Raw genomic sequence first — 57,671 nt, 5'->3', positions numbered from 1 at the left:
CGACACCTTCCCGACCGATCCGCTCTGCTCGTTGTTCACCCGCTTCGGCCCGGGCACCCAGCAGTACATCATCAGCACGGTCGACAATAAGTACATCAACATCGCAAGCCAGCGGACGTCTGGCTTCGATTTCACGACCAGCATCCGGCAGGACCTGGGCCGAATGGGCACTTTGTCCTTCCTTGGCCAGGCGACCCTGGTCCGCAAGCAGGTCTTCGACCTGTTCGAGGGCACGGGCCGCAACACGGCGGGCGATGTCGGCTCGCCCAAGTTCGTGGGCGACCTCAACCTGTCCTGGTCGTCGCGCGACAGCGGCTGGTCGCTGTTCTACGGCATCGACCTGATCGGCAAGTCGAGCTCGGAGGGTCTGTTCGGTCGCCTCAACCCGTCCTCGGCGGCGAGCGGCTGCATCACCAACGACCTGCGCGGCACCTATTGTCCGAAGCTGACCACGCCGGCGGTGCTCTACCATGCGGCGTCGGTGACCAAGGAGATCGAGGGCTTCGACCTGACGCTCGGCGTCTCCAACCTGTTCAACACCCGTCCCCCGCGGATCTCGGTGCTGAACGGTGGTTCGATCGGAACGCTCGGACAGGCTCCGGCAGTGTCGCAGTATGACTGGCTTGGCCGCCGCTTCTTCGTCAACGTTTCGGCCAGGCTCGGCCGCAAGCGCTGACACCAGCTTGTTGCAAGGAGAGGGGAGGCGGAGCGATCCGTCTCCCCTTGTCTTGTCAGCCGCAGATGCGAAGAAGGTGCGGATGCCGACTGTGAACCTCCGCGCCGACCGTCTCGACGCGCTTGCCGATGGTCTTGTCCAGCAGCGTCTTGCGCGGCCGCTGTTCATCAACTCGGTCCCGAAAAGCGGGACGCACCTGCTGCGCAACATCCTGCGAATGTTCGTCTCGCCCGCCCAGCATTACGCGCGCGACTTCGTGCAATATCCCAACCTCGAGGTGACCCAGGAAGCGTTCGACCCCCGCGCGCCGATGCTGTCGTGCGGCCACCTGCTGTTCACCGACACCACCGCCCTGGTGACCGCGCACGTCACCCGGTTGCTGCTCGTCCGCGATCCCTACGACTGGGTACTCGCGCGGGCCCGCTTCTTCCTGTCGGAGAATTTCGACGGCGACATGGCCGAGCTTCGCGATCCCCGGCTGAGCGTCGACGACCTGCTCTCGGCGATGATCTTCGGGGTCTATCGCAAGGCGCCGTCCTTGAACGAAACCTACAGCCACAATGCCGCCGCCTGGCTGCCGGGCGCGTCGCTGGTGGTCCGCTTCGAGGAACTCCGCGCCGCCGCACGCTCGCTCGACGAGACGTACTTCTCGACCCTGCTCGCGGCGGCGGGCCTCAGCCTGCCCGACGACTGGGCGGACAGGGTCAGGATCGGGGCCGACCCGGCGCATAGCGGGACCGCGCGCGACAACCTTTCCGGCGTCTCGCGCCGTCTTCCCGACACCTTGCCCGACCTTCACCGCCGGCTGGTGGACTATGAAGCGCCGGGACTTCGCCGCCTGCTGGGGTATGAAGCATCGTGACCGTCATTGCCGCACCCCTTCTGGCCCGGGCCGAACAGGCCTTTCGCGCCGAGCGCCACGACCAGGCGGCGGGCCTGGCGGTCAACCACCTGCGGCAGCATCCGGGCGACCCGCGGGGCCTTTCGCTGCTGGGATCGGTGGCTGCCGCGACTGGTGCCCTGTTCCAAGCGGAGACCTTCTTCCGTCAGGCCTTGTCGCGGGACCGCGCGAACCGCGAAATCCTCCTCAACCTCGCCCGGGTGCTGAACCAGCAGGAGAAATTGCCCGAAGCGCTGGCGATCTTCGAGACCCTGCGCTCGCCGTCCGATCCGGCGACGGAGGTCATCGTCAGCCTGATCCTCGACAAGCTCGGCCGGAACGAGGATGCCCGCCAAATCCTGGAGGCCGCGACCCAGCGAAATCCCGAACGCGCCAATCTCTGGCTGGCTTATGCGCACAATCTGCGAAGCGCCGGTGAGACCCAGGCCGCGATCGACGCCTATCGCCGCGCCATCGCCCTTACGCCCGACCTCGGCGATGCGTGGTGGGGGATTGGCAGCATCAAGAGCAAGGTGTTCGGGCCAGAAGACATTGCCGCCATGGAAACCGCCCTCGATCAGGCGGTGGACGTCAACAACGTCGCTCCGCTGCATTTCGCCCTCGGCCGCGCGTTGCAGACCGAAGGCCGGTACGCCGACGCTTTTCATCATTTTCAGGAAGCCAATGCGATCTTCGAACGGTCGCTCGACTATGATGCCGGGCAGCTCAGCCGCGAGGTCGAGGAGAGCGAGCGCCTGTTCACCGCCGAGTTCCTGGCTTCGACCGCCGGCGGCGGGGATCCGTCATCCGGGCCGATCTTCATCGCCAGCCTGCCGCGCTCGGGCTCGACCCTGCTCGAGCAGATGCTGGGCTCGCACCCCGACATCGAACCGCTCGGAGAACTTCCTCATATCCCCGCCCTCCTCCGCACCCTCATGGAAGGCGCGACACGGGCCGGTATCCGTTCGGTCCCCGAGGCGGTGGCAACGATGTCCGAGTCCGACCGGATCGGCATGGGGCGCGAATATCTCCGGCGGGTTGCCGCGCACCGAAGGACGGACCGGCCGTGGTTCGTCGACAAGATGCCGCACAATTGGAGCAATGCGCTGCTCATCCGGCAGATCCTCCCCAATGCGCAGATCATCGACATCCGCCGCGACGCGATGACCTGCTGCTGGTCGAACTTCAGCCATAGCTTCAGCCGGGCCCATTCCTCCTCCTTCACGCTGGCTGGGATAGGCCGGGCCTATGTCGATTATGTCCGGCTGATGGATCACCTCGACAAGGTCATTCCCGGCTGGATCAAGCACGTCGCCTACGACGAACTGATCGAGCGGCCCGAGCCTGTGCTGCGGGCGCTGTTCGAGCAACTTGGGATCGGCTTCGACGAGGCCGTGCTGCGCTTTCACGAAAGCAAGCGCGAGGTGCGCACCCCCAGCGTCGAACAGGTCCGTCGTCCGCTCAACCGCGAAGGCGTCGGTACCTGGCGGCCCTACGCGCAATGGCTCGGGCCGCTGCGCGATGCATTGGGGCCTTTCGCCGGGGATTGAGCGGGGCAGGTGTCGTCCTGCCTCCCGTCTTCTGCTAATCTGCGAACCGCACAGCCGGAGCTGCCCAGATGTCCATCCTCCTTGCCCTCTTCGCCCTGAGCGCACCCGATCCCATCGTGGTCACGGCTACGCCGAAAGATCCGGTCATCTGCGAGCGCAGCCGCGCGTCGTCGCTTGGCAGCAACATCTCCCAGCCACGGACTTGCAAGCGTAAGTCGGAATGGGACGCGCAGGCCCGCGATTCCAGGCGCAACCTTCAGAAGGTGCTCGACCGGCGGTCGGATCCTTTTAAGGTTCCCGGGGCCCAACCTATCCCGCAGTAAGCAGCGCTTCCTGTGTCAGGTTTGGCGGACCAGGATCAGCGAGACATTGTCCGGCGCGCCGCGTTGCAGGACCAGCTCGACCAGTCGGTCCGCTATGGTGTCGAGCGTGCCGGACGACATCTCCTCCGCAAGCTCGTGATCCGGAACGACGCGGGTCAGGCCATCGCTGGCCAGCAGGAACAGGTCGCCGCTCTGGGCGTCGCCGGAAGCGACTTCCACCTTCAGATGTTCCGACACCCCGACCGCACGAGTGACTACGTTGGACTGGGGATGATCCTGCGCTTCGTCGGGCTGCAGCATCCCGGCATTCACCAGTTCCTGCACCAGGCTGTGATCGCGGGATAGCTGCACCAACCGCCCCCCGCGCAGTCGATAGGCCCGACTATCGCCCGCCCAGAAGCATCGCGTCTCCGCCCCGGCAATGGCCAGGCCGACTACCGTGCTGCCGATCGTCCGCGGCAGGCCGTCGCCGCGGGCGAGCTGAATCAGTTCATGATTGATCCTCAGGAGGGCAGACGTGGCGGCATCGATCAGTTCGTCCACGTCGTAGACGATCGGAAGGAGCTGCAATGCCTGGGCGATCTTGCCGCTGGCGACATCGCCGGCCTCATGTCCGCCCATGCCATCGGCCACGGCCCACAAGCCACGCTCCGTCCGGACCATGAGGGAATCCTCGTTGACCCGGCGCTTCAGTCCGACGTGGGTTCGACTGACGCACTGAAAGGCCATGAGAAGCACCCCGCTGCAACATTCACATGACTAGCATTGGCAAGCCGTTTATGCGATCCCGGTTAACAGCTTCGTGGGGGCTGGTCGCGCATGAGCAAGGCGTATTCGAACAAGGCCCTGCCGCCGGGGACGGTGCTTCGCGAGTGGCGGCTGGAAGAGGTGCTTGGCGTCGGCGGCTTCGGAATCGTTTACAAGGCGCGCGGGATCTACTTCAACGAACTGGTCGCGATTAAGGAATATTTCCCAAGCGCCATCAGCGAGCGCGACGAGGAAGCGACGGTGGTCCCGATCGATTCCGACGCCGAAGAAGTGCACGCGCTCGGCCTGAAGAAGTTCGTCGAAGAGGCCAAGCTGCTGTGGAACCTGTCCACGCCCAGCCGCCATCCCAACATCGTCAGCGTCCGCAGCCTGTTCGAGATTCACGGCACCGCCTACATGGTGATGGACTTCGAGGACGGAACGTCGCTGTCGCGCCTGCTGAAGAACGGTGGCCGGTTCAACGAGCGCAGCCTGTGGGACGTCATCGCACCGATCTCGGAAGGGCTCGACCGGGCCCACCGGGTCGGCGTTCTCCACCGCGACATCAAGCCGCCCAACATCCTGATCACGCCAGAGGGCCGCTCGGTGCTGATCGACTTCGGCTCGGCCCGCTTCGACACGGCCGAGGCGACCAGCACGCAGGTCACCTTCCACACGCCGCCCTACGCGGCGATCGAACAATATGTGAAGACTTACCAGCAGGGGCCGTGGACCGACATCTACGCACTTGGCGTGGTGCTTTACGAATGCGTCACGGGGACCAAGCCGCCAGAGGTGCTGGAACGGCTCCACGGCGGCCAGGGCGAGCCGCTCGGGTCAGGCAAGTGGCCCGGCTACAGTAAGAAATTCCTGGCGGCGATCGACACCGCGATGACGATCAAGCCCGAGGAGCGGCCGCAATCGATCACCGAGTGGCTGTCGCTCTTCCCGCAGGTCGCGGCGGAGCCCGAGGACGACGAGCGCACGCGCTTCACCATCAACGAAGTCGCAGTGCATGAGATCGTTCCGGTCGCCCCGCCTGCCGAGGCCGCCGACGTCCCGATCGAAACCAACGTCCCGGACAAACCCGAACAAGCCAGCTTCAAGCGCGCCGGGCATGAGACGGGCGTTGCCCGCAAGGCCGCCGCGCCTGCCGCACTGGCCGCCGTTCCGGAGAGCAAGGGCGAGGAGCCGGCAAAGGCTCCTGACCTTTCGCGCAAACCGGCCGCCGCAGCGGCAAAGCCGCCCGCGCCGACGCCTGCCGAAACGAAGAAGACGCCGTTGGTTGCGGCTGGAATCGTGGCGGCTGTGATTGCCGTGGGCGCTGCCGGCTGGAGCCTGCTTCCGAGAACCAATTCGGATGCGCTCACGGAGTCATCGGAACCGAACGCCGCACCCCCGGCGCCGGTCACGGCTGCCTATGCCGGACCTGATACGGGCATGCTCGCGCCGGGGCTGAAGGCGCTGGCAGAGGAAGCGCGGGCCGCGGGTGCGCCCGACGCCGCGATCGGGGCTCTGATGGTGGCCAGCGACAAGCTTGGAGGCGATCAGACGCAGCTTCAGGCCTTACTTGGCGACCCTGCGAAGTCGAGCGACGCGGCTGCCTTGCAGGCTGCGATGAACGTGGCGGCCATGACAGCCGACAAGGCGTTTGCGGCCGCGCTCGCCGAGGATGCGACCATGCGGCGGCAGCGCTTGGCCGGCGCCGCCCCGTGGACCGACCCTGGCGGCGGCGGTGCTGCTCCCGGCAGCGCGGCGGAGCGCACTTATCTGGCGCGCCTGACCGGCCAGTCGTCCGAGTTTCAGACCGCTGCACAGGCGGTCGACGCGGCTGCCGACGGAGCCGCCTCGTCGTCCGCTGCGCGCGAGCTCCTCGGTCGCTACCGGGCCTGGCGGTCAACGTTGGCGAGCGTTCCTACCGTCAAACTGGCGGCGCAACCCGAAGCGGCGAAGCTGGCTACCGCCAAGGCCGCCGCAACGCCCAAGGCTGCGACGGCCGCCGCGGCGCAGACAGCCACGACCGCTACCGCTGCTGCGACAACCTCATCAGCGAGTTCGGCGGCCACGGCGTCTGGCGCGAAGCTGGCGGAAATGAATGGTATCATCGACGAGGCGCGCGGAATGGCGCGGCAGGTGATGCGGGCGGACCGCGGCGAGAATGGCCGCCTGGCGCGCGGCTACGACGATTATCTGAAAGTGCTCAAGCGGTCGGCGCGCACGGCGACCACCAACGCGCAGGCCGATACCATCATCACCAGTGCCAAGCGGACCCGGGCGTATCTCGTGTTCCTCGTCAAGCAGACGCAATCACCATAAGCGGCGCCGTGCTGCACGCCGATCTTGCAGAGGGGCACCCATGTTGCTGACTGTCGTGGTAACGGTCATCCTGATCGGCGGCTGTTTCCTGATCCACCTGTGGACGCTCGAACGCCTCGGCCGCTGGGTCTACCGGCGCAAGGACGAGATCCGTCACCCGTTCCCGATCATCCTGACCACCATCTTCCTTGCCCACCTGGTCGAGGTATTCCTCTACGCCCTCGGCCTTTCGCTGTTGGACTGGGCCGGAGAGGGCGAACTGCGGGGCGCGATCGTCGGTGGGCCCGGCTGGTTCGAGGACCATTTCTACTTCTCGATCGCATCCTACACGACGCTGGGGATCGGCGACATCCTGCCCCACGGCAACATCCGTATCGTGGCCGGAATCGAGGCCCTCAACGGGCTGGTGCTGGTCGCCTGGAGCGCGTCCTTCACCTATCTGATCATGGAGCGTCTGTGGGGCCGGCAGGGACCTGGCGAGAAGCTCTGATCAGGCGGGGATTTCGAGCGAGCGCTCGCGGTAGGCGATCGTCCATTCGTTGAGGTCCGCGAGCATGATCGATGCGGCATGCTCGAACTCGCGGGCGAGGCTTTCCGTATCGGACACCTTCGCCAACCGGGACGCGGAGGCGTCGAGCGCGGTGGCGGAGCTGACCGAGCGGCTTGCCGCAAGCAGATGCTCGCCATGCCCCCGCAGGCCGAACACCGCGGCGCCGACCGCTGGCAGGCCCGCCGTCAGGAAGATGAAGGCATTGGTCAGTGACTTGGCGACATCGTGGATGAAGACATAGCCGACCAGATACAGGCAGCAGACGCAGATCACCGCGCCGATCAGGAAATTACCGACCTCGTGCAGGCGGTGGTCGAGCTTGCTCATTCGCGCGGCGTTGACGCGGTGATAGTCCGCCTGCGGGATGATCTGTTCCTCGCTGAACTGCCGCGCGAGGCTGGCGGTCTCGGCCGGCCCGATGGAGCCGACCGGACTTTCCATCTCGCGCCAGATCGCCGCCGCATACCAGCGGGTCCAGTCAGCCCCGGTCTCGCGATGGGCGTTGCCGCGCACGAAATCGCTTCGGAACGGCGTGCTGATGAGGCCGGTGCCCTTGAGGAAGAACAAGGGCCGCAGCGATTCCGCGAGGTGGCGATACTGCAGCCAGCGCCGGTGCCAGTCACCGTCGGTGCCGGCGCGGGTGTTGAGGAAAAGCAGTCCAATCGCGCCCAGTTCGGCGATCACCAGGAACACCTTGGCCGCCGGAAAGAGCAGGCCGACCAGTGCCAGCAGCACCGCCGAGGCCGACAGGACGTAATTGGCGACATGGCCGCTGCGGAACATCTGGGCGTAGCGGATGGCGAGCAGATTGGCCCAGGCGTAGGTGGCGAGGTCGGGCCGCTCGACCCGGTCGGACGGCGGAAGCGGAGCCTCGCGCCACGGCGCATGCGGGAGGCTTTTCACGAACAGGCCGGTGAGGAGCAGGGGATATTCCAGCCGCCAGTTGTTGCGGCGGGTGGTTTCGGCGAAGAACTCGGCGATGTGCTGCCGCTCGTCGGTGGTGTGCGGGAGCAGCGTATCGCCAAGCAGCGCGTCGTAGGTGTCCGGCGTGCCGAACGGCGTGACCTTGGGTGAGCCGCCTTCCCCATCGGTGAGCAGGCGAAGCGCGCCGCTCTGACCGCCGCTGCGGTCGACGAGGAGATGGATCACCGGGACGCCGTTGGCGAGCGCCTGGTCCACCACATGGCCGGTTCCGCCGGGCCCGTTGGCCGCGCCGCCATCCCAGATCGCGACCAGCACGTCGGCCGCGGCGACGACCGCCTTGCCGACGAGCACATAGGCGCCTTCCTCGTCGGACCGCTGGCCGGGAAGCGAGAACTGGCGATTGGCGGCTTCCAGTTCGCGCTCGAAATCGGCCCGCTCGGCCCGTTCGGTGAAATCGGCCCGATAGTCGTCGGGAGCGAAGGGCAGCAGCGCCCGGATCTCGAACGCGCTCGCACGCGCTCCCCGGGCCGCCATCTGATCGGCACCCGACGCAAGCGGCGTGTGCAGCCGGAGCCGCGGAGAGGCGGGGTCGAACAGGGTCCGCTCCCGCTCGTGCAGGCGGAGCATTCCGGCCGCCAGCTGGCGGAAAACCTCGTCGACGGCAGGGACCAGATCGTCGATCAGATCGGGGGGCAGAATCGATGCCCGGTGCCCGGTGATGCCGACATTGAGCGTGAGCCGCGGCCGCGGCGGATGAGCTGCTGGCAAATATCCCCCCTCGCGCGCCGGGTTCAGCCGACGGCGTATCTCCGTTCGCTCATGACCCGCGCGCTGCGCACCTGATGCCGCATGGTGACCGTTCCGACGGTCAGCACCGATCCGACGCCAAGCGACGCCGAGCCTTCCACCCGCTTGCCATCGACATAGGTGCCGTTGGTGGAGCCGAGGTCGGTGATCTTGAGCGCGCCGCCGTCCAGTTCGACCAGGCAATGCGCGCGCGAAACCCGCCGATCCGACAGGATGATGTCGGCTGGAGGCGAGCGTCCGATCCTGAGGCCCTGCGGCGCGACGATGTAGCGGCGCTCGCCATGATCATCCGTTCCGATTTCCAGGCAATGGAAGATGTCCTGGCAGTCGGCGCCGACGAAGAATTGGGTGGCCTGCGAATCCTCAATGTCACGCGGCAGGGCGGTGACGTTGTCGCGCGGGGCCGGCGGTGGGGGTGCCTGGCGCTCGCGCTGCAAGGGAAGTGCTGCGGAGAAGCCGGCCGGGCTGGCCCCTTCAGCCGACGGTGCCGGGGAGGGGGCTGCCGTTCTAGCGCGACGGTCACCGACCAGCCGGGCGATGTCGTCGACCAGGCCCTTCCAGCGGGTATCGTTCTTGTCGCCCATCCAGTCGGCGAGGTCGTTGGTATGGGTCAGCTCGAAGATGATCGGCCGTTCGCACTGCTCGATGATCACCGGGATCAGCTTGCCCTGGCGGTCGGCGAGGGTGGCTTCGGCGCGCACCCAGCGCGAGGCAACCGAGCGCGGCGACCACAGCACGATCGCCGCGGCTGCGGCGCGCAATTCCCGTTCGATGACCTGGTCGAAGCTTTCGCCCGAGTGGAGTGCGGCGTCCCACCAGACGGTAAAGCCGTCTTCCTCGAGGCACTTGGCAAAGTGCCGGGCGGCGGCGCGATCGTCGCGACTGTAGGAAATGAAGATATCGCGCCCGGTCAAACCGCACCTCTGCCCTGAAGGTTTTGCTGTTCTGGTGATTCGACGCCAAAAAACTTGCTTAACCAAGGTTTACCAGATTGCCTTCGCCGTGACGAATCCAAAGGCAAGTTAAGGCCCGGCGTTGCTATTTGGACGCAGGGCGGCCGGGAAGGGGCTGCAGGGGCATGGCGAGGCGATAGCCGACGGCTTCAAACCAGACCTTTGCAATCCCACTTATTACTTGCGAATGCTTCTCAATAGCGTCTAAGGGCGCATTATGAAGCGGTCCGCGGTTCGAGCCTGGTATCTGGTCCACAAGTGGATGAGCCTCGTTTGTACCCTGTTCCTGCTGATGCTGTGCCTGACCGGCCTGCCGCTCATCTTCCACGACGAGATCGAGGCAGCGCTGGGCGGTCCTCCGCCGCTGGCCGGCCCGGCGTCCGCGTCGACCGCGCCCGGCCTGCTGCCACTCGACGCCATGCTCGCCCGGGCGCTGACGGAGAGGCCGGGCGAGGTGCCGCTGTACATGGCCTTCGACAACGAAAGCCCGCTCCTGACCGTCACCACCGGACCCGCGCCCGACGCGCCCGAAGGCAGTATGACCCTGATGCTGTTCGATCGCACCAACGGTCAGCTCGTCGCACCGCCGGGCGAGGAGGGGATCATGGAGTTTCTCCTCGAACTCCACACCGACATGTTCCTCGGTCTTCCGGGAATGCTGTTCCTGGGGACCATGGGTGTCCTGTTCGTGGCGGCGCTGGTGTCGGGCGTGGTGCTCTACGCACCGTTCATGCGAAAGCTCGACTTCGGCACTTTGCGCACCACCCGCAGCCGGCGGCTCAAGTGGCTCGACTGGCATAACCTCCTCGGCATCACCGCGCTGGCGTGGATGACGGTGGTGGGCGTCACCGGGATCATCAACGCGCTGGCGACGCCGCTGGTCGACCAGTGGCGCAACGGCGCGCTGGCCGAGATGACCGGGCTCGAGGCCGGAGCCGCGCCCTTGCCGCCGGCGCGCTACGGTTCGCTCGACAAGGCGATGGCCTCGGCCCGCGCGGCGCTGCCGGGCAACGACCCGCAGTTCATCGCCTTTCCCGGCGGGGCGTACAGCAGCGGGCATCATTATGCCGTCTTCTTCCAGGGCGACACGCCGCTCACCAAGCGGCTGCTGACCCCGGCCCTTATCGATGCCGAAACCGGCCGCCTGACCGATGTCCGCCCGATGCCGCTCAGCATGAAGGCGCTGCAGCTCAGCCAGCCGCTCCATTTCGGCGACTATGGCGGCCTTCCGCTGAAGCTGCTGTGGGCGGCGCTGACCCTGCTCACGATCGTCGTCCTCGGGTCAGGGGTCTACCTCTGGCTCGGCCGGCGCCATGCCCCGCTGTCGATGCGGCTGGCAGAAGTGACCAGCGGCGGGCGGATCGAACCGGCGCCAAGCCCCGCCGAATGATCCGCTCGACCTTCGCCTTGCCCGCCGTTCTGGCGCTGCTCAGCCTTGCCGGCCTTCTTTCCGCGCTGACCGGCGACGGCTGGCGCGATCTACTCTCGTGGACGGCGCTATCGGTGCCGCTCCTCGCCATTGCCTGGGCGGCCTCCCGCCGCTCTCCCCGAAAGGATGACCCCAAGTGAACTTCCGCCTGCTCCTGCTCGCGTCCGTCGCCGCCGCGCCCGTGCCCGCTTTTGCCCAGCAGGCAGCGGAGCCGACCGGCCAGGAGGTCGTCGTCACCGCCCAGCGCAACAACCAGACCCAGGTCCGGCGCGAAGGGCAGGTCGGGATCCTCGGCGACAAGGCGGCGGAGGACGTGCCGTTCAGCATCCGCAGCTATTCGGACACGCTGATCACCAACCAGCAGTCGCAAACCCTTGGGCAGGTGCTGGAGAACGATCCGACCATCCGCACCAGCTACGGCTACGGCAATGCGTCCGAGCAGTTCGTCATTCGTGGCTTCACCCTGTTCGGAGACGATGTGGCGCTGGACGGCTTGTATGGCATCACCCCGCGCCAGTTGGTCGCGCCCGAGCTGTACGACAGCGTGCAGGTGCTGGGCGGGGCCACGGCCTTTCTCAACGGTGCAGCGCCGGGCGGGTCGGGGATCGGGGGAAGCATCAACCTCGTTCCAAAGCGCGCCGGGCGCGACCTGACCCGCGTCACCGCCAGCTATCTGTCCGACGGCCATGTCGGCGCCAGCTTCGACGTCGCGCGCAGGTTCGGGGGAGGGGCCTGGGGCGTCAGGCTGAACGGCGCCTACCGCCGGGGCGACGTTGCGATCGACGACGAGAACCGCCGGGCCACCTTGCTCGGCGCCGGGCTCGATTATCGCGGCGCGGACGTCCGCCTGTTGCTCGACCTCGGCTACCAGAAGGTCCGCGTCGAGCAGCTTCGTCCCAAGGTCACGGTCACCAGCTTCATCCCGCGCGTGCCAGAGGCGGACGCCAATTACGCGCAGCCCTGGACCTACACCGAGCTCGAAGACCTGTTCGGCACCGCCCGCGCCGAGTGGGACGCGGCCGACAACGTGCTCGTCTATGCCCAGGCCGGTGCCCGCGACGGGTCGGAGGACGGGGTGTATGGCGGGATCACGGCGACCGGCACCGACGGCACCGCGGCCGGATCGGCCTCCTTCGTGCCCCGCACCGACAACAACGAAGCCGGGCAGGCCGGGGTGCGGGCAAAGCTGGTTGTGGCCGGCACCACGCATGAGCTGAACGCGGGGGTCAGCCATATCCGGCAGGTCAACCGCAATGCCTTCGACTTCCTCGGCGGCTTCGCGGGTTATGCCACCAATCTGTACGACACGCCGGTCGTGCCACTGCCGGGCACCGGCTTCGTCGGCGGCGACCTTGAGGATCCCTATCCGATCGCGCGCGCCCGGCTGACCAGCTTTTTCCTGTCCGACACCATCGGCCTTGCCGGGGACCGCGTCCTGCTGACCGCCGGGCTGCGCCATCAGCGGATCAAGGTGAAGAGCTACAATTATTACAACGGCGGCCTGCTCGACACCGAATATGACGAAAGCGCGGTCACCCCGGTGGTAGGGCTGGTGGTCAAGCCGCGCGAGGGGCTGTCGCTGTTCGCCAACCGGATCGAGGGGCTGCAGCAAGGCGCCACCGCGCCGGTCGATCCCACCATCAGCAACCCGGGCGAGGTATTCGCGCCGGTCAAGTCGGTGCAATATGAGATCGGCGCCAAGGCACGGCTCGGGCGGTTGAACGGCAGCATCGCCGCCTTCCGCATCACCCGTCCGACCGCGTTTGCGGTGCCCGATGCCGCCAACCCGGGGCTGCTGCGCTTCGGTCTGTTCGGGGATCAGCGCAACCAGGGGATCGAGCTGACCGTCGACGGTGAGCTTGCACCGGGGCTGCGGCTGATCGCCGGGGGATCGTGGATCGACGCCGAGTTGCGCAACACGCCCGGCGGCACCCAGGACGGCAATGATGCGCCGGGGGTGCCCAGCCTCCTCGCCAATGCCAATGTCGAATGGGACGTGCCGGCACTTTCCGGCCTGACCCTGACCGGCCGGGTGGTCGCCACCGGCAGGCAACCGGTCGACGCCGCCAACACGCTGGAGATCGGCGGCTGGACCCGGTTCGACCTTGGCGCACGCTATGTCGCGCTGGTCGCCGACCGGCCGCTCACCCTGCGGGCAGGCGTCGATAACGTGGCGAACAAGCGTTACTGGGCTTCCGCCTTCGAGACGTTCGGCGCCTCGCTGCTGCAGGGCCAGCCGCGGACCGTCCGCGTCTCCGCCTCGATGGACTTCTGATCCGGGGCGGCATGGCCCGAGGCCCATCTACTGGAACTCTTTAATGCCCGATGGCATTAACCATGTTGAAAGAAGGTCGGTGGGATAGGGGCGTTTGGCAGCAAGGATCAGGACAGGCGCGTGATAAGATTCCGTCATCCTCTGGTTCGTTCGATGAACAGGCGGCTTCATGCCCGCTCGCTGACCCTGCTGACGGGGTTGGAGAATAACCTCGCGTCGATCGCCATCGGGTGGATGACGCTGGCGGCACTCGCCGGCGCGCTGAAGGTGGCGGTCAGTCCGCTGGCGGCAGTCGGGCCGACCAGCCTGGCGCCCTATCTTTTGCTGGTGTGCGCGCCCGCCGCCAGTTTCCTGCTGGCGCTGCGCTGGTTCGCCGATGGCCCGGCGATGCCGCAGCCGAGCATCCGCCTAGCGCGGATCGGTCGCTGGCGCGACGTTTCGCGGGCGGAGGCCGAGCGGCACCCCTTGCATGGCACCAGCGGCATCATGGTGAGCCTGCTGATCGGCATGTTGCTGAACGTGCCGGTTCGCGCGATCGAATATCTCGTCACCATGCCGGCGCTCCCGCCGGTCTTTCCGGGCTGGCTGGGCGTGCTGCACCAGGCGATGACGCTGGACGTGGTGATCCTCAGCAGCCTGTACGTCGTGGCCTTCGCCATGGCGCTGCGCCGGGCGCCGATGTTCCCGCGCTTCCTGCTGTTCGTATGGCTGGCCGATATCTGCGCGCAGCTTTTCATCGCGCAGGCGGTGATGGCGACGGCGGTGCCTGCAAGCGTTGCCGGTCCGCTGCACGAACTGCTGCAGGGCAACATCACCAAGGTGGCAATCAGCGCCGGCCTGTGGTTGCCCTACCTGCTGATGTCGACCCGCGTGAACGTCACGTTCCGCAACCGGGTGCCGCGCTAAACCCTTGCATCTGCTCCGATTCGAGCACGATCCTTACTGCGTCGAAACGAGAACTGGGTTTTCCGGGCAACATTTTTGTCCCGCGATGGAACAAAAGAAACACTGCGGAGTTTGGCGCCATTCGGCCAAAAACCAAGACATTCCAGCGCGTTAGTAATCTATGTTGGCACTAATCGCATTAACATAGATCAAAACTTTCCGTTGACTTTCAATGGTGGTTAGCAGTTTCTTAATCCTGCCGAGCGGGCCTGGGGGCGCAATCGGGGGTGTCGCGTCATGTGGCGATCTGGAACGGCTGCTGGCACGAGACCTCACTATCAAGGGCGTTTGATCCCCCACGTTGCGCGACGCTCAATTTGAGGCGTCCGCCTTTCAGGACGTCTCCTTGGGAAGGGGATTTTCCATGACGTTCATTAACATGCTCAAGGACGAAGCAGGCGCCTCGGCCGCCGAATATGCTCTGCTGCTGGCCATTGTCGGCTCGCTGATCGCGGCCTCGGCCGTGGCGCTCGGCGCCAACATCGGTGCCGCCATGGACGGCGCGGGCGCGCAGATCTGCAATCCTCCGGGCGACGGCGATGATCTCTGCACCGATCCTCAGACGGGTGCTGACATCTAAGTGAAGTGATCGGGGTGGAGGGCTGTTCTTCAGGGACAGCCCTCCCTTCGCCGCCCATCTACAAATCAGCGTTGGAGCTCAGGGGGGCAGACGTCGATGAAGCGTCAATCGGTAATCGCTTTGGCCGCAGCAGTGGTCTTGGGGCTGGTCGCCGTGTTCCTGGCCAACACTTACCTGCTCGCCGGTCGTAACGCGCAATCGCCTGACGGTACGACCAAGATCGCGGTGGCCAACGTGCCGCTCGACTATGGGACCGAGCTCAAGCCGGAAATGATCCGGCTCATCAATTATCCCACCGACGCGCTTCCCGCCGGCAGCTTCCGCAGCGCCGCAGAGCTGGTCGGTGCGAAGAACCGCCGGGTGGTGATCGCACCGATAGCGGTCAACGAAGCCATCCTGGCGACCAAGATTTCGGGCAGGGGGGCAGGGGCCTCCATCGCCGCGCTGCTGCCCGACGGCAAGCGCGCGGTGTCGGTCCGCATCAACGACGTGTCGGGCGTCGCGGGCTTCATTCAACCCAGCGACGCGGTCGACGTCCTCATCACCCGCCAGATCGCCAACGGCGACCGCAGCCAGCAGGTCACTGACGTGCTTCTGCAGAACACCCGCGTCATCGCCATGGGCCAGCGGTCTAAGAACGAGACGGGCAAGCCGGCGGTGGCCAAGACCGCGACGCTGGAAGTCTCACCGGTCGACGCGCAGAAACTGGCGCTGGGCCAGCAGGTCGGCGACCTCAGCCTCGTGCTGCGCAAGCCGGGCGAGCGCGACGACGTCAGCCTGGTCGAAACCGTCAGCCTCGACGATCTTCGCTACGGCACCTTTGCCGGCACTTATGGCCGCGCGGTGACCGCCGCCACCCTGTCGGCCCAGCCGCGCTGGACCCCGGTGGCCGCCCGTGCCCCGCGCCAGCCCGCTCGCCAACCGGCCCGCGCCGCCACCGCGCCGCGCCCGGCTCCGGTCCGCAACAATGTCGACGTGGTCAGGGGGACCACCGAGACCAGCTACGAAGTGGGGGGTGTCAGTGGCTAAGGGGATCATGCTCGCGGCGCTGGGCGCCGGCGCGCTGCTGCTCGGCGCAGCGCCGGCGGCGGCGCAGGTCGCCGCGATCAGCACCGCCGAGGGGATGCACGCGGGCGAACTGGTCGTTCCGGTCGCCAAGAGCCAGGTGCTGCGGTCCGACCGGCCGTTCGCCAAGGCGCTGATCGGCAATCCCGAGATCGCCGACATCCTGCCGCTGAACAGCAATTCGCTTTACGTGCTGGGCAAGAAGGCGGGCACCACCAGCCTGACCCTCTACGACCGCAACAGCAACCTGATCGCGGTGATGGACGTCGCGGTCGGGCCCGACGTGCTGGGGCTGCGCCGCCAGCTGTCCGAACTGCTGCCCGCTTCCCAGGTCGGCGCCCGGCTGAGCAACGATTCGATCGTTCTGGAAGGCATCGTGCCAAGCGGCCCCGCCGCCGACCGCGCGGTGCAGCTCGCCAGCACCTATGCGCCGGGCAAGGTCGTCAACCTGCTGTCGGTCGGCTCCTCGCAGCAGGTGATGCTGGAAGTCCGCTTCTCCGAAGTGAAGCGTTCGGCGTTGCAGCAGATCGGCGTCAGCACCTTTGTCGGATCGGACGGCGGCAAGCTGACCGGCGCGATCGGCGGCGGCGCAGGCCTGGTCGGCAGCGGCCCGCCAACGCTGGCCGCGATCACCGACAGCTTCGGCATCATCTCCCGCACCTTCCGGGCGTTCGGGACCAACTTCAACCTCACGCTCGACGCGCTGGAGCGCAAGGGCGCGATCACCACGCTGGCCGAGCCGACGCTGATCGCGCTGTCGGGGGAAACCGCCAATTTCCTCGCGGGCGGGGAGTTTCCCATTCCCACGGTGCAGGGGGGTGGTGGCGGCACCGGGTCCGACGACGGCGGCAGCCGCGCGATCACGGTCGAATTCAAGCCGTTCGGCGTCAGCCTCGCCTTTACTCCCACGGTGCTAGCCGATGGGGTGATCAACCTGGTGGTTGCGCCGGAGGTCAGCTCGATCGATCCGTCGGCATCGGTTATCATCAACGGCCTGCGCGTGCCCGGTCTGCAGACCCGCCGCGCCAAGTCGGTGGTCGAGCTGCGCGACGGCGAAAGCTTCGCCATGGCGGGGCTGATCCGCAAGGACTTCCAGGACACCATTCGCCAGGTGCCGCTGCTGGGGTCGCTGCCGATCATCGGCACCCTGTTCCGCTCCAGCGGCTTCCAGCGCGAGGAAACCGAGCTGGTGATCATCGTCACCCCGCGGCTGGTGCGCCCGGTGCGCCCCGACCAGTTGAAGGCGCCGACCGACCGCGTCCTGCCGCCGGCTCCGGCCGACCTCTATCTCCTCGGCCGCACCGATACGGGCGTCGGCCCGGCGCCGGAGATCGGCGTGAACAACCCGCCGCCACCCGCGCCGCCGACGGCCGGCGGGGCAGGCGGCATGGCCTCCAAGGCGGCGCCCAAGGGTCCGACCGGTTTCGAAGGGGATTACGGCCATGTCCTGTAAGCTGTTGCCGATCGCCGTCGCCGCGGTCCTGCTGGCCGGGTGCAACACGGTCGATGCCCGCACCGGGTCGGTCGATCGCCAGTTCGGCGAAGCGGTCGCCTGGAACAAGGCGGTGCAGACCATCAACCCCGATCCGGTCGTGACCGCCGATGCCGCGCCGGTCGGAAGCGACGGCGCCAAGGCCGCAGCGGCAAGCCAGCGCTACCGCACCGACAAGGTCAAGCAGGTGGAGCGGATCGGCACCTCTAGCGGCGGTGCGGCAAGCGGCAGCGGGCCGCAATAAGGGGTGTGCAATGCTGGGCGCGATCAAGAGGCTGGGCGGGGCAAGGCAGGGATCGGTGGCGCCGATCGTTGCACTGTCACTGGTCGGCCTGATCGCAGCCGGCGGCCTTGCGGTCGACTTCGCCCAGCTCGCCAATCTCGACACCGAACTCCAGAACGCCGCCGACCAATCCGCGCTGGCCGGTGTGACGCAGCTCGACGGGCAGGACGGCGCAATGCTGCGCGCCTCCGCCGCCGCGCGGGCGCTGGTCTTGAACGACACGCGCTTCGCCAATGACGGCAATGACGACGGCCAGGCTGCGACGGTGGCCAACATCTATTTCTACGCCTCGAGCACGGACGCCGAGAACGACGACAACCGCATCGAGGAAGGGGACGAGGAAGACGAGGTCGATCCCGACAGCCTCGCCAAGTTCATCCGGGTCGACATCAGCGCACGCCAGGCCCGCTATGCGATGACCCCGATCGTCGGGCTGGTGAACAGCGGCAACGTCGCCGCATCGGCCATCGCCGGCCTCGGCTCGGCCATCTGCAAGACGCCTCCGGTGATGATGTGCAACCCGGACGAGCCGGCCGACAATGACGATGAGGATTATGCGTTCGACGCCGACTCCTATGCCGGCCGGGGCCTCCGCCTGGTGTCGGTCGGCAATGGCAACACCGCCTGGGCTCCGGGCAATTTCGGCTATCTCGACGTCAATTCCAGCACCAGCAATCCCAACGTCGAATTGCGCGAGGCGCTCGGCTGGACGACGCCACCGGGCGAATGTTCGGGGCTGGACGGGGTCCAGACCCGCACCGGCGCGGGGACTCCGGTCACCCAGGCGCTGAACACACGGTTCGACATTTACGAGAAGCCGGCCGTCGGCAACGGCAATGCGGCCTCCTGCCCGATTGGAGGAATGTGCCCGCCCTCGATCAACGTCGTGAAGGATCTGTTGCGAAAGGGAAATGCGGGCGGCGGCAACAAGTGCGATGCGCCGAAGAACGGTGAGTGGGAGCTGCCCCCTACAGCAGCAAGGTACCTGCCGGACCTGGATGGATCGCTGGCGGCCACGCGGCTGACCGCGATGATCGCCAACGGGACGATGGGGCATCCGCGCGACAAGTGCCATGCCGTGTCGCAAAACGGCAATTGCACCAACGGCAGGATCGGTAACGGCGTGTGGGACCGCGACGCCTATTTCCGCGTCAACTACGGGTGGACCAGCACGCAATGGCCTGGCTACATCGATGACGGTCTCGAGCCCATCACGACTGCCACCCCCACCCGGTACCAGGTCTACCGGTGGGAGATCGCCAACCGCGGGACGGTCATCGGCGGGCGGACGATCCTGGCCAATCGACTGGTTGGGGGGACCACTAACCCTCCCACTCCGATCGATCACGACAGCCCGGTGTGTTCTCAGCTCCAGGCGACACCCTACGGAAGCGGTATCGTGCCGGGCGACGCCAACGTCGATCGCCGCCGTATTTCGGTCGCTGTGCTCAACTGCACCGCAAATGGTGTGAAGGGCGGTGGCAACACGGTCTACCCGGTCCTCGACTGGATAGAGATGTTCCTGGTCGAGCCGTCGATCCAGCGCGACCGGACCGACGTCAACGACATCTACGTGGAAATCATCGGCCGGACGCGATCCGGTGCGGGCGCCAGTGCAGGCCAGGTTGTCCGCCGCGACAAGCCGTATCTGGTCAAATGAGCGGGTGTCATTCCTTGATGCGCTGCGAGCGCGGAGCGGCCGGGGCGGAGATGGCGCTCGTGTTGCCGCTGCTGCTGGTCCTGATGTTCAGCGCCTTCGAGCTCGGCAATTATTTTCGCGAATGGCACACCTTGTCGAAGAGTGTGCGCGACGGGGCCCGGTTCGCCGCGCGCCATGACTTTGCAGACTTCGATTGCGCCGACGAGAGCGCCGCCGACGATGTGGTCACGGCGACCGAGGAAGTGGTGCGGACGGGCGTGGCCGGGGGGACGGGCGACCTGCTTCCGAACTGGGATAGCGAGGATGCCGAGATGACCCTGTCGGTCGCCTGCTCGACCAGCGTCGAGACGGGTGTCGACGCCGACGGCGAAGCGATCAACGAGGATCTGGCCGGGATCTACCGCGGCGCCGAGGACGGCGCGCCGGTGGTGACCCTGACGGTGCGCCTGCCCTATCGCGGGCTGTTCGGACAGTTCGGCTGGAGCGGCGCCGGCCTCAACATCGCGGCCAGCGAGCAGGCAGCGGTGATGGGCGTATGATCCGCGCGCTGCTCCGGGACCGCAGGGGAGGCGGCGCGGCGGAGTTCGCGCTGGTCCTACCTATCCTGCTGATCTTCTTGTTCGGGATCATCGACGCGGCGCGACTGGCGTGGGATTACAATCGCATCGCCAAGGCAACCCAGATGGGCGTCCGCATGGCCGCTGTGACCGACGTCCTCGACAGTGGCCTCGAAGAAGCAAGCTACGTCGGGTTCGCGACCAGCGATGGACGAATGCTCACCCAGGGTGACCGCATCCCGCAGGATGCGCTCGGCAAGCTCGTCTGCACCGAAGATGGCTGCACTTGCGCCGAAGAAGGGACTTGCCCGGACACCGACGAATTCAGGGACCAGGCATTCAATGACATCTTCGAGAGGATGCAGGCCATCTACCCCGAAGTCACGTCGGACAAGGTTCGGGTCACCTACAGCGGTTCGGGCCTCGGCTATGCCGGTGATCCCAACGGAATGGACATCTCTCCCACCGTCACCGTCAGTATCGTCGGCATGACGTTCTCGCCCATTTCCCTGCTCGCGATGACCGCTTTCCAGCTTCCCGATTTCCGCACCAGCCTGGTGATGGAAGACGGCGTCGGCGACGCCAGTAATTGAGGTCAGACAAGTGAGCGCCATGAACCCGCAGGATACGGCCAAGGCCTGGCGCTTTCAGGGGCCCGAGGCGGAGGTGCACCTCTACCTCAGTGCCGTCGAAGGCGACCTCGGTGCCCTGATGGGGGCCCGCGTGCTCGGCCTTCCGCTGACCGTCAGCATCGTCCCGGTATCCGACTGGATCGACGCCACCGACCTCGCCCGCGCCGCCGTCGCGGTGGTCCAGGTCGACGCCGATTCCCCCGCGTCGATCAAGCGCTTCGAACGCCTTGCGGCGACCAATCCCGATACGCCCCTGATCGCCGCTGCCTTCAACCCGCCGCTGGCGCTGGTCAGGTCGCTGTTGCGCAGTGGCGCCCACGACGTTCTTCCGCTTCCGCTGGCGCTCGACGATCTCGTCACCTCAATCGCCCCGCTGGCCGAGCAGGTGCAGCAAAAGGAGGTCCAGGCGCTTTCCGGCAAGTCGCGCCTGATCACCTTCAGCAAGGCGCGGGGCGGAAGCGGCGCTACCGCACTCGCGACGCAACTGGCCTGCCGCTTCGCCCAGCGCGAGGCCGCTGCGGGGCGCGAAGCCTGCCTGATCGACCTCGACGTACAGTTCGGCGATGCCGCCTTCCAGCTCGGCCTCGCTCCGAAATTCTCGCTGACCGATGCGGTCGCGGCCGGCTCGCGGCTCGACGGCGAGTTGCTCCGGTCCATCGCGACGGATCATTCGAGCGGCCTCAAAGTGATCGCGGCACCCGACGAGATGCTACCGCTCGAAGGGCTCAACAACGATCAGGTGCTGGCCGTCGTGGAGCGGGCTCAGCGCGCGTTCGGGACGGTGTTCGTCGATCTTCCCGCCAACTGGACCCATTGGTCGCTCTCGCTGGCAGCCCGTTCGGACCTGATCCTGCTGGTCGCCGACCTCAGCGTCGCCGGTCTGCGCCAAGCCCGCCGCCAGCTCGACCTGTTGCAGGAACAGGAGCTTGGCGACGTCCCGCTCGAGGTCGTCCTCAACCGCCACGAGAAAAGCCTGTTCGGGTCGGTCAAGTCGGCCGACGCCGCCAAGGCGCTGGGCAGGGAGGCGCGGTTCACCGTCGCCAACGATCCCGCCACCGTCAACGGCGCAATCGAGCGCGGAGTCATGGTCGACGAGATCAAGCGCAAGAGCCTGTTCGGCAGTGATCTCGACCGGCTCGACAAGGCGCTCGTCGACATCCTCGGACTGGAGCGCTGAGCCATGTGGCAGATCCGCAAACCGCAGCAGCAGCAGCCACAGCCGGAAGGCGCACCGGACGAGGAGAAGGTGGTTCCGCTCGAGGAACGGCGGCTGATGAATGTCGGCGACGCGGGTGCCTTTGCTAGCCGCGACGCCAACACCGAGCTCAAGGTCGCGCTTCACCAGCGGTTGCTCGACCTCATCAACCTGGCGGCGCTGGAAACCATGTCGCGGGCGCAGATCCAGGACGAGATCGGCGAGATGGTGCAGGAGGAGCTCGCAAAGCAGAACCATGCGCTGAACCAAGCCGAGCGGCGCCAGCTGGTCGACGATGTGATCGACGAATTGCTTGGCCTCGGCCCGCTGGAGCCGCTGCTCAAGGATCCGACGATCACCGACATCCTGGTCAACGGTCACAAGCGCATCTTCGTCGAGCGCTACGGCTCGCTCGAATTGAGCTCGGTGCAGTTCAAGGACGACCGCCACCTCATCCGCATCATCCAGAAGATCGTGTCGGCGGTCGGCCGGCGGGTCGACGAAAGCTCGCCCTTGGTCGATGCCCGCCTCGCCGACGGCAGCCGCGTCAACGCGGTCGTCCCGCCGCTGGCGATCGACGGCCCTTTGCTGTCGATCCGCAAGTTCGCCAAGGTCCCCATCTCGATGGACCGGCTGGTCGAAATCGGGTCGGTCCCGCACGCCATTGCCGAGGTCCTGCAGGCGATCGTCCGATCGCGCCGCAACGTGCTCATTTCGGGCGGCACCGGGTCGGGCAAGACGACCATGCTGAACGCGATGTCGGCCTATATCGATAATCGCGAGCGCATCGTCACCATCGAGGACAGTGCCGAGCTGCAGCTCCAGCAGGTCCATGTCGCACGGCTGGAAACCCGGCCACCCAATACCGAAGGGAAGGGCGAGATCGCCCAGCGCGACCTCGTCAAGAACGCGCTGCGCATGCGGCCGGACCGGATCATCGTCGGCGAGGTTCGCGCGGGCGAGGCATTCGACATGCTGCAGGCGATGAACACCGGCCACGACGGCTCGATGACCACCGTTCACGCCAACACCGCGCGCGATGCCGTGTCCCGCGTCGAGCAGATGATCGGCATGTCGGGCATCGACATTCCTGCCCGCTCGGCACGCGCGCAGATTGCCTCGGCCATCAACATCGTGCTGCAGCTTGTCCGCCTTGCCGATGGCCGCCGCCGCCTGATCAGCGTGTCCGAGATCATCGGCATGGAAGGCGACGTCATCACCATGCAGGAAATCTTCCGCTTCCGGCAGACCGGCAGGTCGAGCGACGGCGACGTCCTCGGCCGGTTCGAGGCCACCGGAATCCGCCCGCGTTTCCTCGAGGATGCGATGAGCCACGGGATCATGCTGTCGCCTGACCTGTTCCGACCGGACGTAAGGTTCGACGCATGACCGACAGCCTGCTGCGCATCCTCATCCTGGTGCTCGTCTTCGCGGCGGTACTGCTTCTCGTCGAGGTCCTGGTCGGGGGCTATCTCCGCGCCCGTTCGAGGGACCGGTCGATCAACCAGCGCCTGCAATTGATCGGCCGAGGCCAATCGCGCGCCGACGCCTTCAGCACCCTGCGCCGCCACAATCTCGATATCGTGAGCCGGGTGCCTGCACCCTTCAAGGGCACGGTGCGCAAGCTGGAGCGGATGCTTCTGGCGACCGGGCTGCTGATGCCGACCGGGCGTCTGCTCCTGCTGATCGGGCTCGCGCCGGTGATCCTGATCGCCGCCATCGTCGTCGTCATGCTGGCGGCAGGCGCACCGATCGGAGCCGGCCGCCTGCTGCTGGTCAGCACGATCTCGATCCTGATCGGCACCTTCTTCCCGCTGATGATCCTGTCGCGCCGCGCGCAGAAGCGGCGCAAGAAGATGCAGGAGCAGTTCCCCGTCGCGCTCGACGTCTTCGTCCGCGGGCTTCGCGCCGGGCATCCGGTGGCCGCGGCGCTGGACCTGCTGACGGTCGAGATGCCAGACCCGATCGGATCGCAGTTCGGGCTGGTGGTCGACGAAGTGACTTACGGCGCCGAGCTTCGCGATTCCCTGTCGGCGCTGGCCGAACGGTGGGACCTCGACGACATGCGGATGTTCGTGGTCAGCCTGTCGGTGCAGAACGAGACGGGCGGCAACCTCGCCGAGATCCTCGAGAATTTGTCGCGCGTGATCCGCGACCGCCAATCGATGCTGATGAAGGTCCGGGCCCTGTCCAGCGAGGGGCGCATGACGGGGGTGATCCTGACCTTGCTTCCGGTCGCGACGTTCAGCGGCCTGTTTCTGATCAATGCCAAATTCTACCTCGAGGTCGCCGACGATCCTTTGTTCGTTCCCGGCTTCCTTGGCCTCATCCTCCTTTACTGCATCGGGTTCTTCTCGATCCGGCGCCTCGTCGATTTGAAGGTGTAGGGACATGGTCGAACTGTTCGCGCAGAACCAGATCGCCCGCATCAGCCTGTTGGTGCTGCTGTTCGCCGCCGTCGCGACCGGCGCCTTTTTCGCGGTCAACTGGCTGTCGGTGCGGCGCGACCTGCGCAGGCGGCTGGAACCCGCCGGTCACGCGCCGATCGATTTCGCGCCCGGGCAGAGCCTGCGGGGCGATCATAGCGCGGGGGCCTGGGGCAAGCTGATCGCGAGGATCGAGCAATCCGGGCTCAGCCTTGCCGACACCAAGGATCGTGAGCTTCGCCAGCGACTGGCTGCGGCGGGATTTTCCAGCCCCCTCGCGCCGCGTTCCTACACCCTTATCCGGCTGTGCCTCGTCGTGCTTCTGCCGGCTGCGGTCCTGCTCGTGAACTGGCTCTCCGCCGACCCGCCGGGAATGATGATCATCTATGTCGAGGCGATGGTGGCGGCGCTGCTCGGGCTCTACGTCCCGACATTGGTGGTGCAGGCCAAGAGCGACCGCCGCCGCCAGGCCCTGGTCAACGGTTTCCCCGACGCACTCGACCTGATGCTGGTGTGCGTCGAGGCGGGGCTGGGACTGGAAGCGGCGTTCAGCAAGGTCGGGCAGGAGATGGTGCAATCGCATCCCCTGATCGCCGAACAACTGAGCCTTCTGGTGCTGGAATTGCGCGCCGGGCGAAGCCGCGAGGATGCGCTGCGCAGGCTCGCCGATCGCGCGGAAGTGGACGAGATCCGCGCCTTCGCAACGCTTCTGATCCAGTCGACCAAGCTGGGGTCGTCGATCGGCCAGACGCTTCGAATCTATGCCGCGGAAATGCGGGAGAAGCGGCGGATGCGGGCGGAGGAGAAGGCCCACCGGCTGCCGGTGCTTCTGTCGGTTCCGCTGGTCGCCTGCATGCTGCCGGTGATGATCGGCGTGCTGATGCTTCCGGCGGTCATCCGGGTCATCCGCAATATTCTTCCAGCCATGCAGGGGGCAGGGTGATGAAGAGGTTTCTCGCAATCGCGTCGGCTATGCTTGCCCTGGCTGGATGCAGCAGCGGCGGGACGCTGACCATCCGGCCATCCGGCAACGCGCTCGCGCAAGGCGCTCATTCCGCGCTGTTCCGGGTCAACGAAGCACGGGCCCATCTCGCGCTTGGCAATGTCGCGCTTGCTTCCGAGGGCTTTCGCCGGGCCCTGCGCGACGATCCGGGAAGCGTCGACGCGCTGACCGGGCTTGCGGGCTGCTACGATCGCATGGGCCGCTTCGACCTGTCGCGCCTGCACTATGAGCGTGCGCTGGCGCTGCGGCCGAGAGACGGCGCAATCCTTGTCGCCTTTGCCGCGTCGCTCGACCGCTCCGGCGCAAGGGAGGAAGCGGGAAGGGTGCGGGCGGAACTGGCGTCGCAATCACGAGCCCCGGGCCTTGTCGCGACGGATCTGGCCGAACTCGTCGCCGCGCTGGACCTCGATCGTTCGTCGGCGCTGACCGAGGGAGGAGTCCTGTCGTGGCTGGCTCCCGCAAAGCAACAGCTTGCTGCACTGGTGCAGGAGCGCAAGACGGGCCCCCGGCTCGAGCGTGCGGATCTTGGCGAGGTCATCCTGCTGACGGGAAGGTCGCCCCACTGGCAGCCGCTTCCGGCCCCGAAGCTGGCACGATCGGCCGAGGTGAAGCGACTGGCGGCGGTTGGCGCCGGCACGACACGCATCACCATTCTCAACGCCGGAACGACGGAGGGTCTTGCGGCACGAACCCGCCTCAAGCTTCGGCAGCTGGGCTGGACCGGCATCGCGATCGCCAATGCAGCCCAGGCGCTCGACCGCACTGAACTCGTCTACCCGGCGGCGATGGAACGGGAAGGCAAGCGCCTCGCACGGCAGTTGCGGGTTTCGGCGCAGGCCCGCCAGTCGGACAAGGTGGACCGCATCGTTCTCCGGCTCGGCCAGGATGGGGCGGGCAGCGTCGGGCGCACGTGATCCTGGCGCTTGCCGTCATGCTGGCGATGGCGTCGGCGCCGCCTGCAACCGACGCCGTCAGCGACGCCGCCAGCGCCTTGTCGCATGGCCGTGCAGTTCAGGCGCGCGAGATGATCCGTACGGCAGTAGCGGAAGGTGCGTCGGGCGCGGCGGTCGATCGCCTTTTTGCCGACCTCGCCTTTGCCGAGCGGCGCTGGCCGGAGGCGACCATCCGCTACGCCGCGCTGCTCAAGGCGGGCGAGCGGAATACCCACGTCCTGAGCCAGGCCGGGATCGCGGCGCTCGAGCAGGGCGACGGCGCGGCGGCAATCGTTCTCCTCGACGAAGCCGCCGCCTTGCCGGACGCCGGATGGCGGACCTTCAATGCAAGGGGCGTGGCAGCCGACCGGATGCAGGACTGGCGTTCGGCCGATGCCGCTTACGCGCGCGGGTTGCGGTTGAAGGCGGCGTCGCCGGAATTGCTCAACAACCTCGGCTGGTCGCTCCTCCTGCGGGGGCAGTGGAGCGAGGCGCAGCGACGACTTGCGCAGGCGGCGAGGCTGGCCCCGACCAACCCGCGCATCGCCTCCAATCTCGATCTCGCCGACTCGGCGCTACTTGCCGACCTGCCGGCCCGCCGCGCCGGGGAAAGCGGTTCGTCCTATTCCGCGCGGCTCAACGATGCCGGAGCACTTGCGCTTCATGCCGGCAACGTCGCCAAGGCCCGCGCCGCCTTTGCGCGGGCGCTGGAAGGAAGCGATCGCTGGTTCGCGCGGGCGGCCAACAATCTGGCGCTCGCCGACGCCGCGGCAGGTTCACCTTAGGGCGGCGCCCTGCTTGTCGCCGCGGGTGACGGGCATGGTGACGAAGCGGAAGTAATCCGCCTCGCGGCTGACCTCGGCCATCTGGTCGGCGCTGCTGCGTTGCCGTGGAGCGATGGCGCCATCGCTGAAGGCGAAGTGGCTATGATCGCCCTCGTCGAGCGATTCGATCAGGTGATAACCGCGCCTCCGCAATTCCGCTGCAAGGGCGGCATGGCTGACGCTCGGTGAGCGGGCGACGTCGATCGCGCGGCCAAGCAGGTGCCAGCTGTTGGGTACCCCGCCCACGCGGCGATTGCGCTCGGGCGAGCGGATCGTGCTGGTCACCCGCCCGAAGCCTCGCGCAACGCTAGCAGCCGCAGCGAGGCTGAAGCGGTTACTCGATGGAAGCTGCCGGCGGGCTGCGATCAGCGGCGCGGATTGGACCGTGCGGCCGTCGACGACCCTCACCCCGAAGTCGGTGCCGGGTGACGTCACCGATCCGGCCATCACCAGCAACAGCAAAGCGCCCGCAGTCATCAGCTCCTCCCCCGGAGTTGGTCGCCGACTCCTTTACAATGAATCGACGTCCACTGCAGTATCAAAAGGCGGCGCATCGCCTTGCCTGCGACCAGCTGACCCAAAGCGGGAGAGCGGCCGTGTCAGACAGACGGTCAGGCGCCTTTCCTTGCTGACGAGGCCGGGGCCTTGGGTCGCTTGCGGACGGCCGCCGGCGTTCCGTCATTTGACAGCATCACGGCGACCCACCGGGCCTGATCGAACTGGGCGCAGATCAGCATCAGGGTCAGCGTCAGGGGCACCGACAGGAAGGCGCCAGGCATCCCCCACAGGAACGACCAGAAGGCGAGCGACAGCAGGGTCGCGACCGGACTGATGTTCTGCGCGTCGGCCTGCATCCGCGGGTAGACAAGGTTGCCAATGATGAAGGCAACCAGCTGGATGCCGCCGAAAATGATCAGCGCTGGGGTCAGGGTCGGGAATTGCAGCAGGGCAAAGGCGGCAGGAGCGAGGGAGCCGGCAGTGACCCCGACGATCGGAATGAACGACAGCAGGAACAGCAGAAAGGTCCAGAACAGGGCATTGTCGAGACCGACGGCGAACATCACGATGCTTGCCCCCGACGCGAGCATCACGCCGGTCAGGGTCTGCACCCAGACATAGGTCTCGATGTCCTTGCCTACCTGGCCGATGCCCTGAAGGATCGAGCGCGAACGCGCGCCGTCACCGGTCGAACCGCGCACCTTGCGAGCGACCTTGCGACGTTCCGCCAACAGAAACGCAAAGTAGAGGATGACCAGCAGCAGGGTCGAGACCAATCCCTGCACCCCGCCAAGAACCCGCCCGGCGAACTGCGGAACATTGATGTTGCCGACCAGTCCGGTCAGCTGCAGCGGTTGCTCGAGTTCCAGGGTGCGACTGAGCGTCGCAAGGATTCCGTCGATGCGTTCGTAGAGAGCGGGGGCCTGTGCCGCGATCTCGCTGACGCCCTCGATCAGGACCAGCATCGCGACGCCAAGTGTGGCGATGATCAGGACCGCCGCGAACACGACCACCAGCCAGGTCGGCATCCACGGCCAGCGCTTGTCGATCGCGTGGATCAACGCCTGCACCAGCACGACCAGAACCGCCGCGACCACCAGCGGCGTGATGATGTCGGCAAGCCAATGCAGCAGCCATAGCCCGGCTGCGACCGCGATCAGGGTCAGCGCTCCGGCGCCGGAACGGGGACGAGGGGGTGATTCCATGACCGCCAAACGAGCAACCCTCCCGATGCTTCCCTTGACCGAGCCTAATTGGCCGGCCGCCGTTCGTCGATGGCGCGAAATCGACCAACGACCGATCGCGGTGCTTGCCTCGAAGCTACAAATGTAGCACACGCTACAAATGTAGCCTCGGAGCCTGAATGTGCTGAACCGTCTGCCCCCCAAAGAACGCCAGATCGTCGACCTGTTGTATCAGCAGGGCGCGATGACCGCGGCGGAAGTGACCGACGGGCTGCCCGGCGCGGTGAGCGGTTCGGCCGTGCGCACGATGCTCAAGCGGCTCGAGGACAAGGGGTTCGTCCGCCGCGAGGATCATGAGCGCGGCTATCTCTACAGCCCGGCGGTGTCGGACCAGACCGCGCGCAAGTCAGCCTTGTCGGAAGTGGTACGGGTGTTCTTCAACGGTTCGCCGACCAGTGCTGCGAGCGCACTGCTGGGCATGTCGGACGGGATCGAGTCGAGCGAACTCGACGCGCTCGAGAAGATGATCGCCGAGGCCCGCAAGTCGAAGGGGAAGTAAGCCATGGAACTGCTTGTCACCTTTGCCCTGAAGTCGGTGCTGATCGCCGGCGTCACGCTTGCCCTGCTTCATTTCCTGCGCGGCCGCTCGGCGGCTGAGCGAGGAATGGTCGCCCATCTCGGCCTGCTGTCCCTGGTGCTGTTCCCCCTTGGCGCGATGTTCCTGCCGCAATTGGTGGTCAGTGCGCCGCTGATGGAGGCCGCTCCGACGATGCCGGCGCAGCTGCCTGCCGCGCCGATCACCGACAACCCGCCGCTACCCGCCGCGGAAGCATTCCAGGCCGCCGCTTCCCCCGAACCCTGGTGGCCCCTGCTGTACGGCATCCCGGTGGTCCTGCTGCTGGCGGTGACCCTGATTGCCGTGCTGCGCCTGGTGACGCTGCGGACCAAGGCCTCGGTGCTGGTCGAGCCGTCGTGGCTGTCCGCACTGGCCCATGCCCAGCGGCGGATGAACTTCAAGAACGGCACTGCGCTGCTGACCAGCAGCGACCTCAAGTCGCCGATCAGCTGGGGCCTGTTCCGGCCGGTGATCCTGCTTAACGAGAAAGCGCTAGGGGCCAAGGCGGAAGCCGAGGCGATCATCGCCCATGAACTGGCGCATGTCCGGGGGCTCGACTGGGCCAAACTGCTGCTGGGCCGGATCGCCACCGCCTTGTTCTGGTTCAATCCCCTGGTCTGGATACTGGCCCGCGAAGCCCACCAGCTGCGCGAGGAAACCGCCGACGATGCGGTGCTCGCCGCCGACGTCGAGGGGGTCGATTATGCCCAATTGCTGGTCGGCGTGGCGCGTCACGACTGCAGGGGCCTGCTGCTCGGCGCCCATGGCGTCGCGCCGGGCAAGGGAAGCCTGACCCGCCGAGTGCAGCGCGTGCTCGACAGCACCCTGCCGCGCACGCCGATGGGCAAGGGCTTCGCCGCCGGCCTGTTCATGGGTGTGGTCGCCGCAGCGACGCCGCTTGCCGCCATCACCTTCAGCCCGCGGGCCAGCGACGGCGCATCCGAAGCGGGGGTCGCGGTGGTCAAGGCCAACCCGGCCGACTCGCTGCCGTCGCTGGTCGCCCAGTCGGTCGCCACCGCCACTGCAGTCACCACCGAGGCGGTCAGCGTTGCCGTGTCGGGCAGGGAAGCAGCGGTCGCCAGCGCAGCCGCGGCCCAAGACGCCGCCGCGATTGCCGCGGACCGCCGGGCGCTGGCGGAAGAAGTGCGGCTGGCAATGGTGCATCCGCACCCCGCTCCGCAGCCCCCCGTTTCACCGCAGCCGCCGGTTCCGCCGAAGCGTGTCAGCGCCGACGAAGCGATCGACCGTGCGATCGCCAGCAAGGCGCTCGGCATCACGCCGGAATATGCCGCCTCGATCCGCGCTGCCCTGGGCGGTATGCAGATCGACGATGGCGACCTCATGGGCTTGCGAGCGGTCGGTGCCACGCCCGACTGGGTGCGTGCCATGGCCCGTGCCGGCTCTCGCACCAGTGACGTCGGCGACTTGACCGGGGCGCGCGCCGTGGGGGTCAGTCCCACCTACGTGGCCGAGCTGGCCGGGGCGGGAGTGCGCAACGTGTCGCTCGGCGACCTCACCGCGATGCGCGCCCTGGGCATCACCGCCACCTCCATCCAGAAGCTGCGCGACGCCGGCTACACCGGGCTGACGCCCAACCGGATCATCGAATTGCGGGCGGTTCGGATCAAGGAGTTCGCGACCGGCCGGAGCCAGCCGCCGAGCAACTGGCCGCCCAACCTGCCGCGACGACCGCGACCGGAGACGCCCGAGCCGCCGGAAGCACCCGAGCCGCCCAAACCCGACGCCGGCTAGCGCCGACCCCAACACCCTCACTGCTGCCGCAATCGACGCCCCGCCCGGGGCGAACGGGACCGGCTTGCCAACTCATTCCCGAGACAAGGAGCACCACCATGCACCGTTCGCTCTCCATCTGCCTGGCCCTGATCCTCGCCACGCTCAGCATCGCCACCACCGGCTTTGCCGCCGAAGGAGGCACCCTCCGCTTCGAGCTGTCAGGCGCAAGCCGGGACTGGCTCCAGCTGTCGCTCAGCCGCACCTTGTCGGCCAATCGCACGTCCGGGTCCTCGTTCGAGGTGACCGAGCTTGCCGGCGTCGACCGCACTGCCTTGCAGGGGAGGGACGGATCGCCCGTCAACTTCACCCTTACGCGCGAGGCGGGACGGCTCGACTGCTCGGGCCGCACGGCCAACCGCCGCGCGACGGGCAGCTGCCGCTTCACCGGCAATCCGGCCTTCGCCTCCTTCCTCGTCGCGTCGGGCATCCGCCAGCCAACGGAGGGTGAAGCGATCGACCTCACCATGGTCGGCGCCAACCGCTCGCTGGTCGATGCGCTGAAGCGCGGCCGGTTCGTCATGCCGACCCCCAACACGCTGGTGGGCATGACCGCGCTGGGCGTCACGCCCGACTATATCGCCGCCATGGCCGCTGCGGGCTACCGGCCGAGCAAGACCGAGGACTTCCTGCCGTTGAAGGCGCTCGACGTGTCGCCGGCCTATCTCGGCTCGCTGAAGCGCGTCGGCTACGACCGGGTGCCGGTCGAGGAAGTGATCCAGCTCAAGGCCCTTGGCATCACCGCCGATTTCATCGCGAATTACCAGCGCCACGGCTTCCGCGACCTGTCCGTGTCACGGCTGGTCCAGCTGAAAGCGCTCGGGATCCGCCCGGAAGAGCTGAAGCGCCAATCGTCCGGGCGGAGGACCAGTCTCAGCGCCGAACAGGCTGCTCCGGTCATCATGAGTGGCCTGCTGCCCTAAAACGGCAGGTCACTCGTCGGTCTGTCGAACGGGCACGGCCGCTCGCAACTGTTGCGCATCGCGCGCCGCAGAAATGCGCTCAATAGAATCGAACAGGGGAAGAGTTTATGCGTGGTTTTCACCGCCGGGCGATGTGGCTTGGCTTTGCGTCATCGATTGCACTGGGCGCTCCGGTAACGGCGCAGGAGGCCTCGCCGCCCGCCACCGGAGACGCGCCGGCCCCGGTGTCCGCACCCGCCGGCAACAAGCGCATCTACACGCCAGCCGACTTCACCCGCTTCGCCCCGCGCACCGCGCTGGACATGCTCAACCAGGTGCCCGGCTTCTCCATCCGCGGCGAGGACACCAGTTCGCGCGGGCTTGGCCAGGCGTCGGGCAACGTGCTCCTCAACGGCAAGCGGATCAGCGGCAAGTCGACCGATCCGGTCACCGCGCTGCAGGCGATCCCGTCGGGCAACGTCACCCGGATCGAGATCGTCGACGCCGCGGAAGTGGATGTGCCGGGACTGACCGGGCAGGTCGCCAACGTCGTCTACGAAGCCAAGAAGAAGATCAGCGGCCAGTTCAGCTACCGGCCGGAATTCCGCGCCCATTACGCCGATCCGCTGTACACGCGCGGCGACGTATCGGTCAGCGGAACCAGCGGCCCGATCGAATATACCCTTAGCCTCAAGAACGACGCGAGCCGCAGCTCCGCGGGCGGTCCGACGGTCATCAGCCGCGGGGACGGCACCCTTTTCGAAACCCGCAACGACAGCTGGACCGGCAACTTCGACCAGCCGCAGATCAGCGGTCAGTTCAAGTGGGACGGCCCCGGCTCGTCGGTCGGCAACCTCAACCTGCTCAGACGGTCGTTCAATTATCGCTTCGACGAAATCAGCGAGCGCGACCGAGCCAGCGGCGCCGATCTCGAGCGGCTGCTGAGCCAGCGCGAGAAGGGCAAGAATTACGAGGCCGGCGCGGACTATGAATTCGCGCTCGGCGGTGGGCGGTTGAAGTTCATCGGCCTGACCCGCTCGTCGGACGAACCCTTCTTCCAGTCCGCCCTGCTGACCTTCGACGACCAGAGCCCGAAGATCGGCAGCCGCTACGTCCAGGACGGCCGGTCGAAGGAACTGATCGGACGCAGCGAATATCGCTGGAAGTGGGGCAAGACCGATGTCCAGCTGTCGGGCGAAGCGGCGTTCAACAGCCTCGACCTCGTCTCCCGGCTTTATTCGCTGAATGCCAATGGCACCTACGTGGAGGAATTCTTTCCGTCGGGCACCGGGAAGGTCAGCGAAGACCGCTACGAAGGGCTGGTGACGATCGGCCGGCCGCTGTCCAAGGCCCTGTCGGTGCAGCTGGTCGCTGGCGGCGAATGGTCGACCATCGTCCAGGAAGGCCCGGGCGGGAAGGAGCGTCGCTTCTTCCGTCCCAAGGGCTCGCTGAACTTCGCCGCGCAGGTGACCCCGACCTTCAACGCTAACTTCAAGATCATCCGCCGGGTTGGCCAGCTCGACTTCGGCCAGTTTCTCGCCCGGGTGTTCCTCGACAACGACAACCAGAATGCCGGCAATCCCGACCTCGTCCCGTCGCAGCAATGGCGTTTCGAACTGGAGCTGGCCAAGGATCTCGGTCGCTACGGCAAGACCCGGGTCAACCTGGTCGCCGCGCTATTCGAGGATTATGTCGACATCATCCCGATCGGCCTGACCGGGGAGTCGCCCGGCAACATCGACAAGGCGCGGGCCTATGCGATCGACTGGAACAGCACCTTCCAGCTCGATCCGCTCGGCATCAAGGGCGCGAAGATCAACCTGCGCGCACTGGCGCAGTTCAGTAACATCCGCGATCCCCTGACCGGCGTGAAGCGGCCGCTGTCGAGCTTTACCGACCGGCTGGTCGAAATCGACTTCCGCCACGACGTCCCGGGCAGCGACTGGGCCTATGGCGCCGACGCCGAATATGTCCACGTCACCCGCGCTTTCCGCCTGAACGAGGTCGGGCGGCAATTTGAAGGCCCGGTGTGGGTAGGCATGTTCGTCGAGAACAAGGACGTGTTCGGACTGACGGTCCGAGCCTCGGCCAGCAACCTCATCAACGCGCGCAGCCGGTGGGACCGGGTGGTCTATAGCGGACGGCGCAACAGCTCTCCGGTCGACTTCGTCGAGACCCGCAACCGGCTGATCGGCCCGATCTTCTCGCTGAGCGTCCGCGGAACCTTCTAGGACGGTACTCGCGCCCGGCCGCGCCAACATTGTTATGTTGGTGAAATATTCTCACGCACCTGCAGCATAATTGTGCGCTGCAACATCCCTGTGCATGTTGCGCCTACCGACAGGAGTCGGAACGGGATCCCAAAATGGGGGCCGGTCGCCCGATCAGGGGGGTGCGAAGATGCGACAGCTTGCGTTGATAACGACCATGGCGGGCTTGCTCGTCCTGCCGTCCACGGCCGCCGCCCAAGATTCCCCGGCCGAGGTTCCGCCGGCGGTGGTGGTCTCCGGCGGCGCGACGCTGGTGTCCGACTATCGCTATCGCGGCGTGTCGCAAACCGACCGGCGGGCGGCCCTGCAGGGAAGCCTGGCGGTGACCCACAGGAGCGGCCTCTATGGGAGCATCTGGGGGTCCTCGATCGACGATTATGTCGCCGCCGGCTCGGACCAGGAGATCGACCTCACCATAGGGTACAAGCGCAGCGTCGGCGCCACCACCTTCGATGTCGGTGTGCTTTATTATTATTACCCGGGCGCGGGGAACGCGAACACGGACTTCGTCGAACCTTATGTCGCGGTCAGCCAGACCTTCGGGCCGGTCACGGCCAAGGCGCTGGCAGCTTATGCGCCCAAGCAGAATGCGCTGACGGTCGGCAACGGGAAGGAGGATAACCTCTATCTCGCGGGCGACCTCAGCGCCGCGCTCGCGGGGTCGCCGATCAGCGTCACCGCGCACGTCGGCCGAAGCTTCGGGCCGAGCTATATCACGCTCGGCAAGGCGCATACCGACTGGAGCCTGAGGGCAAGCGCCACCTTCAAGGAGCTGACCGCCGGGATCGCCTACGTCGATACCGACAAGACCTTCATCACGCCCAGCGGGCGCAACGCCAGCAAGGCTGGCATCGTCGCCTCGCTCGGCGTGGCATTCTGAGGAGGGCAGGCGTGAAATTCATCATTGCATACATCAAGCCGTTCAAGCTGGAGCCCGTTCGCGACGCGCTTCAGGAAGCCGGGATCGAGGGCATGACCGTGTCCGAAGTGCGCGGCTTCGGCCGGCAGAAGGGGCAGCCGGTGTTCTATCGCGGCGCCGAGTACAACACGACCTTCGTCCCCAAGATCAAGCTCGAGATCGCGGTGGCTGATGACCAGGCGCACGGCGTGGTGGAGATCATTGCCAACGTCGCTCGGACGGACTCGATCGGCGACGGCAAGATCTTCGTGCTCGACCTCGAATCCGCGCTTCGCATCCGCACTGGGGATACCGATCATGACGCGCTTTGAGGGGAGGGGGAGAATGAAGCTCGGACACCTGCTTGGCGGCGCAACGGCGGCGTTGCTGGCGACTGCCGTCGCCGCCTCGCCCGCATGGGCGCAGGAGGCCGCGGCGGCTGCGGCAACCGCTCCACCGGCGCCCGACAAGGGCGACACGACCTGGATGCTGATCTCCTCCGCGCTGGTGCTGATGATGTCGGTACCGGGCCTTGCCCTGTTCTACGGCGGGCTGGTGCGGGCCAAGAACATGCTGTCGGTGCTGATGCAGGTGCTGACCATCGTCGCCATCGCTGCGCTGGTGTGGGTCGGCTGGGGCTACAGCCTGGCGTTCACCGCCGGCAATCCGTTCATCGGCGGCCTGTCCAAGGCCTTCCTCAGCGGGGTCGATGCCACCACGCTCGCCGCGACCTTCTCCAACGGGGTCTACATCCCGGAATATGCCTATGTCGTGTTCCAGATGACCTTTGCCTGCATCACCCCGGCGCTGATCGTCGGGGCGTTCGCGGAGCGGGTGCGGTTCTGGCCGTTGATGCTGTTCGTGGTGCTGTGGCTGACGGTGGTCTACTTCCCGCTGGCGCACATGGTCTGGTACTGGGCCGGCCCGGATTTCCTGCCCAATCAGCCGGGCGACCATGGCCTGATCTACGGCTGGGGCGCGCTCGACTTCGCCGGCGGCACAGTCGTCCACATCAACGCCGGCATCGCGGGACTGGTCGGCTGCCTCGTGATCGGCAAGCGGATCGGCTATAACAGCGAGCCGCTGGCGCCCCATTCGCTGGTGATGACCATGATCGGCGCCTCGCTGCTGTGGGTCGGCTGGTTCGGCTTCAATGCCGGGTCCAACCTCGAAGCCAACGGGGTCACCGCGCTGGCCTTCATCAATACCTTTGTCGCCACCGCGGCGGCGGCGCTGACCTGGGCGCTTATCGAGCAGCTCATCCACCGCAAGTCCTCGCTGCTGGGCGGGGCGACCGGCGCAGTGGCCGGGCTGGTCGCGATCACGCCGGCGGCAGGCTTCGGCGCTCCAGGGACGTCGATCCTGCTCGGCGCGGTCGCGTCGGCGGTGTGCTTCTTCTTCGTCGCCAAGGTAAAGAACCGGTTCGGCTATGACGACTCGCTGGACGTATTTGGGGTGCACTGCATCGGCGGCATCGTCGGGGCGATCGGAACCGGCATCGTAGCGGCCCCCTCGCTCGGCGGGCAGGGTTTCTTCGACTATACGGTGCTGCCGGCCGTTCCCGGGACCTACGACATCGCCGCGCAGCTGCTGGTCCAGCTCAAGGCCGTGGGACTGACCCTAGCCTGGTCGGGCGGCCTGTCATTCGTGCTGTTCTACCTGATCGACAAGACCATCGGCCTTCGGCCGACCGTCGATGCCGAACGCGAAGGGCTCGACATCTCCTCGCACGGGGAGCGCGCCTATAACCTCTGACCAGTTTGCGCCGGCCCACTCCTCCTCCTCGGGCCGGCGCAATTCACTTTGCCGATTGTGCGGATCACTTTGCCGCCTTGGCCCTTGCGTTTTTCCCTTTGCGAATGGGATCCATTCGTGCACTTTCGCTGCAGCGCAACATGAGTGGTTGCGCATGGCGGAGCGGAGCTCGAAAAACGCAAGGACAGGCGCTTGAACAGCCGGATGACGAGACAGGGCCTTTACGACCCGAGGCATGAGCATGACAGCTGCGGCATGGGCTTTGTCGCCCACGTCAAGGGCGTCGCGTCGCACGGTGTCATCGACCAGGGTCTCCAGATCCTCGCCAACCTTCACCACCGCGGCGGTGTCGGCGCCGATCCTGACATGGGCGATGGGGCCGGATGCCTGATCCAGATGCCCGACGCGCTGCTGCGCGACTGGGCCGGCACGCACGATATCGAGTTGCCGCCGGCCGGTGACTACGCCGTTGCCATGTGCTTCCTCCCCACCTGCGAGGCGAGCCGGGCGGTTGCGGAAGAGCGCTTCGTCCACCTGGTCGGCAAGGAAGGCCAGCGCTTCCTCGGCTGGCGCGACGTGCCGGTCGACCTCGGCGATCTTGGCGCAAGCGTTCGCGCGACCGTTCCCGTCATCCGCCAGGGCATCGTCGGGCGAGGAAGCCAGGTCCGCGACCAGGACGCGTTCGAACGCAAGCTGCTGACCATCCGCAAGCAAACCCAGAATCCACTGGCGGCGCTGGCCAAGGCCCGGGACCTGCCGGGGCTGACCGACTTCTACATCGCCAGCTTCTCGACCCGCACGCTTGTCTACAAAGGCATGTTGTTGCCCGACCAGGTCGGGAGCTTCTACCGGGACCTGCGTAACCCGCTGACCCGCTCTGCGCTGGCCATGGTGCACCAGCGCTTTTCCACCAATACCTTCCCCAGCTGGCGGCTGGCCCACCCTTATCGATTCATCGCGCACAACGGCGAAATCAACACGGTCCGCGGCAACGTGAACTGGATGAATGCGCGGCGGCGCACGCTGGAGTGTCCGCTGCTCGGCGCCGACCTCGACAAATTGTGGCCGATCATTCCGCATGGGCAATCGGACACCGCCTGCCTCGACAATGCGCTCGAGCTACTGATCGCCGGCGGCTACTCTCTACCGCACGCGGTGATGCTGCTGATCCCGGAGGCGTGGGCCGGCAACGAGCAGATGGATCCGAAGCGGCGTGCCTTTTACGAATATCATGCCGCCTTGATGGAGCCGTGGGACGGCCCAGCGGCGATTGCTTTCACCGATGGCCGGCAGATCGGGGCGACACTCGACCGCAACGGCCTGCGCCCGGCCCGCTTCCTGGTCACCGACGACGACCTCGTGGTGATGGCCTCGGAATCAGGCGTGCTGCCGATCCCGGAAGAAAAGATCGTCCGCAAGTGGCGCCTGCAGCCCGGCAAGATGCTGCTGATCGACTTCGCCAGGCAACGCATCGTCGAGGACGAGGAGATCAAGGCCGAGCTGGCCGACGCCGAGCCCTATGGCGACTGGCTTGGCGAGACGCAGTTCAACCTGCGGGACCTGCCGGCCGGCGACAATCCGCTGACCCGTCCGCCGAGCGACGAGGTGTTCCGCCGCACCCAGCTGAGCTTCGGCTACACCGACGAGGACCTGCGGCTGTTTCTCGGCCCGATGGCGGCCCAGGCCGACGATCCGATCGGGTCGATGGGCACCGACACGCCGCTTGCGGTTCTGTCGGCACGCCCGCGGCTGCTCTACGATTACTTCAAGCAGAGCTTCGCGCAGGTCACCAATCCGCCGATCGACCCGATCCGCGAGAGCATGGTGATGAGCCTGGTGTCGATGATCGGGCCGCGTCCGAACCTGCTCGGTCGTACGGCCGGAACCCACAAGCGGCTGGAGGTGTCGCAGCCGATCCTGACCAACGAGGATCTGGAGAAGATTCGCTCGATTCACAACACTCTCGACGGCGCGTTCCGCACCGCCACGCTTGACGCGACCTGGCCCAGCGGCGGCGATGCGCAGTCGCTGGAAGCGGCCATCCAGCGCCTGTGCTGGGAAGCGACCGAGGCGGTGCTGGCGGACATCAACGTCCTTATCCTGTCCGACCGCAAGGAAGGCGCGAGCCGCATTCCGATCCCCGCGGCGCTGGCGACCGGAGCGGTGCACCATCACCTGATCCGGCAGGGTCTTCGGATGCAAACCGGCCTGGTGATCGAAACCGGCGAGGCGCGCGAGGTCCACCATTTCTGCGTGCTTGCCGGCTACGGGGCCGAGGCGATCAACCCCTGGCTTGCCTTCGACGCAATCGAGGACCTGTGCGACCGGGGCAAGCTGGCGGTGACGGCCGAGCAGGGCTGCGCCAATTACATCAAGGCAATCGACAAGGGCCTGCTCAAGGTCATGTCGAAGATGGGGATCTCGACCTTCCAGAGCTATTGCGGCGCGCAGATCTTCGACGCCGTCGGGCTCAACAGCTCCTTCGTCGAGCGTTATTTCACCGGCACGTCGACCAGCATCGAGGGTGCCGGCCTGACCGAAGTCGCGGCCGAAAGCGCCGAACGACATCGCCAGGCCCATGCCGCCGCGGTCGAACCGCTGAGCGTCGGGGGCATCTACGCGCTTCGCACCGGCGGCGAGGCGCATGCCTGGACCGCGACCGGGATCGGTAATCTGCAGCACGCCGTGCGCGGCAATCTTCCCGATCGGTACCGTGCCTTCGCCGCGGAGGTGAACGCACAGAACCGCCGCCTGCTGAGCCTGCGCGGGCTGCTCGAGTTGCGCGCGGCCGGTCCGGCGGTGCCGCTGGAGGAAGTCGAGCCCGCGTCCGCGATCGTGCGCCGCTTCGTCACCGGGGCGATGAGCTTCGGGTCGATCAGCCGCGAAGCGCATACCACGCTGGCCCGCGCGATGAACCGGATCGGCGGCAAGTCGAACACGGGCGAGGGCGGCGAGGAGCGCGAGCGGTTCGGAAACGACGAGCGCTCCGCCATCAAGCAGGTCGCCTCTGGTCGTTTCGGAGTCACCGCCGAGTATCTTGTCAACGCCGACGAGTTGCAGATCAAGGTGGCGCAAGGGGCCAAGCCGGGCGAGGGGGGGCAGCTTCCGGGCCACAAGGTCGACGCCCACATCGCCGCGGTCCGCTATTCCACTCCGGGGGTCGGCCTGATCTCCCCGCCGCCGCACCACGACATTTATTCGATCGAGGATCTGGCGCAGCTGATCCACGACCTGCGGCAGGTGAACCCGTCCGCGCGGGTGTCGGTCAAGCTGGTGTCGGAAGCAGGCGTCGGCACCGTCGCCGCCGGGGTGGTCAAGTGTACCGCGGACCATGTCACCATTTCGGGCTACGAAGGTGGCACCGGCGCCTCGCCGCTGACGTCGCTGACCCATGCCGGCTCGCCGTGGGAACTCGGTCTTGCTGAGGCGCAGCAGACGCTGGTCCTGAACGGCCTTCGCGACCGGGTGACGCTGCAGGCCGACGGCGGGCTTCGCACTGGGCGCGACGTGGCGGTCGCGGCCCTGCTCGGCGCGGACGAGTTCGGTTTCGCCACTGCGCCGCTGATCGCCGCGGGCTGCATCATGATGCGCAAGTGCCACCTCAACACCTGCCCGGTCGGAATCGCTACGCAAGACCCGCGCCTGCGCGCCAAATTTACCGGCGAGCCGGAGCATGTCATCAACTACTTCTTCTTCGTGGCGGAGGAATTGCGGGAGATCATGGCCGGGCTGGGCCTGCGTTCGCTCGACGAGATGATCGGGCGCACCGATCTCCTTGCCCCGCGCCTCGCGGTGGAAGGCGCAAAGGCGAACGGTGTCGACCTGTCGCGCTTGCTCATGCGCGCCGACCCGCAAGCGCCGCGGCGGTTCGGGCGGTCAGTCAAGGCCCCGGTGCATCGCCGCATCGACCAGGCGATCGTCGCGGCCCTGGCTTCTCCGATGCCGGCTCGGCTGGAACTGCCGGTGGGCAACAGCGATCGCTCGGTCGGGGTCTATGCCTCGGGCGAGATCGCGCGGCGCCATGGCCACGAGGGACTTGCCGACGGCTCGCTTCACGTTCGCCTGACCGGAACCGCGGGACAGAGTTTCGGAGCCTTCCTGGCGCACGGGATGACGCTGGAGCTGGTCGGGGATGCCAACGATTATGTCGGCAAGGGCCTGAGCGGCGGCCGACTGGTCGTGCGCCAGCCGCCGACCTCGACCCGCGACGCGGCAAGCAACATCATCGTCGGCAATACCTGCCTGTACGGCGCGACGTCGGGCGAGGCTTATTTTTCGGGCGTCGCAGGCGAACGCTTCGCGGTTCGCAATTCGGGTGCGGTCGCAGTGGTCGAGGGGACCGGCGACCATGGCTGTGAATATATGACCGGCGGCTCGGTGGTGGTGCTGGGCCCGGTCGGGCGCAATTTCGCAGCGGGAATGTCGGGCGGTGTCGCCTATGTCTGGGACCCGCAGCGGCGTCTGAAGGCGCAATGCAATCTCGCCGGGGTGGCGCTGGAAGAACTGGATGATGCGGCATTCGTCCGCGACTTGATCGAGCAGCATCGGGCCTTGACCGGCAGCCAAGTCGCTGCCCGGATCCTGGCCGACTGGGAGCGAACGGCAGCGCAGTTCGTGCAGGTCATGCCGCACGAATATCGCCGCGCGCTCGCGCTTGCCGTGGCTGCGGAGTAGGTCATGAACAACCCCACCGGTTTCCTCGAGATCGACCGCGAGGATCGTCATTATCGTCCGGTCAGCGAACGGCTGAAGAGCTGGCGCGAGTTCGTCGAGCCGCTGCCCGAAGGAACGGTCGCGCGGCAGGCGCAGCGCTGCATGGATTGCGGCGTCCCATTCTGCCACTCGGCCTGCCCGGTGAACAATCTCATTCCCGACTGGAACGATCTCGTCACCTCGGGAGACTGGCAGGCAGCACTCGACCGTCTGCACGCCACCAACAATTTCCCGGAATTCACCGGCCGCGTCTGCCCGGCGCCCTGCGAAGCCGCATGTACGCTGAACCTCGAGGATCGGCCGGTGACGATCAAGACGATCGAGTGCGAGATCGCGGATCGCGGGTTCCGGGAGGGCTGGGTGACGCCGCGGCTGGCGAGCAAGGGGACCGGGCGGCGGATCGCGATCGTCGGGTCGGGCCCCGCGGGCCTCGCCTGCGCCCAGCAACTTGCGCGGCTAGGGCATAATGCGACGGTGTTCGAGAAGACCAACCGGATAGGCGGCCTGCTGCGCTACGGCATACCCGACTTCAAGCTGGAGAAGAGCCTGATCGATCGCCGGGTCGCGCAGATGGAGCGCGAGGGCGTTCTTTTCCGCACCAATGTCGATGTCGGCCACGACCTTCCCCTCGACCGTCTTCTCGATGATTACGAACTGGTCGTGCTGGCGGTCGGTGCCGAGCGCCCGCGCGATCTCGACGTGCCGGGTCGCGACCTCCCCGGGATCCACTTCGCGATGGATTATTTGGCGCAGCAGAACCGGCGTGTAGCGGGCGACGCAGAAGAAGCGGCGGCGCCGTCGGGCACGATCAGCGCGACGGGGAAGCACGTTGTCGTGATCGGGGGCGGCGACACCGGGTCCGATTGCATCGGCACGGCCAACCGGCAGGGCGCGGCATCGGTCACCCAGCTCGAGATCATGCCGCAGCCTCCCGAGCGCGAGAACAAGGCGCTGACCTGGCCCCTGTGGCCGCTTCGCCTGCGCACTTCGTCGAGCCAGGAAGAAGGTTGCGAGCGTGACTTCTCGGTGCTGACGAACGAGTTTTTCGGGAATGGGCAGGTCGAAGGGTTGCGCTGTGCGCGCGCCCGCTGGGACGGCGGCCGACTGCAAGAGGTCGAGGGGTCGCACTTCGAGATTAAGGCCGACCTTGTGCTGCTCGGTATGGGTTTCACCGGAACGGCCTTTCCGTTCGAGGCAGCGGGTCTGGACACGGAGCGAGGCGCGATCGCGGCGGATGCCGTGCGCTTTGCCACCAGCCGCCCGCGGGTGCTGGCGTGCGGCGACGCCCGGCGCGGACAGTCGCTGGTGGTGTGGGCCATTCGTGAAGGCCGCGACTGTGCGGCCGCGGTCCACGAGGCGCTGGCTCAGGCCTGAGCCAGTTCCCTCGCGCGTTCGAAGGCGCTGATCGCCGCCTCGCTTTGCAAGGTCAGGGCGATCTCGTCCTGCCCCGCCAGCAGGCACTGGCGGCGGAACGGATCCATGTGGATCGGGAAGAAATGCCCCGCTGCCGTTCGGACCAGCTGCTGTTCGAGATCGACCGTGATCGCATGGTCGGGCGCGGCCTCGATCAGGGCCTGCACTGCTGTCTTGTCGAGGCTGATCGCGGCAATTCCGTTCTTGAAGGCGTTGCTGGCGAAGATGTCGGAGAAGCTCGTCGCGATCACGGCGCGGACACCGAGATCCGCAAGCGCCCAGGCGGCATGCTCGCGGCTCGACCCGCAGCCGAAATTGGCGAGCGCGAGCAGGATCGGCGCGCCGGCATAATGGGGATCATCGAAGACGCTGTCCGGCTGCGTTCGAAGTGCCTCGAAGGCGAAGCGGCCGAGCCCGGCGCGTGTGATGGTCTTGAGGTGCTCGGCGGGGATGATGAGGTCGGTGTCGATGTTGTCGAGCGGCAGCGGATAAGCGCGGCCGCAGACCTTGGTGAAGGGCGTCATGCCGCCAACTCCTGTCCGACCGGGGGGAGGTCGCGGACGTCGGTCAGCCGGCCGGCAACGGCGGCGGCGGCGGCCATGGCCGGAGACATCAGGTGCGTGCGCGCCCCCGGACCCTGCCGGCCGACGAAGTTTCGGTTGGAAGTCGACGCGCAGCGCTCGCCCGGCGGCACCTTGTCGGGGTTCATGGCCAGGCACATCGAGCAACCAGGCTCACGCCATTCGAAGCCGGCGGCGAGGAAGATGCGGTCGAGCCCCTCAGCCTCGGCCTGGCGGCGGACGAGGCCCGAGCCGGGCACGACCAGGGCCTGGCGCAGACCGGGATGACGGCGGCGGCCAACCAGTATTGCGGCGGCTGCCCGTAGATCCTCGATCCGGCTGTTGGTGCAACTGCCGATGAAAACATGGTCGATGCCGATGTCCGCAAGCCGCTGGCCCGGAGACAGGCCCATGTAGGCGAGGGCGCGGGCCACTTCGTCGCGGCGCGCGGGATCGGTGAAGGAGGCGAGGTCGGGGATGCGGGCGTCGATCGGCAGCGCCTGGTCGGGCGACGTGCCCCAGGTGACGGTCGGAGCGACTTCCTCCGCATCGAAGTGCAGCGACCGGTCAAATTGCGCGCCTTCGTCGGTGCGCAACGCGCGCCACCGTTGTACTGCGCGGTCCCATGCCTCGCCCTTCGGCGCGCGGGGCCGGCCCTCGAGATAGGCGAAGGTCTTGTCGTCAGGGGCGATCAGTCCCGACCGGGCACCGGCCTCGATCGCCATGTTGGCGACCGTCAGCCTGCCCTCGACACTCATCGCTTCAAATGTCGTCCCGCGGAATTCGATCACATGGCCGGCGCCGCCGCCGACGCCAAGGCGCGCGATGATCTCAAGGATCAGGTCTTTTGGAGTGACCCCGGGACCAAGACTGCCGTCGACCCTGACCTCCAGCGTCCGGGAAGGCTTGAGGAGCAAGGTCTGGGTCGCCAGCACATGCTCGACTTCGGTGGTTCCGATACCGAATCCCAGGGCCCCCAGCGCGCCGTGTGCAGCGGTGTGGCTGTCGCCGCAGACGATGGTGGTACCCGGCAAGGTGAAACCCTGCTCGGGTCCCACCACATGGACGATGCCCTGGTCGGGCGACAGCGCGTCGATGTAGGGAATGCCGAACTCAGCGACGTTCGCCTCGAGCGCGTTCAGCTGTGCGGCGCTGGCCGGATCTTCGATCAGGAGCGGCCCGCCGTTGTGCCGCACACGCGGAGTGGTCGGCAGATTATGATCGGGCACCGCCAGCGTCAGGTCCGGCCGCCGAACGCGCCGGCCTGCCGCGCGCAGGCCCTCGAAGGCTTGCGGCGAAGTGACTTCGTGGACGAGGTGCCGGTCGATGTAGAGCAGACAGGTGCCATCGTCGCGGCGCTCGACGACATGGCTGTTCCAGATCTTCTCGTAGAGGGTGAGGGGCCGCGCAATCATCCGCAGCATCCGCGATTGGTCAAGAACAGGTGGCGCAGGCCGGTGTCGCGACGGGAGCGGACCTGGAGCCGCTCGCGAACCGCCGCGCCGAAGCCCGACGTGCTGGCATCGCCGCCGAGATCCGGTGTGCGGCAGCCCGAGAGCAGGGTCGCTTCCAGCGCTTCGCGCAGCACCGAACCGGCGTCGCCGAGCCCAAGTTCGTCGAGCATCATCGCGGCGCTTGCGATCGCACCGGCCGGATTGGCGATGTCGAGCCCGGCGATCTGCGGGGCCGATCCGTGGACCGGCTCGAACAGGCCCGGCCCGCCGGACCCGAGGCTGGCCGAACCGAGCAGTCCGATCGAGCCGCCGATTACCGACAGCAGGTCAGACAGGATGTCGCCGAACAGATTCTCGGTCAGGATCACGTCGAAACGGCGCGGTTCGGTGATCACCGCCATTGCGCAGGCATCGACGTAGAGATGGTCGAGCGCGACGTCGGGATAGGCCTTGGCGACCTCGTCGACGGTCGCGCGCCACAGCCTGGAGGTTGCCAGCACGTTGGCCTTGTCGACCTGGGTCACCTTGCCCTTGCGCAGGCGAGCCGCACGGAATGCGACATGGGCCACCCGTTCCACCTGCGCGCGGGTGTAGGTGCAAAGGTCGGAGGCCTGGTCCTCGCTCAGGCGGTGTCCGCCGTAATAGATGCCGCCGGTAAGCTCGCGAACCACCAGGATGTCGGATCCGCTGGCAACCTCGCTCCGCAGCGGCGACCACTGGCCGCCCTGCAGCACTTCGACCGGCCGTAGGTTGGCGTAGAGGCCGAGTTCCTGCCTGATCTTCAATAATCCGGCCTCGGGCCGCTCCGCGCAGTCGTTCCAGCGATCGCCGCCGACCGCCCCGAGCAGAATGGCATCAGCCTTTTTGCACGCCGCGAGCGTCGATGGCGGAAGAGGCTCGCTATGCCGATCAATCGCCACGCCGCCGAAGTCATGCTCAGTGAAATGAAGGCCGAGCTGGCGTTCGGCTGACAGAAGCTCGAGGCAGGCGACCGCTTCGCGCGTGACTTCGGGACCGATGCCGTCGCCGGGGAGTACCGCGATGTGAATCATGCCGCCTGCTCCTGCCGCACCCGCGCGGCGGCAATTGCCTGGATCGCCTGCGCATTGCTGACCGCGTCGATGTAGGCCGACACGCAGCAAGGCAGGATGTCGCGCGCCCTCGCCCGGCCGGCGTAGATCTCGCCGCCGACCTCGACAGTCATCTCGACCAGCACGTTGGCGCCTTGGCCGTCGGGCGCGGGCTGGTCCGGGTCGGCGGCGATATACTGCATCTCCAGGCTGTCGACGCGAGCCGATGTGCCCATCATCTGGCTGACCGCCGCAAAGGCGGCGTCGAGCGCGCCGGGAGCGCTGGCGATATCGGTGACCCGCCCGCGTTCGCCGTGGTCGAGCTCGACCCGGGCGACCGGCCAGGCGTTGGCCGAGACGGGGCTGCGGATATCGACCTTGGTCAGCTTCCACATCGCCTGCGGTCGGTGGGTGCTGGCTTCGGCGAGCAGTGCGGCGAGCTTGGCGGTGTCGACAATCCCGACTTCGTCGGCGACCAGCTTGAAGGCGACGAAGGTGCGGTCCAGCGCCTCGCCCTCGAGCACCACACCGAGCGCCCGCGCCCGTGCGGCCAGAGCGTGGCGGCCGCTGTGCTTGCCCAGTACGATGCTCTCGGTGACCAGCCCGATGTCCTCAGGCTTCATGATCTCGTAGGTCGCGCGGTTCTGCAGGACGCCATGCTGGTGGATGCCGGATTCGTGGGCAAAGGCATTGGCCCCGACGATCGCCTTGTTGCGCGGCGGGGGCGCGTTGGTGATCTGCGCCAGGGTCCGGCTGGCGGCCATGATCCGGGTGGAATCGACGTTGGTGTCCAGCCCGTAAAAGTCATGGCGGGTGCGCAGCGCCATCACCACGTCCTCCAGCGCGCAATTGCCCGCACGCTCGCCGATGCCATTGACCGCGCATTCGATCTGGCGTGCGCCGCCGCGGATGGCGGCGAGCGAGTTGGCGACCGCCATGCCGAGATCGTCGTGGCAGTGGGTGGAGAAGATGACGTCGTCCGATCGATCGACCGCGCCATCGAGGAAGCGGAACAGGTCGGTGATCTCTTCCGGCGTGGTGTAGCCGACGGTGTCGGGGACGTTGAGGGTCGAGGCGCCTTCCGCCGCTGCGACCGAAAGGGCTTCGGCGAGGAAGTCGCGCTCGGTCCGGATGGCGTCCTCGGCGGAGAATTCGACATCGTCGAAATGATCGCGCGCAAAGGCGATCGAGCTGCGGATCGCTTGCAGCACCTGGTCGCGGCTCATCCTGAGCTTGGCCTCGCGGTGAAGCGGGCTGGTGCCGATGAAGACGTGGACCCGCTTGCGCGCGGCTGGTGCAAGGGCCGTCACCGACGCCAGGATGTCGGGCCGTGTCGCCCGGGCCAGCGCGCAGATGATCGGTCCGTCGACCCCGGCGGCGATGTCCATGATCGACTGCGCGTCGGCGGGGGAAGAAGCGGCGAAACCCGCCTCGATCACGTCGACCCGGAGGGCAGCGAGTGCGCGGGCCATCCGCAGCTTGGCATCGGGCTGCATCGAGAAGCCCGGGGCCTGCTCGCCATCGCGCAGGGTGGTATCGAAGATCAGGATCCGGCTCATGGGCACGCACTCTGTTGGCTTGGGGAGAGGGTCACCGACGACACGTCGAACAGGTTGCCCAGCTGGCGGGCGACGGTGTCCGGCTGACGGCCCGCGTCGTGCGCTTCGATCAGGATCGAGAGCGACGAGGTGTGCGCCGGCCGTTCGGCGAGGATAAGCTCGCGGATGCGGTAGCCGCGCCGTTCGATCAGCCCGAGGATGCGCAACATGGCGCCCTCCGCTGGGGTGAAATCGACATCGAGGCGCGCGGTCACCAGCGTTTCTCCAGCATTTCGACATTGGGGCTGTTGGGCGGAACCAGCGGCCAGACATTCTCGCGCGGGTCGATGCGGACGTGCATCAGGATCGGACCGCTGGTGCCGAGCAGGCGGTCGATCGCGCCCGCGACCTGCGAGCGGTGGTCGATGGTAAAGGCCTCGATCCCGAAAGCATGGGCGACCTCGGAGAAATCGGGATTGTCGCTGAGGTCGATCTCCGAGAAGTTCTCCTCGAAGAACAATTCCTGCCACTGGCGGACCATGCCGAGCTGGGAATTGTCGATCAGCACGATCTTCAGCGGCAGTCGATAGCGGCGAAGGGTCGCCAGCTCCTGGACGTTCATCATGAAGGAGCCGTCGCCTGAGACCGTGATGACGGTCGCGTCAGGCTCGGCCAGCAGTGCGCCGATCCCAGCCGGGACGCCATAACCCATGGTGCCGAGCCCGCCGCTGGTGAGGTGCGCCTGCGGGCGCGAGAAGCGGCAATGCTGGGCGACCCACATCTGGTGCAGCCCGACGTCGCAGGTAAAGATGGCGCCGTCGCCTGCCTTGTCTGCAAGGGTCTTGAGCAGGGCAGGGGCGTAGATGCCCTGGCCCGGCGCATCGTAGCGCGGCGCCCAAAGGCGTTTGCGCCCTTGGCAATGCGCCAGCCAGCCGCCGACGTCGGGGGTAGCTTCGAACGCGTCGAGCGCTGCGACAATATCGCCGGCAAAGCCGACCTCGGCGCGGCGCAGCTTGCCGATCTCGGACGGGTCGGCGTCGAGGTGGATGACCTTGGCATTGGGCGCGAAGCTGGCGAGCTTGCCCGTGGCGCGATCGTCGAAGCGGGCGCCGATGCAGATCAGCAGGTCGCATTCCTCGACCGCGATGTTGGCGGCGCGCGAGCCGTGCATCCCAAGCATGCCGATAAAGGTCGGGTCGTCGGTCGGGATCGAGCCGAGGCCCTTGAGCGTCGCCACCGATGGGATGGCGGTGCGCGCAACGAAGCGACGCAGCGCCTCCTCGGCCCCGGCCATCGCCACGCCGCCGCCGACATAGAGCAGGGGCTTGGAGGCCGCCGCGATCAGCGCGTCTGCCGCGGCGATCGCGGCGCCATCGAACGCGGGTGGCTGCGGCTGGGGCGAGGGCGGCTCGCAGCGCGGAGCGAAGCCGTTGGTGACGTTCTTCGGCAAGTCGATCAGCACCGGCCCCGGCCGGCCGGAGGTGGCGATGCGAAAGGCCTGCGCAAAGACGTGCGGGATGTTGGCGGGGTCGCGGACCAGGAAGCTGTGCTTCACGATCGGCATCATCAGTCCGAACGTGTCAATCTCCTGGAAGGCGTCGGTGCCCATCAGCGTCGTCGGGACCTGCCCGGTGATCGCCACCATGGGCACGCTGTCCATGAAGGCATTGGCGATCCCGGTGATGAGGTTGGTCGCGCCCGGCCCCGACGTCGCCAGGCACACGCCTGCCTTGCCGGTCACTCGGGCATAGGCGTCGGCGGCCAGTGCCGCGGCCTGTTCGTGACGGACCAGGATGTGCTTGAGACTGGACCCGGTCAGCGCGTCGTAGACGGGCATGATCGCGCCGCCGGGATAGCCGAAGATATACTCTGCCCCCGCCCGCTCGAGCGCTTCAACGACGAGCCTTGCGCCCGAGACCTGCTCGGGCTGTGGTTCTGGCGGTCTTTGCGCGGGCGAGAGCATGGTTCAGGCCGCCTTGGATTGGGGTTGCGCCGCCGCCGCGGGCGCCTCGGGGGCGGGCTGCTGAAGCCACGCCATGTGCTTGCGCAGGCTGGCGCCGACCTGCTCGATCGGCTGGTCGAGATCGGCTTCCCACATTCGTTGATATTCGGGCTTGCCGGCCGCGCTTTCGGCGATCCACTGGCGGGCGAAGGCGCCGCTCTGGATGTCGGCGAGAACTTCGCCCATGCGGGCGCGGGTTTCATCGTTGATGACCCGCGGGCCGGAGACGAAGTCGCCATATTTTGCGGTCTCGGACACGAAGTGCAGCATCTTGGCGAAGCCGCCCTCGTACATCAGGTCGACGATCAGCTTCAGCTCGTGAAGGCATTCGAAATAAGCGACTTCTGGCTTGTATCCGGCGTCGACGAGAGTCTTGAAACCGGCGGCGACAAGTTCGGTCGCGCCGCCGCACAGGACCGCCTGCTCGCCGAACAGGTCGGTCTCCGTTTCCTCGCGGAAGCTGGTCTCGATCGCTCCGGCCCGGGTGCCGCCGATGCCGCGGGCATAGGACAGGGCGCGGGCACGGGCGCTGCCGCTGGCGTCCTGCTCGACCGCGAACAGGCAGGGTACGCCGCGGCCGATCTCATATTCACGGCGGACGAGGTCGCCGGGGCCCTTGGGCGCGACGAGGATGACGTCGATATCGGGCCGCGGCTGCACTTCGCCGTAGATGACCGAGAAACCGTGCGCGACCAGCAGCGCGCCGCCGGCCTGGAGGTTAGGCGCGATGTCGTCAGCATAGACCTTGCGGTGGCTCATGTCGGGCGTCAGCAGGCAGACGAGTTGCGCCTGTCTCGCCGCCTCTGCCGGTGAGAAGGTGGCGAAGCCGTCGTCGCGCGCTCGGCGCTCCGCGCCACCGCCGGCCCGTGCGCCGACGATGACGTGATATCCGCTGTCGCGGATGTTGCGGGCGTGGCTTCGCCCCTGGCTGCCATAGCCGATGACTGCAACCGTCGCATCGCGCAGGGCATCGTGGCGGGCGTCGTCGTCGGTGTAAATGCGTTCCATCGGGTCTTCCTTCTCGCGCAAAGAAAACCCCCGCTCTGGTGAGGAGCGGGGGCCGTGAATTCCTGTGTCCGTTGGGACTGGGCTTCAGGTCGCTCCTCCATGTCGCTCGATAAGTACGAGCGCCATGAGGGGAAGGCGCACGTCGACTGTCGCGAGAATCATAATATTCGAAGCGGCAGTCAGCGTCAGCACCAGTTGCGTTCCAATCCCCGGTTCAGGCCCAATACGGGATCCCGAATGACGCGGGTATGCTGGCGGATATGCCGTCATGCAAGTCCTAATCGCTGCAATCGTATCCCTTTTGACACTTTCCTGCAGACCGTGGCCGTGCTTCAACGGGTCGGTGAGTGAGCGAAAAAGGGAGTGGGTTTCGAAAATGACGCAGGATGGCAGGCTTCCCTCGCGTGAGATGATCGACGGGCCGTCGCGGGCTCCGGCGCGGGCGATGCTTCATGCGGCAGGGTTCGATGCGTCGGCGCTGGCCAAGCCGATGATCGCGATCGTCCACAGCTATTCCAACGTCACCCCCTGCAACATGCACCTGCGCGACCTTGCCGCCCACGCGGCGGAGGGCATCAAGGCGGCGGGCGCGACCCCGGTCGAATTCAACACTATCGTCGTCACCGACGGGATCGCGATGGGCACTCGAGGAATGCGCGCCTCGCTGATGAGCCGCGAAGTGATCACCGACAGCGCCGAACTGGTGGTGCGCGGCCATTCGATGGACGCAGTGCTGTTCATCGTCGGCTGCGACAAGACCATTCCGGCAGCGGCGATGGCCGCCGCCCGGCTCGATCTTCCAAGCGTGATCCTCTACGGCGGGTCGATCCTGCCCGGGCGCCATGCGGGCAAGGCGATCACCATCCAGGACGTGTTCGAAGCCGTCGGCCAGCATAGCGCGGGCGGGATCGACGACGCCGAATTGCACGCGGTCGAAGCTGCCGCCTGTCCGGGTGCCGGTGCGTGCGGCGGGCAATTCACCGCCAACACCATGGCGCTGGCGATGAGCTTCCTCGGCCTGTCGCCGATCGGCCTCAACGATATTCCGGCGGTGCTCAAGGAAAAGGCCGAAGCCGCCCGAGAGGCCGGCCGGCTCACCGTCGAGGCGCTTCGTGCCGGGCGCAACGCGCGCCAGATGATCACCGCCACCGCGCTGCGCAACGCCGCGGTGGCCGGGACCGCCACCGCTGGTTCGACCAACCTTATCCTTCACCTTCTGGCGATCGCGCGCGAGGCCGGCATCCCGGCGTCCGACTTCGACATCGACCTGTTCGACGAAGTGTCCCGCGCGACCCCGGTGATCGCCGACCTCAAGCCCGGCGGGCGCTTCATGGCGCCGGACATGTCGGCCGCGGGTGGCACCGCTTTGCTCGGACGCCGCCTGATGGAGGCCGGCCTGATCGAGGATGCCCCGACCGTGACCGGGCAAAGCCTGTTCGCATGCTTCGCCGACGCCCCGGAGACGCCGGGCCAAGAAGTGATCGTCACTGCCGCCCAGCCGATCAAGGCGCGCGGCGGCTTCGGCATCTGCTACGGCAATATCGCGCCCGCGGGCTGCGTGGTGAAGCTCGCCGGGCACGGCAAGCTGCGCTTCGAGGGACCTGCCCGCGTCTTCGATGGGGAGGAAGCGGCATTCGCCGCCGTCACGGCTGGCGTCATCCAGGCTGGCGACGTGGTGGTGATCCGCGGCGAAGGCCCGGCGGGCGGGCCCGGCATGCGCGAGATGCTGGGCGTGACCGCCGCGATCCAGGGGCGCGGGCTGGGCGATCATGTCGCGCTGATCACCGACGGGCGCTTTTCGGGCGCGACCTACGGTTTCATGGTCGGCCATGTCTCGCCCGAAGCGGCGCGGGGCGGACCGATCGCGTTGCTGAACGACGGCGACACGATCCTGATCGATGTCGAGCGGCGCGTTGTCGAAACCGACGCCGACCTGGCCGCGCGTCCGGCGCGTGACTGGCCGGTATCGCCCGAGGCCACCGGAGCCTTTGCCAAATATGCCGCGTCGGTCAGTTCGGCGTCCCAGGGTGCGGTGACGCTGCCGGGCTAGGCGGCGACCCGTTGCTGCTCGAGCAGTGCGGCAAGGTCGGCAAGATGCGGGGCGATCCGCTGCCTGGCGGTGGGGCGCCCGGCGATCGCGGCAAGGGCGGAGGATGGTTCAAGCGCCCGGCCGATCAGCGGCTCGACGATCTCGGCGAACTTGAACGGATGCGCGGTGGCTGCGGCGACCCACAAACGTTCGTCGCGGGCGGGCCCGGCAAGTCGCCGCCACGCCTCCGCCGCGATCGCTGAATGGGGACACCAGACATAGCCGCTGTCGCGATAGTCCGCGGCGATGCGGTGGCGGATGGCTTCGTCATGGGCCAGCTCCACCGCCACCTCCGCCGCGCCGTCGCCAAGCGCCGCGACCCGCTCGAAATTGCTCGGGTTGCCGACATCCATGGCATTGGCCAGCGTCGCCACCGAGGGCCGCGGCTGATAGCGGCCAGTCTGGCACCAATCGAGCAAAGTGCGGTTGGCATTGGTGGCGAGGACGACGGGGCCGACCGGTGCCCCCATCGCTCGCGCAAGCAGCAGGGCGAAGCCATGGCCGAGGTTTCCGCTGGGAATGATGAAACCGGGGCGATTCCCAGTGTTGAGTGCAGCGGCTTCGAAGGCAGCGTGTGCGCAGTAAGCCACTTGCGGGAGCAGTCGTCCGAGGTTGATGCTGTTGGCGGAGGTCAGCCGATGCGACGCGCTGAGCCGCGGGTCGGCGAAGGCCGCTTTCACCATCGCCTGGCAGGCGTCGAAGTCCCCATCGACCTCGACCGCAGCGACGTTATCGCCCCAGCAGGTCAGCTGCCGCTCCTGGAAGGGTGAGACACGGTCCTTGGGGTAGAGGATCACGGCCCGTGCCGAACGCCGGCCCTCCGCGGCGCAGCCGACCGCGCCGCCGGTATCGCCGGACGTCGCCGCAAGCACCGTCAGCGGTTCGTCGCCGGCCAGGCGGTCGAAGCAGGCCAGCAGGAAGCGGGCGCCGAAATCTTTGAACGCGCCGGTTGGCCCGTGAAACAGCTCGAGCGCCCGTAGCGAGGAATCGCCGCCCAGCGCCGCCACCAGCGGCACCGGAAAGGTAAAGGCTTCGGCGCAGATCGCATCGAGATCAGCGGCAAGCGGGTCGCCGTCGAAGAAGGGACGGAGCCAGTCGGCAGCGAACTGCGCAAGCGGCCGGCCCGCGGCAAAGCGCGTCGACTCATGCCGCGGAATTTCCGAGGGCATGAACAGCCCGCCGCCGGGAGCCGCGCCAAGCCGGAGCGCTTGCGACAGGGTGACTGGCGGGGTGCCGCCACGGGTACTGACGAACATCATGCCGCGACGCGGCCGCTGTCCTGCGCCACGACCTTCACGCCGTGGCCGCCGAGCGGGGCGCGGTACCGGGTGACGGGCATGGCGGCTTCGGCGAAGGCAGCACCCATCGCCTGCTCGACCCGGCCCGCAAGCCGTTGTTCGGAAAGCGCGAACACCGACGGTCCCGAGCCGGAAAAGGAACAGCCGAGCGCTCCGGCCTCGACGGCGGCGCGCTGTACGGCTGGGAGGCAGGGGAGGAGATGGACCCGTTGCGGTTCGACCAGCAGATCCTCGAGGCCGGCCTTCACCAGCGCCAGGTCGCCGGTCGCGCAGCCGGCGACGAAAGCGGCGACGCGGCGGCTGTGCTCTACCGCCACGCGCAGCGGAACGGTCGCGCCGAGCAATGCGCGGGCTTCGCGCGTCTCGATTCTGGCGGAAGGGTGGAAGAGGATCGCTACCAGTCCGTCCGGCACCGGCAGGCGGCGGATCAGCGGCGGCTGTTCCGAAGCGGCGAGGACCAGTCCGCCGAACAGGCTGGCGATCACATTGTCCCATGGCGGCGGGTCGGACGACGCGCGCTCGCCTTCGATCGCAAATGGCAGCAGCTCATCGGTGGTGAAGGGCCGGTCGAGCAAAGCGTTGGCGGCGGCGGCGGCGGCCACGGCGGAGGCGGCGGATCCGCCCATCCCGGCCGACAGCGGAACGCCCTTGTCGATGGCCAGCGAAACGCCGAACGGCGAGCCGGCGGCCTGCAGCACCGCCTGCGCCGCGGCCAGCGCGGTGTTGCGGTGAGGCTCGGCCGGCAGGTGAGTGAGCAGTCCCGACACCTGCGCCAGACGCACGCCCCGTGCCTCCTGGCGGGTGGCAGTGACGACGTCATGCGCAGCGGGGAAGGCAAGGCCGAGGATATCGAAGCCGACGCCGACATTGCCGATGCTCGCCGGTGCGCTCGCCGTCGCGGACAGGGGCATGGGAGGCATCAGGCGCTCAGCTTCAGCGGTCCGCTCACCGCCGGTTCCTTGCGCAGGATCGCGCGCCGGGCGTCGTGAACGTCGGCCATCACAGCCGTTGCCGTCGGCCATCGTCCTGCACCCTTTCCATGCACCTGATGCAGCTTGCCGCCGGCATCGGTGACAAGAAAGCGATTTTCTTCATTGTGGACGTTCGCCAGCGCATGGTCGGCAGGCAGTGCCACCAGCTCGACCGAGGCGGCGGCCGAGCCGTCGGGTTCGAGCCAACAGCGGCCGACCTGCTTCAGCACCTCGCCGCGGCGATGCGCTTCGGCAGCGGCGCCGAGGGCCAGGTCGCGCAGCGACTGCTTGGGGATGAGGCTGGGCGCAAGCGCGACGCCGAATGCCTCGCGAACCAGGATGGACAGCTTGTCGGCGGCATCATGCCCGTCGACGTCGCCCGACGGGTCGGCCTCGGCAAAGCCAAGCTCCTGCGCGGTCGCAAGCGCGCGGTCGAAGTCCCAGCCTTCCGCAAGCCGGCTGAGCAGGAAATTGCAGGTGCCGTTCATCACCCCCTCGACCGCCGCCACTTCACCGTTGAGACGGCGCAAGGTTTCGAGGATCGGGGCGCCGCCACCGACCGCCGCGGAAAAATGCAGGCCGCCGCCGTGCCGCGCTGCGCAAGCGTGGAGCGAGTCCCAGTGACGGGCAAGCGCCGCCTTGTTGCCGGTCACCACCTCGGCGCCATGCGACAGGGCGCGATGCATGGCGTCGGCCGCCAAGTCGGTGCCGCCGATCAGTTCGACCAGCAGTTCCGGTTCGCCCGCAAGCGCCTCTTCGAGGTCGCGGGTATACTCGCCGGGGCGCGACGAGCGTGGCCGCTGCACCAGCACCGGTCCGAGTTCGAAGACATCGGGCTGAGCTTCGAGCAGTTGCTTCACCCCGCCGCCGACCGCGCCGCAGCCGAGCAGCGAAAGGCGAACGGCGTCGCTGCGCAGCGGCGCCGATGGCTTTGCGCCGAGATCACAGATCACCGTCGCCTCGCACGAGCCGAGCGCGGCGACTTCGACCAGCACTTTCTTGTCCGCCGCCACCCGCAGCGCCTTGGGCTGCACCAGCCCGTCACTCGCGACCTCCGCCTCGGCATAGCTCAGCCGCTCGAAGCGGCGCGCGCCCGGCATTTCGCTCGGATCGGCCTCATACACCCCATCGACATCCTTGATCAGCCGGACCCGGTGCGCCTGCAGTCGATCGGCGAAGAAGACCGCGCTGAGGTCGGTGCCACCGCGCCCGAGGGTTACCACCCCATGCTCCTCATGGTCGGCGATGAAGCCGGGAACTACCACCACGTCCTGTTGCTCCAGCGCGGCAAGCACGTGGGCGGCATCGAGATCGACGAGGTCGGAATCGAGCGCAGGACCTTCCGCCACGAGTTTCATCTCGTGCGGGTCGAGGGTCGCGGCGCGGACACCGACCTTGGCCAAGGCCAGCGCCAGTAACGCCGCCGAGCGCAATTCCCCGACGCGGGCCAGCCGCGCAACCAGATTGCCGGGCGCGGCCTCGCCGCCGACCCGCTCGGCCTGGCCCAGCAGTGCGTCGGTATCGCCGGCCAGCGCCGAAACCACCGCGACGACCTTTTCGCCTTCGCGGACATGGGCGTAGATCTCTTGCACCACCCGCGGATAATCGCGCTCGTCACGGACCACCGAACTGCCGAACTTGAGCACGCAAAGAGCGTGGGCTGGCTGCGAATGCTGGGCTTGAAGATGAAGCTGCTGGGCCATGGGTGGGATCGCTTTCGGCTGGAAAAGAAAATAAAAAACCCGCTCTCCGGGCGGAGGGCGGGTCGGGTGAAACCTGGTTTTCAGACCAACGTCAGCCGCTCGCGCCCCACGGGTGCAGTGTGGTGATAATGGTCATCATGATGGTGGCACGGCCCGCGCACGACACCGCGGCGCCGAACGGCGCAACAGCGGAAGCGAGGGGAAGGTGGCCTTGCATGGGATCCCAAAACTGTCAGTGGAGAACAATCCTGTCAACCCACGCCGCGGCGACTTTGAGGAAAACTGGGCCTAAGGTCTTGTAGCAGCGCAGGAAATTCCCTGCGTTCGGGATCCCTCGTGGCTGTGGACGGCAAGCGGCGTCCCCGATAAGAAGCCCATCGGAGCGAGGGAATGAAACGAACATGATGGTGGAAGGGCATGGCGCGGCCGGCCGCGTGGCCCGGCATATCCGGCAGCTGATCGTCGAAGGCGTGCTGGAACCGGGCGCGCGGGTCGCCGAGGCGGCGCTGGCCGAACGGCTGGGCGTGTCGCGCACGCCCGTCCGCAACGCGTTGCCGGTGCTTGCAAGCGAAGGCTTGCTGGAACCGGTCGGCAAGCGCGGCTTTGCGGTGCGCGCCTTCACCAAGGAGGAAAGCTACGCCGCGACCGAGCTGCGCTGCGTGCTGGAAGGCTATGCCGCCCGCAAGCTTGCGCTGCGCGACGATCGCGCACCGGTGGTCGAGCAATTGCGCGAAGCGATGACCGACGGCGACGCCATCTTCACCAAGGGCTTCCTCGAGCGTGAGGATGAGGATCGCTATGCCGCGATGAACCGGCGATTCCATGACCTGGTCGTCAACGGCGCGGGCGACAGCCTGCTGCAGGACATGATCCAGCGGGTTTATGCCATTCCTTTCGTCGCCCCCGACGTGGTG

At 67.1% G+C, this 57,671-nt stretch carries 48 protein-coding genes and 1 pseudogene (2 of these 49 cut by a window edge); 34 read left to right on the top strand and 15 right to left on the bottom strand.

Annotation, left to right across the window (positions count from 1 at the left end):
* The 4 genes from GGQ97_RS12370 to GGQ97_RS12355 form a co-directional block, all read left to right on the top strand.
* On the top strand, positions 1-676 hold the end of the coding sequence (locus tag GGQ97_RS12370; RefSeq protein ID WP_168069995.1) for a TonB-dependent receptor domain-containing protein. 2,519 nt of this gene lie to the left of the window's left edge; 676 of the gene's 3,195 nt are visible here — the last part of the coding sequence; the start codon falls outside the window, past its left edge; the stop codon is at positions 674-676.
* A gap of 82 nt (positions 677-758) precedes the next feature.
* On the top strand, positions 759-1,538 hold the full coding sequence (locus tag GGQ97_RS12365; protein ID WP_168069993.1) for a hypothetical protein: 780 nt from the start codon (positions 759-761) through the stop codon (positions 1,536-1,538).
* Complete coding sequence (locus GGQ97_RS12360) at positions 1,535-3,106, top strand: sulfotransferase (protein ID WP_168069991.1); 1,572 nt, start codon at positions 1,535-1,537, stop codon at positions 3,104-3,106. Before GGQ97_RS12365 ends, GGQ97_RS12360 begins: the two co-directional genes overlap by 4 nt.
* 68 nt (positions 3,107-3,174) lie before the next feature.
* Positions 3,175-3,429 (top strand): hypothetical protein, encoded by a 255-nt coding sequence (locus GGQ97_RS12355; RefSeq protein WP_168069989.1) that lies wholly within the window; start codon positions 3,175-3,177, stop codon positions 3,427-3,429.
* Between the two features lie 15 nt (positions 3,430-3,444).
* Here the strand turns inward: GGQ97_RS12355 and GGQ97_RS12350 are convergent, their stop codons facing one another.
* The gene (locus GGQ97_RS12350) at positions 3,445-4,158 is read right to left on the bottom strand and encodes a PP2C family protein-serine/threonine phosphatase (protein ID WP_168069987.1); all 714 of its coding nucleotides are present in this window, start codon (positions 4,156-4,158) and stop codon (positions 3,445-3,447) included.
* Between the two features lie 90 nt (positions 4,159-4,248).
* Here GGQ97_RS12350 and GGQ97_RS12345 point away from each other — a divergent pair, with 90 nt between their 5' ends.
* Positions 4,249-6,492 (top strand): serine/threonine protein kinase, encoded by a 2,244-nt coding sequence (locus tag GGQ97_RS12345; RefSeq protein WP_168069985.1) that lies wholly within the window; start codon positions 4,249-4,251, stop codon positions 6,490-6,492.
* A 40-nt stretch (positions 6,493-6,532) separates the two neighbouring features.
* The gene (locus tag GGQ97_RS12340; RefSeq protein WP_168069983.1) at positions 6,533-6,982 is read left to right on the top strand and encodes an ion channel; all 450 of its coding nucleotides are present in this window, start codon (positions 6,533-6,535) and stop codon (positions 6,980-6,982) included.
* Here the strand turns inward: GGQ97_RS12340 and GGQ97_RS12335 are convergent, their stop codons facing one another.
* On the bottom strand, positions 6,983-8,734 hold the full coding sequence (locus GGQ97_RS12335; RefSeq protein ID WP_168069981.1) for a hypothetical protein: 1,752 nt from the start codon (positions 8,732-8,734) through the stop codon (positions 6,983-6,985).
* Between the two features lie 23 nt (positions 8,735-8,757).
* Entirely contained in the window at positions 8,758-9,687 is a 930-nt protein-coding gene (locus tag GGQ97_RS12330; protein WP_168069979.1) for a TIR domain-containing protein, read from the bottom strand.
* Positions 9,688-9,943: 256 nt separating this feature from the next.
* Here GGQ97_RS12330 and GGQ97_RS12325 point away from each other — a divergent pair, with 256 nt between their 5' ends.
* The 17 genes from GGQ97_RS12325 (at position 9,944) to GGQ97_RS12245 (ending at position 26,985) form a co-directional block, all read left to right on the top strand.
* Complete coding sequence (locus tag GGQ97_RS12325) at positions 9,944-11,116, top strand: PepSY-associated TM helix domain-containing protein (RefSeq protein ID WP_168069978.1); 1,173 nt, start codon at positions 9,944-9,946, stop codon at positions 11,114-11,116.
* The gene (locus GGQ97_RS12320) at positions 11,113-11,295 is read left to right on the top strand and encodes a hypothetical protein (RefSeq protein WP_168069976.1); all 183 of its coding nucleotides are present in this window, start codon (positions 11,113-11,115) and stop codon (positions 11,293-11,295) included. Before GGQ97_RS12325 ends, GGQ97_RS12320 begins: the two co-directional genes overlap by 4 nt.
* Entirely contained in the window at positions 11,292-13,430 is a 2,139-nt protein-coding gene (locus GGQ97_RS12315) for a TonB-dependent siderophore receptor (RefSeq protein ID WP_168069974.1), read from the top strand. Before GGQ97_RS12320 ends, GGQ97_RS12315 begins: the two co-directional genes overlap by 4 nt.
* Before the next feature lie 153 nt (positions 13,431-13,583).
* A complete protein-coding gene (locus GGQ97_RS12310; protein ID WP_168069973.1) occupies positions 13,584-14,336 on the top strand; it encodes a DUF2569 domain-containing protein in 753 nt (250 codons plus the stop codon).
* Between the two features lie 403 nt (positions 14,337-14,739).
* The gene (locus tag GGQ97_RS12305; RefSeq protein WP_168069971.1) at positions 14,740-14,955 is read left to right on the top strand and encodes a Flp family type IVb pilin; all 216 of its coding nucleotides are present in this window, start codon (positions 14,740-14,742) and stop codon (positions 14,953-14,955) included.
* A 96-nt stretch (positions 14,956-15,051) separates the two neighbouring features.
* Complete coding sequence (gene cpaB, locus GGQ97_RS12300) at positions 15,052-15,984, top strand: Flp pilus assembly protein CpaB (protein ID WP_168069969.1); 933 nt, start codon at positions 15,052-15,054, stop codon at positions 15,982-15,984.
* On the top strand, positions 15,977-17,473 hold the full coding sequence (locus GGQ97_RS12295; RefSeq protein ID WP_342448533.1) for a type II and III secretion system protein family protein: 1,497 nt from the start codon (positions 15,977-15,979) through the stop codon (positions 17,471-17,473). Before cpaB ends, GGQ97_RS12295 begins: the two co-directional genes overlap by 8 nt.
* Positions 17,463-17,756 (top strand): hypothetical protein, encoded by a 294-nt coding sequence (locus GGQ97_RS12290; protein ID WP_168069967.1) that lies wholly within the window; start codon positions 17,463-17,465, stop codon positions 17,754-17,756. Before GGQ97_RS12295 ends, GGQ97_RS12290 begins: the two co-directional genes overlap by 11 nt.
* Before the next feature lie 10 nt (positions 17,757-17,766).
* Entirely contained in the window at positions 17,767-19,455 is a 1,689-nt protein-coding gene (locus GGQ97_RS12285; protein WP_168069965.1) for a TadE/TadG family type IV pilus assembly protein, read from the top strand.
* Complete coding sequence (locus tag GGQ97_RS12280) at positions 19,452-19,994, top strand: TadE/TadG family type IV pilus assembly protein (protein WP_342448532.1); 543 nt, start codon at positions 19,452-19,454, stop codon at positions 19,992-19,994. The genes GGQ97_RS12285 and GGQ97_RS12280 overlap by 4 nt, the downstream gene beginning before the upstream one ends.
* The gene (locus GGQ97_RS12275; RefSeq protein WP_209022851.1) at positions 19,991-20,605 is read left to right on the top strand and encodes a TadE/TadG family type IV pilus assembly protein; all 615 of its coding nucleotides are present in this window, start codon (positions 19,991-19,993) and stop codon (positions 20,603-20,605) included. The genes GGQ97_RS12280 and GGQ97_RS12275 overlap by 4 nt, the downstream gene beginning before the upstream one ends.
* A 10-nt stretch (positions 20,606-20,615) precedes the next feature.
* Positions 20,616-21,821, top strand: a complete 1,206-nt coding sequence (locus tag GGQ97_RS12270) for a CpaE/TadZ family protein (protein ID WP_168069961.1) — start codon at positions 20,616-20,618, stop codon at positions 21,819-21,821.
* Between the two features lie 3 nt (positions 21,822-21,824).
* Complete coding sequence (locus GGQ97_RS12265; RefSeq protein WP_168069960.1) at positions 21,825-23,228, top strand: TadA family conjugal transfer-associated ATPase; 1,404 nt, start codon at positions 21,825-21,827, stop codon at positions 23,226-23,228.
* A complete protein-coding gene (locus GGQ97_RS12260; RefSeq protein ID WP_168069958.1) occupies positions 23,225-24,226 on the top strand; it encodes a type II secretion system F family protein in 1,002 nt (333 codons plus the stop codon). Before GGQ97_RS12265 ends, GGQ97_RS12260 begins: the two co-directional genes overlap by 4 nt.
* A 4-nt stretch (positions 24,227-24,230) precedes the next feature.
* Complete coding sequence (locus GGQ97_RS12255; RefSeq protein ID WP_168069956.1) at positions 24,231-25,208, top strand: type II secretion system F family protein; 978 nt, start codon at positions 24,231-24,233, stop codon at positions 25,206-25,208.
* Positions 25,208-26,182, top strand: a complete 975-nt coding sequence (locus tag GGQ97_RS12250) for a LytR C-terminal domain-containing protein (protein ID WP_168069954.1) — start codon at positions 25,208-25,210, stop codon at positions 26,180-26,182. The genes GGQ97_RS12255 and GGQ97_RS12250 overlap by 1 nt, the downstream gene beginning before the upstream one ends.
* Positions 26,179-26,985, top strand: a complete 807-nt coding sequence (locus GGQ97_RS12245) for a tetratricopeptide repeat protein (protein ID WP_168069952.1) — start codon at positions 26,179-26,181, stop codon at positions 26,983-26,985. The genes GGQ97_RS12250 and GGQ97_RS12245 overlap by 4 nt, the downstream gene beginning before the upstream one ends.
* Here GGQ97_RS12245 and GGQ97_RS12240 read toward each other — a convergent pair.
* Positions 26,977-27,501, bottom strand: coding sequence for a D-Ala-D-Ala carboxypeptidase family metallohydrolase (locus GGQ97_RS12240; RefSeq protein ID WP_209022850.1), 525 nt, complete (start codon positions 27,499-27,501; stop codon positions 26,977-26,979). The two genes, GGQ97_RS12245 and GGQ97_RS12240, sit on opposite strands and share 9 nt — an antisense overlap.
* Positions 27,502-27,635: 134 nt before the next feature.
* A complete protein-coding gene (locus GGQ97_RS12235) occupies positions 27,636-28,727 on the bottom strand; it encodes an AI-2E family transporter (protein WP_168069950.1) in 1,092 nt (363 codons plus the stop codon).
* Positions 28,728-28,887: 160 nt separating this feature from the next.
* On the opposite strand from GGQ97_RS12235, the gene GGQ97_RS12230 reads away from it, so the two are divergent.
* The 9 genes and pseudogenes from GGQ97_RS12230 to GGQ97_RS12190 all read left to right on the top strand — a co-directional run.
* Positions 28,888-29,265, top strand: coding sequence for a BlaI/MecI/CopY family transcriptional regulator (locus GGQ97_RS12230; protein WP_168069948.1), 378 nt, complete (start codon positions 28,888-28,890; stop codon positions 29,263-29,265).
* Positions 29,266-29,268: 3 nt separating this feature from the next.
* Positions 29,269-31,074, top strand: a complete 1,806-nt coding sequence (locus GGQ97_RS12225; RefSeq protein ID WP_168069946.1) for a M56 family metallopeptidase — start codon at positions 29,269-29,271, stop codon at positions 31,072-31,074.
* 98 nt (positions 31,075-31,172) lie between these two features.
* Complete coding sequence (locus tag GGQ97_RS12220) at positions 31,173-32,036, top strand: hypothetical protein (RefSeq protein WP_168069944.1); 864 nt, start codon at positions 31,173-31,175, stop codon at positions 32,034-32,036.
* A gap of 107 nt (positions 32,037-32,143) precedes the next feature.
* Complete coding sequence (locus tag GGQ97_RS12215) at positions 32,144-34,246, top strand: TonB-dependent receptor plug domain-containing protein (RefSeq protein ID WP_168069942.1); 2,103 nt, start codon at positions 32,144-32,146, stop codon at positions 34,244-34,246.
* Positions 34,247-34,415: 169 nt separating this feature from the next.
* The gene (locus GGQ97_RS12210; RefSeq protein ID WP_168069940.1) at positions 34,416-35,165 is read left to right on the top strand and encodes a TorF family putative porin; all 750 of its coding nucleotides are present in this window, start codon (positions 34,416-34,418) and stop codon (positions 35,163-35,165) included.
* An 11-nt stretch (positions 35,166-35,176) separates the two neighbouring features.
* Positions 35,177-35,515 carry a P-II family nitrogen regulator gene (locus GGQ97_RS12205; protein WP_168069938.1) on the top strand — a complete coding sequence of 113 codons (339 nt, stop codon included), beginning with the start codon at positions 35,177-35,179 and terminating at the stop codon, positions 35,513-35,515.
* 13 nt (positions 35,516-35,528) lie between these two features.
* Positions 35,529-36,938, top strand: a complete 1,410-nt coding sequence (locus GGQ97_RS12200; protein ID WP_168069937.1) for an ammonium transporter — start codon at positions 35,529-35,531, stop codon at positions 36,936-36,938.
* A gap of 204 nt (positions 36,939-37,142) precedes the next feature.
* Complete coding sequence (gltB, locus tag GGQ97_RS12195; RefSeq protein WP_168069935.1) at positions 37,143-41,612, top strand: glutamate synthase large subunit; 4,470 nt, start codon at positions 37,143-37,145, stop codon at positions 41,610-41,612.
* 3 nt (positions 41,613-41,615) lie between these two features.
* Positions 41,616-43,039: pseudogene (locus GGQ97_RS12190) on the top strand (glutamate synthase subunit beta); the annotation flags it as partial.
* On the opposite strand, the gene leuD reads toward GGQ97_RS12190, so the two are convergent.
* The 7 genes from leuD to ilvC are packed head-to-tail and all read right to left on the bottom strand — an operon-like array spanning position 43,016 to position 50,696.
* Positions 43,016-43,588: a 3-isopropylmalate dehydratase small subunit gene (leuD, locus tag GGQ97_RS12185; RefSeq protein WP_168069931.1), complete on the bottom strand. Its 573-nt coding sequence runs from the start codon at positions 43,586-43,588 to the stop codon at positions 43,016-43,018. The pseudogene GGQ97_RS12190 and the gene leuD overlap by 24 nt on opposite strands.
* Positions 43,585-45,036, bottom strand: a complete 1,452-nt coding sequence (gene leuC / locus GGQ97_RS12180; RefSeq protein ID WP_342448556.1) for a 3-isopropylmalate dehydratase large subunit — start codon at positions 45,034-45,036, stop codon at positions 43,585-43,587. The genes leuD and leuC overlap by 4 nt, the downstream gene beginning before the upstream one ends.
* Entirely contained in the window at positions 45,036-46,130 is a 1,095-nt protein-coding gene (leuB, locus tag GGQ97_RS12175) for a 3-isopropylmalate dehydrogenase (protein WP_168069928.1), read from the bottom strand. Before leuB ends, leuC begins: the two co-directional genes overlap by 1 nt.
* Positions 46,127-47,707 carry a 2-isopropylmalate synthase gene (locus tag GGQ97_RS12170; protein ID WP_168069926.1) on the bottom strand — a complete coding sequence of 527 codons (1,581 nt, stop codon included), beginning with the start codon at positions 47,705-47,707 and terminating at the stop codon, positions 46,127-46,129. Before GGQ97_RS12170 ends, leuB begins: the two co-directional genes overlap by 4 nt.
* On the bottom strand, positions 47,704-47,961 hold the full coding sequence (locus GGQ97_RS12165; RefSeq protein ID WP_168069924.1) for an ACT domain-containing protein: 258 nt from the start codon (positions 47,959-47,961) through the stop codon (positions 47,704-47,706). The genes GGQ97_RS12170 and GGQ97_RS12165 overlap by 4 nt, the downstream gene beginning before the upstream one ends.
* Entirely contained in the window at positions 47,958-49,649 is a 1,692-nt protein-coding gene (gene ilvG / locus GGQ97_RS12160) for an acetolactate synthase 2 catalytic subunit (RefSeq protein WP_168069922.1), read from the bottom strand. The genes GGQ97_RS12165 and ilvG overlap by 4 nt, the downstream gene beginning before the upstream one ends.
* Positions 49,650-49,652: 3 nt before the next feature.
* Positions 49,653-50,696, bottom strand: coding sequence for a ketol-acid reductoisomerase (gene ilvC, locus GGQ97_RS12155; RefSeq protein WP_168069921.1), 1,044 nt, complete (start codon positions 50,694-50,696; stop codon positions 49,653-49,655).
* A gap of 376 nt (positions 50,697-51,072) precedes the next feature.
* Here ilvC and ilvD point away from each other — a divergent pair, with 376 nt between their 5' ends.
* Positions 51,073-52,746 carry a dihydroxy-acid dehydratase gene (gene ilvD, locus GGQ97_RS12150; protein WP_168069919.1) on the top strand — a complete coding sequence of 558 codons (1,674 nt, stop codon included), beginning with the start codon at positions 51,073-51,075 and terminating at the stop codon, positions 52,744-52,746.
* Here the strand turns inward: ilvD and thrC are convergent.
* From thrC to GGQ97_RS12135, 3 genes are read right to left on the bottom strand one after another with little or no spacing between them, the layout of a single operon-like run.
* Positions 52,743-54,044 (bottom strand): threonine synthase, encoded by a 1,302-nt coding sequence (thrC, locus tag GGQ97_RS12145; protein WP_209022849.1) that lies wholly within the window; start codon positions 54,042-54,044, stop codon positions 52,743-52,745. The two genes, ilvD and thrC, sit on opposite strands and share 4 nt — an antisense overlap.
* Positions 54,041-54,994, bottom strand: coding sequence for a homoserine kinase (locus GGQ97_RS12140; RefSeq protein ID WP_168069917.1), 954 nt, complete (start codon positions 54,992-54,994; stop codon positions 54,041-54,043). Before GGQ97_RS12140 ends, thrC begins: the two co-directional genes overlap by 4 nt.
* A gap of 8 nt (positions 54,995-55,002) precedes the next feature.
* Positions 55,003-56,757, bottom strand: a complete 1,755-nt coding sequence (locus GGQ97_RS12135) for a homoserine dehydrogenase (protein ID WP_168069915.1) — start codon at positions 56,755-56,757, stop codon at positions 55,003-55,005.
* Positions 56,758-57,158: 401 nt separating this feature from the next.
* On the opposite strand from GGQ97_RS12135, the gene GGQ97_RS12130 reads away from it, so the two are divergent.
* Positions 57,159-57,671: the 5' portion of a GntR family transcriptional regulator gene (locus GGQ97_RS12130; protein WP_168069913.1), read on the top strand. 201 nt of this gene lie beyond the right edge of the window; the window shows 513 of its 714 coding nt (coding positions 1-513); its start codon is at positions 57,159-57,161; its stop codon lies beyond the right edge, outside the window.

The organism is Sphingomonas kaistensis (assembly GCF_011927725.1).
GTDB lineage: Bacteria > Pseudomonadota > Alphaproteobacteria > Sphingomonadales > Sphingomonadaceae > Sphingomicrobium > Sphingomicrobium kaistense.
Note: the sequence above shows the minus strand (reverse complement) of the source record. Positions and strands in the feature narration are given on the sequence as shown.

Bases quoted from the DNA above. Each gene is read 5' to 3' on its own strand.
- GGQ97_RS12275 (WP_209022851.1), top strand. From the start codon at position 19,991: ATGATCCGCGCGCTGCTCCGGGACCGCAGGGGAGGCGGCGCGGCGGAG.
- thrC (WP_209022849.1), bottom strand. From the start codon at position 54,044: ATGATGTTCGTCAGTACCCGTGGCGGCACCCCGCCAGTCACCCTGTCG.
- GGQ97_RS12215 (WP_168069942.1), top strand. From the start codon at position 32,144: ATGCGTGGTTTTCACCGCCGGGCGATGTGGCTTGGCTTTGCGTCATCG.
- GGQ97_RS12345 (WP_168069985.1), top strand. From the start codon at position 4,249: ATGAGCAAGGCGTATTCGAACAAGGCCCTGCCGCCGGGGACGGTGCTT.
- leuB (WP_168069928.1), bottom strand. From the start codon at position 46,130: ATGATTCACATCGCGGTACTCCCCGGCGACGGCATCGGTCCCGAAGTC.
- ilvC (WP_168069921.1), bottom strand. From the start codon at position 50,696: ATGGAACGCATTTACACCGACGACGACGCCCGCCACGATGCCCTGCGC.
- GGQ97_RS12235 (WP_168069950.1), bottom strand. From the start codon at position 28,727: ATGGAATCACCCCCTCGTCCCCGTTCCGGCGCCGGAGCGCTGACCCTG.
- GGQ97_RS12305 (WP_168069971.1), top strand. From the start codon at position 14,740: ATGACGTTCATTAACATGCTCAAGGACGAAGCAGGCGCCTCGGCCGCC.
- GGQ97_RS12310 (WP_168069973.1), top strand. From the start codon at position 13,584: ATGAACAGGCGGCTTCATGCCCGCTCGCTGACCCTGCTGACGGGGTTG.
- GGQ97_RS12225 (WP_168069946.1), top strand. From the start codon at position 29,269: ATGGAACTGCTTGTCACCTTTGCCCTGAAGTCGGTGCTGATCGCCGGC.
- GGQ97_RS12260 (WP_168069958.1), top strand. From the start codon at position 23,225: ATGACCGACAGCCTGCTGCGCATCCTCATCCTGGTGCTCGTCTTCGCG.
- GGQ97_RS12290 (WP_168069967.1), top strand. From the start codon at position 17,463: ATGTCCTGTAAGCTGTTGCCGATCGCCGTCGCCGCGGTCCTGCTGGCC.
- GGQ97_RS12255 (WP_168069956.1), top strand. From the start codon at position 24,231: ATGGTCGAACTGTTCGCGCAGAACCAGATCGCCCGCATCAGCCTGTTG.
- GGQ97_RS12350 (WP_168069987.1), bottom strand. From the start codon at position 4,158: ATGGCCTTTCAGTGCGTCAGTCGAACCCACGTCGGACTGAAGCGCCGG.
- GGQ97_RS12265 (WP_168069960.1), top strand. From the start codon at position 21,825: ATGTGGCAGATCCGCAAACCGCAGCAGCAGCAGCCACAGCCGGAAGGC.
- GGQ97_RS12340 (WP_168069983.1), top strand. From the start codon at position 6,533: ATGTTGCTGACTGTCGTGGTAACGGTCATCCTGATCGGCGGCTGTTTC.
- GGQ97_RS12365 (WP_168069993.1), top strand. From the start codon at position 759: ATGCCGACTGTGAACCTCCGCGCCGACCGTCTCGACGCGCTTGCCGAT.
- cpaB (WP_168069969.1), top strand. From the start codon at position 15,052: ATGAAGCGTCAATCGGTAATCGCTTTGGCCGCAGCAGTGGTCTTGGGG.
- GGQ97_RS12210 (WP_168069940.1), top strand. From the start codon at position 34,416: ATGCGACAGCTTGCGTTGATAACGACCATGGCGGGCTTGCTCGTCCTG.
- GGQ97_RS12325 (WP_168069978.1), top strand. From the start codon at position 9,944: ATGAAGCGGTCCGCGGTTCGAGCCTGGTATCTGGTCCACAAGTGGATG.
- leuD (WP_168069931.1), bottom strand. From the start codon at position 43,588: ATGACGCCCTTCACCAAGGTCTGCGGCCGCGCTTATCCGCTGCCGCTC.
- GGQ97_RS12250 (WP_168069954.1), top strand. From the start codon at position 25,208: ATGAAGAGGTTTCTCGCAATCGCGTCGGCTATGCTTGCCCTGGCTGGA.
- gltB (WP_168069935.1), top strand. From the start codon at position 37,143: ATGACGAGACAGGGCCTTTACGACCCGAGGCATGAGCATGACAGCTGC.
- GGQ97_RS12285 (WP_168069965.1), top strand. From the start codon at position 17,767: ATGCTGGGCGCGATCAAGAGGCTGGGCGGGGCAAGGCAGGGATCGGTG.
- GGQ97_RS12200 (WP_168069937.1), top strand. From the start codon at position 35,529: ATGAAGCTCGGACACCTGCTTGGCGGCGCAACGGCGGCGTTGCTGGCG.
- GGQ97_RS12170 (WP_168069926.1), bottom strand. From the start codon at position 47,707: ATGAGCCGGATCCTGATCTTCGATACCACCCTGCGCGATGGCGAGCAG.
- GGQ97_RS12140 (WP_168069917.1), bottom strand. From the start codon at position 54,994: ATGCCCCTGTCCGCGACGGCGAGCGCACCGGCGAGCATCGGCAATGTC.
- GGQ97_RS12135 (WP_168069915.1), bottom strand. From the start codon at position 56,757: ATGGCCCAGCAGCTTCATCTTCAAGCCCAGCATTCGCAGCCAGCCCAC.
- ilvD (WP_168069919.1), top strand. From the start codon at position 51,073: ATGACGCAGGATGGCAGGCTTCCCTCGCGTGAGATGATCGACGGGCCG.
- GGQ97_RS12320 (WP_168069976.1), top strand. From the start codon at position 11,113: ATGATCCGCTCGACCTTCGCCTTGCCCGCCGTTCTGGCGCTGCTCAGC.
- GGQ97_RS12240 (WP_209022850.1), bottom strand. From the start codon at position 27,501: ATGACTGCGGGCGCTTTGCTGTTGCTGGTGATGGCCGGATCGGTGACG.
- GGQ97_RS12220 (WP_168069944.1), top strand. From the start codon at position 31,173: ATGCACCGTTCGCTCTCCATCTGCCTGGCCCTGATCCTCGCCACGCTC.
- ilvG (WP_168069922.1), bottom strand. From the start codon at position 49,649: ATGCTCTCGCCCGCGCAAAGACCGCCAGAACCACAGCCCGAGCAGGTC.
- GGQ97_RS12280 (WP_342448532.1), top strand. From the start codon at position 19,452: ATGAGCGGGTGTCATTCCTTGATGCGCTGCGAGCGCGGAGCGGCCGGG.
- GGQ97_RS12355 (WP_168069989.1), top strand. From the start codon at position 3,175: ATGTCCATCCTCCTTGCCCTCTTCGCCCTGAGCGCACCCGATCCCATC.